Below are 55,847 nucleotides of genomic sequence, written 5' to 3'. Positions count from 1 at the left end.
AAACAATGACAGGAAGAACAGCACGGCTTTTGGGTTCAGCGCATTTGTTACGAATCCCATCAGGAAGCAGCGCAACGCAGAGAGTTCCTGTGTTGGCAGCGGTTCAGCCACTGCGCCGGAAGATACCGGCGCCGGCGCCCTCAGAGCCTTGACGCCGAGATAGAACAGGTACGCTGCACCGGCCCATTTGAGCATGCCGAATAGGTAGAGGGATTTCGAAACGATGAGGCCGAGCCCGAGCACCGTATAGCTGATATGGAACAGCAACGATGCTCCGATACCGAAGCTGGTGATGATGGCGCTTCGCCGGCCGTGCACAATGCTTTGCCGCACGACAAGCGCGAAATCCGCACCCGGTGAGACGATCATGATCGAAAATACCGCCATGAGGCCGAGCAGTTCGTAGAAGTATTGCGCCATGCTTATGCTCCAGCCGCCGATTCACCGATGGGTGCATTGATGGGAGACGTCACAACCGACCAAACAAATCCCGAGATTATGCAATTTCAGTTCGATGCACCACGGGGCCGCATCTGCTGCGGCCCGCCTGTTGACGCGTAAATCAGAGATCGAGAACGAGGCGTTCCGGATCTTCCAGACTTTCCTTGACGCGAACGAGGAAGGTCACGGCTTCCTTGCCGTCCACGATGCGGTGGTCGTAGGAGAGCGCGAGATACATCATCGGCCGAATGACGATCTGCCCGCCTACGACGACCGGACGCTCCTGGATCTTGTGCATGCCGAGAATGCCGGATTGCGGTGCATTCAGGATCGGCGATGACATCAGAGAGCCATAGACACCACCATTGGAGATGGTGAAGGTGCCACCCTGCATGTCGGCCATGGAAAGCGCGCCATCGCGTGCAGCCCGGCCAAGCCGCCCGATTTCCTTTTCGATCTCGGCGATCGACATCTGGTCCGCATTGCGGACGACCGGGACGACCAGTCCCTTGTCGGTGCCGACGGCAACGCCGACATGGGCGAAGTTCTTGTAGATGATGTCAGTGCCGTCGATTTCCGCGTTGACCGCGGGAACTTCCTTCAATGCGTGGGTCACCGCCTTGGTGAAGAAGCCCATGAAACCAAGCTTCACGCCATGCTTCTTCTCGAAGATGTCCTTGTAGCGGTTGCGCAGATCCATTACCGCCGACATGTCCACCTCATTATATGTGGTGAGCATGGCCGCTGTGTTCTGAGCATCCTTGAGGCGCTTTGCAATCGTCTGGCGCAAGCGGGTCATCTTCACCCGCTCTTCGCGCGATGCATCGTCGGCTGGCGATGCGGGGCGTGCAACTGCCTTGGGCGCTTCGGCGGGAGCAGGGATACCCTTGGCAACAGCATCGAGAACATCGCCCTTGAGGACCTGGCCGCGCTTGCCGGAGCCTTCGACCTGCGACGGGGAAACACCCTTTTCCGCCAGAAGCTTTGAGGCGGCTGGCGAAGCCGGCATTTCGCTGGCTTTGCGCTCGGCGATCGCCGGCTCACCGGCAACTTCGGCCGTCTTCGTCGCGGCTTCCGCCGTCGACGTAGCGGCGGCCGCGCCCGATGCCTGAGCGACAGCTTCCGGCTTGGCTTCCTGCTTGGCCGGAGCGGCGGCCGCGCCATCCGCAGATCCGATCATGCCTAGCAAGGCACCGACCTCGACCGTATCACCCTCCTTGGCGGTGATTTCAGCGAGCGAGCCGGCAGAGGCTGCGGGAACCTCAATCGTAACCTTGTCGGTCTCTAGCTCCACCAGGGGTTCGTCAATGGCAATGGCTTCGCCCACCTTCTTGAACCATTTGCCAATCGTCGCTTCGGAAACGGATTCGCCCAGCGTTGGGACGCGGATTTCGGTTGCCATGTTCTTAGCTCTCGTTGATCTTGATCTGTCTAATTATGAACCCAGAGCATCTTCAAGGAATGCTTCGAGCTGTGCAAGGTGTTTGGACATCAGCCCGGTGGCAGTCGACGCTGCTGCAGGACGTCCGGTGTAACGAACGCGCTGATGCTTGGCATCAATATGCGCCAGGACCCATTCCAGATAGGGATCGATAAAGGCCCAAGCGCCCATGTTCTTGGGTTCTTCCTGGCACCAGACCATTTCCGCATTGCGGAAGCGGGACAGTTCGGTGATCAGGGCCTTTGCCGGGAAAGGATAGAGCTGTTCGACGCGCAGCAGGTAGACGTCGTCGATACCGCGCTTCTCCCGCTCTTCGTAGAGGTCGTAATAGACCTTGCCCGAGCACAGGACCACGCGGCGAATCTTCGAATCCTTCTGCAGCTTGATCGGCTGATCCTTCAGCAGCTGCGCATCATCCCACAGCAGGCGGTGGAATGAAGAATCCCCCGTAAAATCACCGATCGAAGACACCGCACGCTTGTGGCGCAGCAACGACTTCGGCGTCATCAGGATCAGCGGCTTGCGGAAGTCTCGCTTCATCTGGCGGCGCAGGATGTGGAAGTAGTTGGCAGGCGTCGTGCAGTTGGCAACCTGCATGTTGTCTTCGGCACAAAGTTGCAGATAGCGCTCGAGACGGGCGGACGAATGCTCTGGACCCTGGCCCTCATAGCCATGCGGCAGGAGGCAGACTAGGCCTGACATGCGCAACCACTTGCGTTCTCCCGACGAGATGAACTGATCGAAGATGACCTGCGCACCATTGGCGAAATCGCCGAACTGTGCTTCCCACAAAGTCAGCGCGCGCGGGTCGGACAGCGAGTAGCCATATTCGAAGCCGAGCACAGCCTCTTCGGAAAGCATCGAATTGATGACTTCGTAGAGTGCCTGGCCCTTTTGCAGGTTGTTCAGCGGGATATAGCGCTGTTCGGTATCCTGATCGTAGAGCACCGAATGACGCTGGCTGAACGTGCCGCGTTCGACATCCTGGCCGGAGAGGCGGACCGGATGGCCCTCGGTAACCAGCGAACCGAAAGCCAGGGCTTCCGCCGTTGCCCAATCGAAACCTTCGCCGGTCTCGATCATCTTGGCGCGGTTGTCCTGGAAACGCTGGATGGTCCGATGAACATTGAGGCCGGCTGGAACTTCGGCAAGTTTCTTGCCGATTTCCTTGAGCGTCTTGACCGGCAGTCCGGTCTTGCCTCGGCGCTGTTCGTCGGCATTATCCGCTGTCCGCAAGCCACTCCATGCGCCATCCAGCCAATCGGCCTTGTTGGGCTTGTAGGCCTGGCCAGCCTCGAACTCCTGTTCAAGATTTTCACGCCACGCGGAGCGCATCTTTTCGAGTTCGGCCTCGGTAATCAGGCCCTCCTCGATCAGCTTGGACGAATAAAGCTGGACCGTGGTCTTCTGGCCGCGGATCGTCTTGTACATGATCGGCTGGGTAAATGCCGGCTCATCGCCTTCATTGTGCCCGAACCGGCGATAGCAGAACATGTCGATGACGACCGGCTTGTGGAACGTCATGCGATACTCTGTGGCGATCTTTGCCACATAAACCACGGCCTCCGGGTCATCGCCATTGACGTGGAAGATCGGCGCTTCAATCATCTTCGCCACGTCGGAAGGATAGGGCGAAGAGCGCGAGAAACGCGGATTGGTGGTAAAGCCAATCTGGTTGTTGATGATGAAGTGCACGGTGCCGGCAACGCGGTGGCCGCGCAGACCGGAAAGGCCGAGGCATTCCGCCACCACGCCCTGGCCGGCAAAGGCGGCATCGCCATGCAGCAGCAGAGGCATGACCTTGGAACGCTCCGACAAGGGCACGATCTCGTCGCGTTCGCGGCCAGCAAGCAAATCCTGCTTCGCCCGCGCCTTGCCCATGACGACCGGATTGACGATCTCAAGGTGCGACGGGTTGGCTGTCAGCGAAAGGTGAACCTTGTTGCCATCGAATTCGCGATCCGATGAAGCACCGAGATGGTACTTTACGTCGCCTGAACCTTCGACGTCGTCCGGCGCGTAGGAGCCACCCTTGAATTCGTGGAAGATGGCGCGATGCGGCTTGCGCATGAACTGGCTGAGCACGTTGAGCCGGCCGCGATGCGCCATGCCGAGAACGATTTCCTTGAGGCCCATCGAACCGCCGCGCTTGACGATCTGCTCCAGCGCCGGAATCAGAGACTCGCCCCCGTCCAGACCAAAGCGCTTGGTGCCCTTGTACTTGACGTCGATGAACTGCTCGAAACCCTCGGCCTCGATCAGCTTCGACAGGATGGCCTTCTTGCCTTCCGTGGTAAAGGCAACGCCCTTGTCCGGCCCCTCGATGCGCTCCTGGATCCAGGATTTTTCCACCGGATCGGAAATGTGCATGAACTCGACACCGATGGTCGAGCAATAGGTGCGCTTGAGAATATCGAGCATCTGCGGGATCGTCGCATATTCAAGACCCAGCACATTGTCGATGAAGATCTTGCGGTCGTAATCGGCCGGCGAGAAGCCGTAGCTCTCCGGGGACAGCTCGTTATAATCTTCCTTCACCTCCGCCAGTCCGAGCGGATCGAGCTTGGCGTGCAGATGGCCGCGCATGCGATAGGCACGGATCATCATGATGGCACGGACCGAATCGCGCGCTGCGTGAATGATGTCTGCGTCGGATGCATGCGATACGGGGGCGGCAACGCCGTTCGCCGCAGCAGCGCCATTGGCGCTCTTGGCCTTCAGCTTGTCGGTGATGTGCTTTTCGACTTCGCCCCAATTACCATCAAGTGCGGAGACAAGTTCACCATTGCCCGCGATTGGCCAGTTTGGCTTTTCCCACGACGCGCCCTGGGCGTTCTTGAGAACGTCGTCCTTGGAATCGTTGAGATTGGCGAAGAACTCCTGCCATTCGGGATCGACCGAGGCTGGATCCTTCTCATAGCTCGCCTGCAGTTCCTCGATATAGTGGGCATTGCCACCATAGAGAAAAGAGGTGAGTGCAAAAATGTCGTTGGCCTGTTCTTGACGTGCCATGATTGTGACCGGAGCCCACGCCCCGTCTCCCTTGATGAGAGTTCACCGGTTCAGGAAAACCGGAGACACTCTAGGCTTGAGGCCCGCATGGCCCCGTGGATTGATCGGGGCGGCAACCGTCCCGATCCTTCTTCGATATGCAGATCTCAGCCCTTGAGGACTTCGACCAAAGTCTTGCCAAGCTGCGCCGGCGATGGCGAAACGCGGATGCCCGCGGCTTCCATGGCTGCGATCTTGTCTTCTGCGCCACCCTTGCCGCCGGAAATGACCGCACCGGCATGGCCCATCGTGCGTCCGGGAGGAGCCGTACGTCCGGCGATAAACCCGGCCATCGGCTTCTTGCGGCCGCGCTTTGCCTCATCGGCAAGGAACTGCGCTGCATCTTCTTCGGCCGAGCCCCCGATTTCACCGATCATGATGATCGACTTCGTCGCCTCGTCGGCAAGGAACATTTCCAGGACATCGATGAATTCCGTACCCTTGACAGGGTCGCCGCCGATGCCGACGGCAGTGGTCTGCCCAAGGCCTTCATTGGTGGTCTGGAACACAGCTTCATAGGTAAGCGTTCCTGAGCGCGATACAACACCCACCGAGCCCTTCTTGAAGATGTTGCCGGGCATGATGCCGATCTTGCATTCCTCCGGCGTCAGCACGCCGGGGCAGTTCGGGCCGATGAGGCGCGACGTGGACCGGTCGAGACGGGCCTTGACCTTCACCATATCCATGACCGGGATGCCTTCGGTGATGCAGATAATGAGCGGAATCTCCGCATCGATCGCCTCGATAATGGCTTCGGCTGCGCCTGCAGGCGGGACATAGATGACGGAGGCATTGGCGCCCGTGCGATCCTTGCCTTCGGCGACCGAGGCGAAAATCGGCAGTTGCGCGCTCGCGCCAGTAGGCAACTTGCCTTCCCAGTTCTCGCCGCCCTTCTTGGGATGAACGCCTCCGACCATCTGCGTGCCATAATAGGCAAGGGCCTGCTCGGTGTGGAATGTACCGGTCTTGCCGGTCAGGCCCTGAACGAGAACCTTGGTGTCCCTGTTAACTAGAATAGACATGCCTTAGTTTCCCTTCACAGCCTTGACGATCTTCTGCGCGGCATCATCGAGATCATCCGCGGAGACGACATTCAGGCCGCTCTCATTGATGATCTTCTTGCCAAGCTCGGCATTGGTGCCTTCGAGGCGAACGACCAGCGGAACCTTGAGACCGACTTCCTTGACGGCGGCGATGACGCCTTCGGCAATAACGTCACACTTCATGATGCCGCCGAAAATATTGATCAGGATGCCTTCAACGGCGGGATCGGCAGTGATGATCTTGAACGCGGCCGTCACCTTCTCCTTGCTGGCGCCGCCGCCAACGTCGAGGAAGTTAGCCGGCTCAGCACCATATAGCTTGATGATATCCATCGTCGCCATGGCAAGGCCTGCACCATTGACCATGCAGCCGATATTGCCATCGAGGGCGACATAGGCGAGGTCATACTTCGATGCTTCGATTTCCTTGTCGTCTTCCTCCGTCACATCACGCAGTTCGACCACATCCGGATGCCGGAACAGGGCGTTGCCATCGAACGATACCTTGGCGTCGAGTACACGCAGACGGCCGTCCTTCATCACGATGAGAGGGTTTACCTCAAGCAGGCTCATGTCCTTCTCGGTGAATGCCTTGTAGAGGATCGGGAAAAGCGCTTCGCCGTCCTTGCGGGCATCGCCGGTTAGGCCGTAGGCGTCATTGATCCTGGCGGTATCTTCGGACGTTACCCCTTTTTCCGGATCAATCGCCACGGTGATGATCTTTTCAGGCGTATCATGGGCAACCGCCTCGATGTCCATGCCGCCTTCCGTGGAAACGACGAAGGCCGGACGGCCAACCGAACGATCCACAAGGATCGAGAGATAAAGCTCGCGCTCGATATCGGCGCCGTCTTCTATATAAAGACGATTGACCTGCTTGCCCCCCGGGCCGGTCTGCTTGGTAACGAGCGTGTTGCCCAGCATTTCCCTGGCATTGGCAACGACCTCTTCGACCGACCGCGAAAGACGAACGCCGCCCTTTGCATCGGAACCGAGTTCCTTGAACTTGCCCTTGCCGCGACCGCCAGCATGAATCTGGCTCTTGACCACATAGAGTGGTCCGGGAAGTGTCTTGGCCCATTCTTCCGCCTGCTCGACCGAGTAGACGGCGACGCCATTGGCAATCGGCGCTCCAAAACTGTGCAGCAGACGCTTGGCCTGGTATTCGTGAATATTCATAATCAAATTTCCTTTACGAAGAATCCCGGCCACCACGGCCAGGATCGTTTCAGGATGATTTCAGGCCGGATTACTTGAGGTTCGGCGCGATGGCGATGCATGCTTCGCAAAGACCGGCGACGGAGGCGACGGAGTTTTCGAAGGCTTTTTCTTCGGCTTTATTCAGATCGATTTCGATGATGCGCTCCACGCCGTTCGCGCCAATGACCACCGGCACGCCGACATACATGTCCTTGACGCCATACTGACCCGACAGGTGGGCAGCAACGGGCAGAACGCGCTTCTTGTCTTTCAGGAATGCCTCTGCCATCTGAATGGCCGACGATGCAGGTGCATAATAGGCAGAACCGGTCTTCAGCAGACCGACGATCTCGGCGCCACCGTCACGGGTGCGCTGAACGATCTGGTCGAGTTTTTCCTGGCTGGTCCAGCCCATCTTGACCAGATCCGGCAGAGGAATGCCTGCCACGGTCGAGTAACGGGTAAGCGGCACCATGGAATCCCCGTGCCCACCGAGAACAAAGGCGGTGACGTCTTCCACGGATACCTTGAATTCATCAGCGAGGAAGTAGCGGAAGCGGGCACTGTCAAGCACGCCTGCCATGCCCACAACCATGTTCTTCGGCAGCCCGGAGAACTTCTGCAGCGCCCAGACCATTGCATCAAGCGGGTTGGTGATGCAGATCACAAATGCGCCGGGAGCATACTTCTTGATGCCGGCGCCGACCTGCTCCATGACCTTGAGGTTGATACCGAGGAGATCGTCGCGGCTCATGCCGGGCTTGCGTGGAACGCCTGCCGTGACGATGACAACATCGGCGCCTTCAATGGCTGAATAATCATTGGCGCCAACAAGCTTGGCGTCGAAATCGTCAACTGGCGACGACTGGGCAATGTCCAGTCCCTTGCCCTGCGGTATGCCTTCTGCTATGTCGAAGAGCACGATATCGCCGAGCTCCTTGAGCCCGATCAAATGTGCAAGCGTTCCACCGATCATGCCTGAACCGATGAGGGCGATTTTGTTACGTGCCATGCTGGTTGCTTCCCTGATCTGAAGTCTTGACGGACGCCAAAGAACATATTTCGATAGTCGGACAGCCGGATGGCAACCCCGTACCCCATGCCTTCGCGTTGGGACGTTCGAATATTCCTCTTTGTCGCATAACTCAACCGAAAATTTTCACCTCAATAAATTCAATCGGTTAGAATTGATTGTATTTACGTAAACGTCAATTATTTTCATTATGGTCCAAGCAAAATGCTACTTTTTCTACCATAGACTAGATATCAGAATGATGAAAGTGCGGGGCTCAAGACCACGTCTTCAGAGGCTGCCGATCCGCGTTTCGGCAACGGGTTCCAACCTGCCGGCTGCAGCGAGGTATTCAGCGCTTTGCATTTCGAAAAGCCGGGACGCGGTCCGCTCGAACTCGAAAGCTTCGGTTCCCGATTTGGCCACATAAAGCCTGTCCGCAGACGCAGCGGCGGACATTACCAGATGGACGTTGTTGTCATAGAGAATGTCGATCAGAATGATGAAGCGCTTGGCCTCGTTGCGCCTCGGATAATCCAGGATCGGCACGGCATCGATGAAGATTGTCCGGTAACGCTCGATTATCGCGGTGTAATCCGCAGCGCCGAGCGGTTGGGAGCAAAGTTCGGCAAAGGTGAAGCGAGCGGCCGCGGTATGCGGTGCCGCCTGTGGGATAAGGACGGTCCGTCCTTTTACCTTCACGCTGTCCTGCACCACTGCAGCACCGCCTGTTGCGGCGCACCAGGCCTCGCCCATCAGCCGGACGGTTTCTTCATTCAAAGGCGAAAGAAAGACCGGCAAACGGTTCAGCTTCTCAAGGCGGTAGTCGGTGCGGGCATCGAGATTGACCACGTCCACGTGAGTCTTGAGGAGATCGACGAACGGTAGGAACAGCTTGCGGTTGAGTCCGTCACGATAAAGGTCATCTGGCTGAACATTTGACGTGGCGACGAGGATGACGCCACGCTCGAAAAGCGCTTTGAACAGCCGCGAAAGGATCATCGCATCCGCGATATCCGTGACTGTAAACTCATCGAAACACAGAACCCAAGCCTGCTCCGCCAGCGCATCGGCAACCGGTGGTATCGGATCGTCCTGCTTGGTGTCGCCGTTTTTCAGTGCCTGGCGATGCGCGTTGATGCGCTCGTGGACATCGGCCATGAAATCGAGAAAATGGGCCCGGCGCTTGCGCTTGGCGGGGACGAGCTGATGAAACATGTCCATCAGCATGGTCTTGCCACGCCCCACCTCACCGTGGACATAGAGTCCCTTGATGATCTCCCGCCGCGGCGCGCGGCGACTGAACAGCCATCCCAGCGCGCTTGACTTTGTGGCCAGGCGTGACGTTGCAAGGTCGCGGATAAGCCGATCGAAGCGATCCGCCAAACTCTGTTGTGCAGGATCGGCATCGATATCCCCTGCCTGCACGAGCGAATCGTAGCGTTCGCGCACGGAGGGGAAGACTTTCAGATTATCGTGCGACAATACCGTCTCCGGGCGCACTCTTCATCAAAGTGCGCTCCTATTCTAGCGTGACAGGCTGAGGTTCTGTCCACCAGATGTCTGGCCCTCGAATTTGGACGGGGCCGACGAGTAGAGGCGCGCGACGGTGCCGCCGGCTGCATCGTAGAGGACAAGCTGCTTGCCGCTGACCGACCACGACGACAGGTTGGCAAGTTCACCCGGGCAACGTAGCGGACCGGCGCGGTAACCCTGGCCGAACTTTGTCTGTGGCGTTGCGATCTTGCAGCTCTGCCCCCCCAATGATGCGTTCCAGACGCCGGCGACACTGCTGGCTGTGAGGTCCGGCGCGTTCTCTGGTGGCAGGGCCGCGACCTGTGTATTGCCCTGTGCACCCGGCGCCGCGGTGCCCGTTGTTGGAGCGGTCGGAAACTGGTTGGCACCGCCGGGAGGCGGCAACTGGCTCTGGCTGACGGCGCCGGATGGCGCGGCCTGAAGTGGCGCGGGCGCGGACGAGACGGGGTCCATTCGTGAACTCTGGCATCCCGCCAGCACCATGCCAACAGCGGCAACGGTCAGCAAATTGACTTTCAAAGTCCCCATAACCTCAGTTCTCCATCTGCGCATCCCTGAAGGGAATGCGATTCCATTTGGCGTTCTTAACCACGATACACAATGGCGATATTGGCGAAATTTCAACCCGCGCATCAGATAATCTGGTCATATTCGGCCGATTCTCGCGCTTGGGCCATCAAAAGATGACAGAAATGACAATATCGCCACACTCCCCAGCGTCTGACTTCGATAACGAGAATCGCCGACATTAACCAATTCAATCATTTCAAAGTGAATAAAGTCTTATTCAAATTTTCGCGCCGTAACGGAAATGTGTGTGGGCCCCGATTGCAAGCTAAGGCCCACCACGATATTTCTTGACAATGACACTCATGAATAAATCCCCCCACAGAATCCGCCACGAGACCCGCCTGCGATTGCTTGAAGTTCAAGCAGTCAAACGGATCACTCCGCTCATGCTACGAGTGACGCTCGCCGGTAACCAACTGCAAGGCTTTACCAGCCCTGGCTATGCAGACCATATCAAGCTGTTCTTCCCCAAGCATGGCGGGGAAGCGGTCCTTCCGATACTTGGACCCGAAGGTCTCGCATTCCCCAACGACAGGCCGCGTCCGGAAATGCGGGATTACACGCCGCGCAATCATGATGCAGCATTGAACACTCTGGACGTCGATTTCGTCCTGCATGGCGACGGCCCCGCTTCCAGCTGGGCGGCGCAAGCGGAAATCGGCCAAAAGATCGTGATTGGCGGCCCGCGCGGCTCCATGATCATTCCGGATTCCTTCGATTGGTATCTACTGGCTGGCGATGAGACCGCACTGCCCGCGATCGGCCGCCGCCTCGAAGAACTACCAGCCACGTCACGTGCAATTGCTGTCATAGAGGTTGCGGGCCGGGAAGAGGAGCAGGCGTTGAGAACCGACGCCAGCGCGGAAATTGTCTGGGTGCATCGCAACGGTGCCGAGCCCGGCAACAACGATCTGTTACTCCAGGCCATAGCGCAGCACAATCTGCCTCAAGGCGACTGCTATGCCTTCGTTGCCGGAGAAAGCGGCATTTCAAAAGCAATCCGCGACCACCTTGTCGAACAACGGGGCTTCAACGGTGAATGGATAAAAGCAGCTGGATACTGGCTGCGCGGAGTGGCCGACGCGCACGAGGCGCATTGATTTGCCAACGGAGCTGCGGCCAAGCGCCACCGGAACGCAGCTTTGACTCTTGCCGGTACTGGCATTTCTTCCCCTTTTCCGCCATATAAGCCCTCTACGACACGGAAGACTTTATCAAGGGCTGACTACGAGCATGGTGGCGCACGCGCAGTTTGCGAAAATGAACGGACTCGGCAACGAAATCATCGTTGCCGATATGCGTGGGCGTGCGGACCGGATCACGCCGCAGGCAGCCATAGCACTTGATCACGATCCGGCGACGAAGTTCGATCAGATCATGGCCATCCACGCGCCGAAAACTGGGGGCACGGAAGCCTATATCGAAATCATCAATTCCGACGGCACGCAGGCTCAGGCCTGCGGCAACGGTATGCGATGCGTGGTACAGGCATTGAGTTCCGAAACCGGCAGGCGCGAGTTCACGTTCGAAACCGTCGCCGGCATCCTGACTGCCCACGAACATGCGGACGGACAGATTTCGGTCGACATGGGCGTCCCACGCTTCGACTGGCAAAGCATTCCGCTGGCGGAACCGTTCCATGACACACGCAATATCGAGTTGCAGATCGGGCCAATCGATGAGCCGGTCCTGCATTCGCCTTCGGTTGTAAGCATGGGCAATCCGCATGCCATCTTCTGGGTCGATCAGGATGTCTGGAACTACGACATGGAGCGCTTTGGACCGCTGCTTGAAAACCATCCGATCTTTCCGGAGCGTGCCAATATCTCTATCGCCCACGTCACCAGTCGCCATGCCATTACGTTGCGGACCTGGGAACGGGGTGCCGGGCTGACAAGAGCCTGTGGTTCAGCCGCCTGCGCCGCTGCCGTTTCGGCCGTACGCACCGGACGCACCGAGCGGACGGTCACCGTTACCGTTCCGGGGGGACCCTTGCTGATCGAATGGCTGGAAAATGACCATGTGATCATGACTGGCCCGGCCGAATGGGAATTTTCGGGATCACTCGACCCGCAAACCGGTGCCTGGAAGCGTGACGAAACGCCATCACAGGGAGTCGCCTGATGGCTGTCGACGTCGTCACCTTTGGTTGCCGCCTGAACACCTACGAGTCCGAGGTGATGAAGCGTGAGGCCGATGCGGCGGGCCTTGGTACGCTGGAAAGTGGTGCCATCATTTTCAATACCTGTGCCGTCACCAGCGAAGCTGTACGCCAGGCGCGGCAGGCCATCCGCAAGGCACGCCGGGACAACCCTGAAGCGCGCATCATCGTCACCGGTTGCGCCGCGCAGACAGGGGCCGATGATTTCGCGGCGATGGATGAAGTCGACCTCGTCCTCGGCAATGAGGAGAAACTGAAATCCAATTCCTATCGCATGCTGCCCGATTTCGGCGTCAACCAGTTCGAAAAAGTGCGCGTCAACGACATCATGGAGGTGCGCGAAACCGCGTCACACATGGTGGACGCCATCGAGGGGCGTGCCCGCGCCTTCGTTCAGGTGCAGAACGGCTGCGATCATCGCTGCACCTTCTGCATCATTCCGTATGGTCGCGGAAACTCCCGCTCGGTTCCGATGGGCGGTGTCGTCGAACAGGTCAAGCGCCTGGTTGGCAATGGCTACAACGAAGTCGTGCTGACGGGTGTGGACATGACCAGTTATGGTCCGGATCTCCCGGGCGATCTTCGCCTTGGCAAACTGGTGAAAACCGTTTTGAGGGAAGTGCCGGATTTGCAGCGCTTGCGTTTGTCTTCGATCGACTCGATCGAAGCGGACGAGGATTTGATGGAGGCACTGGCGACCGAGAACCGGTTGATGCCGCATCTGCACCTTTCGCTGCAATCGGGCGACAACATGATCCTGAAGCGGATGAAACGCCGGCACCTGCGTGAGGACGCAATCGCATTCTGCGAGAATGTCCGTCAACTTCGCCCCGACATCGTATTCGGCGCAGATATCATTGCCGGCTTCCCGACCGAGACAGACGAAATGTTCGAAAATTCGGTCAGGATCGTTGAGGAGTGCAGCCTGACACACCTGCATGTTTTCCCATTCAGTCCGCGTGAGGGAACGCCGGCAGAACGCATGCCGCAGGTCGGCCGCCAGTTAGTAAAGGCGCGGGCGGCCAAGCTCCGGGCTGCGGGCGACGCGGCATACCAACGCCATCTGCAGGGCCTCGTCGGCTCGGTGCAGCAAATCCTGATCGAGCGTGAAGGCATCGGCCGGACAGAGGGTTTCACGCTCGTTGGCGTCGATGCCGGAACGCCGGGCCACATCATCGCGCGCACGATCAACGGACATGACGGCTCCAAGCTTATTGCCTGCGAGAGCGGCAATCAGCGCGCAGCATAACCTTAGCAAGCAAAGCAGCATTCATGGCTCTGGGTTTCATCAAGAAGATTTTTTCCTTCGGCAAAAAGGAAATCGAAGAGGTTCCGGTCGAGAATGTTCCGGCTACCGAGGAAGCATCCCTAACGGTCGAACAGACTTATGAAGACACGGCTGCAGCGGAAGCGCTGCCTGTCGCGGATGAGACTGAAACCCTTTCGGACGAACGTGTCGATGACGGCCTCGCTTCTGCCGAAGGCTTGGCGAGCGATGAACCAGCCGCGGAGCCCGAGGCGCGGGAAGCCGAACCCGCCAAAGTGGATCAAGCGGATATCGAAGTGGTTTCCATGGAGGAGACGAAAGCGGGAGAGACCGTACTCGTCGATACATTCGCCGCAGCTGCCGAGCCCGCTCAGGCAATGGATCTCCAGGACGAATCGGCTCGCGACGATGCACCACAGCTTTCTGTCGAAGCCGTCGAACTGCCGATGGATGAGATTTCCATTGAACCCGTTGCGATTCCGGCTCCGGAAGCCCCGACGGCAGAGATCCTGGACCCACTCCCTGCTCCGGTAAAACCATGGCCAACCAAAGTGACCGTCAGCAAGACGGTCGTGGAAAAGCAGGTCGAAGAAGCAGTTCCGGTTGAGCCTCAAAAACGGCTTTCGTGGTTCGAACGCCTGCGCAAGGGACTGTCGCGCTCGTCGCAGCAACTCGGCGATTCCATCGGCGGGATCTTTACCAAGCGCAAGCTTGACGAGGATACATTGCAGGATCTGGAGGATGTCCTGATCCAGGCCGACCTCGGCATGGAAACGGCAATCCGCATCACAGACAGCCTGAGCGCCACGCGCTACGGCAAGGACATCAGCACCGAAGAGGTCCGCGCTATCATGGCGTCGGAAATCGAGAAAGTGCTGGGGCCCGTGGCAAGGCCGCTGGAGCTTGACCTTTCGCACAAGCCGCATGTCATTCTCGTCGTTGGTGTCAACGGCACCGGCAAGACCACGACCATCGGCAAGCTTGCCGCCAAACTTACTGCAGGCGGTCTTAATGTCATGCTCGCCGCCGGTGATACGTTCCGCGCCGCGGCCATCGAGCAGTTGCACATCTGGGGCAAGCGCACGGGAGCGCCAGTTGTTTCAAGCAAGCTTGGCGCCGACGCAGCGGGACTTGCCTTCGATGCCTGGAAGCAGGCTAAGGATGCCGGCAGCGACGTTCTGATCATCGATACCGCCGGCCGGCTGCAGAACAGGGCCGAGTTGATGGAAGAACTGGCGAAGATCGTTCGCGTTCTTGGCAAGAACGATCCCGAGTCACCGCACACGGTCCTCCAGACCCTGGACGCGACGACGGGACAGAACGCGCTGAACCAGGTGGAAATCTTCAAGAACATCGCCGGCGTCAACGGCCTCGTCATGACCAAGCTTGACGGTACGGCGCGGGGTGGCATTCTTGTTGCCATTTCGGCGAAGCACAAACTGCCTGTCTATTTCATTGGCGTGGGTGAGCAGGTCGATGACCTGGAACCTTTCGCCGCTCAAGATTTTGCCAAAGCCATTGCGGGAGTTGCATGATGGAAGAATCCGTATTCGAACGCGATCCGTCCGATCCGGCACGCAAGGAAGTTCAGCCGCTGTTGAAACTTGCGCTGGAACTTGGGCCGCTCATGGTCTTCTTCTTTGCCAATGCGCGCGGCGAATGGCTGATCGAGCGCTTTCCAGGCCTGTCCAATATCGGCGAGCCGATTTTCATCGCCACGGCCCTTTTCATGGCAGCGACAGCCATCGCCCTTGTAGTTTCCTGGATCCTGACTCGCAGCCTGCCGATAATGCCACTGGTCTCCGGCATTGTTGTTCTTGTCTTTGGCGCGCTGACGCTTTGGCTGCACAACGAAACCTTCATCAAGATGAAGCCCACCATCGTCAACACGCTGTTCGGCGTGATCCTGCTTGGGGGTCTTTATTTCGGCAAATCGCTGCTCGGCTATGTGTTCGACAGCGCCTTCAAGCTGGACGCAGAGGGCTGGCGCAAACTGACCCTGCGCTGGGGCGTCTTCTTTCTGTTCCTCGCGGTATTGAACGAAGTCATCTGGCGCAGTTTTTCAACCGATTTCTGGGTAGCTTTCAAAGTATGGGGCACTATGCCAATCACGCTGCTTTTCACTTTTGCACAGATGCCATTGGTGATGAAGCATTCCGTTGAACAGACGACGCCCGAAAAAGTGGCGAGCAAAGAGCCGTAAACTTCGTCAAAACGCCATAATTTGTACCTGATCGCAACGAAGTCCCGCCGCGATCCGCGCTCAAGAATTCCTGCATAGGCAACAGATTCCTGGAAAGCGTGTCCCATGAAAACGGCTCTGATCGTAATGACCCTGGTGGGTTGCGACTGCGATGCGAAGATCTGCGACCATATCAAGACCGTGGACGCAGGCTGGACAGGTATCGAGCGCTGCCGTGCCGATCTCGAAAACGAGATTCGCCGGAATACAAAGTCCGATTATCCGCTGATCACTGCGAATTGCACGATAAAGAACGCGCCTGGAGCGGCGGTCGCCAGCCGGACTTTCACAATTCCAGCCCCTGCAGCCGATCGGCCGATCGAGATCTTGGCCCTCGGTACGCCGATCGATACGCCCGTTACCGTGGCAACGAAGACCAGCTTTGGCTACCGGATGCTGACTGTCCCGCTTGGCCATGCCTATGACCGCACAGCCACGGCGGCAACCCGTGCAGCTAGCTGGGTACGGCGTTACGCCATGCTGGAGAACTGAATTCTTAGTTCGCTTTGAGCGCTGCTTCCACCGCAGGCATCAGATCGTCGCGAATTGAATCCGCGGTGAACGGGCCAATGTGCTTGTAGGCGATCTTGCCATCGCGCCCGACCAGGAATGTCTCCGGAACCCCATAGACACCCCATTCGATTGCGCCGCGCCCGCTCTGATCCGCACCGATCACTGCATAGGGATTGCCGAGTTCGTCGAGAAAACGCAACGCATTCTCGGGTTTGTCCTTGTAGTTCAGGCCCGCCATACGGATACGCCTGTCCTGGGCAAGCTGCATCAGCAGCGGATGCTCAACCCGGCAGGGCAGGCACCATGAGCCGAATACGTTGACAAGGGTCACCTGCCCCTTGAAGCTTCCAGGGTCAAGGCCAGGCACGGGCTGGCCATCTCTCCGCAAGCCATCGACCGGCGGTAGCGGCAGATCTGGTGCCGGCTTGCCTATCAAAGCGGACGGGATAACCGATTCGTCGCGGCCCGAGATCAGCTGCAACGCGAATATGCCGGCAAGGACGGAAAAGACGACGAGAGGCAGAAAGACGAATAGCGAGCTGCGCTTCGGGGCGACCGGGTCGACCTGATCCTGTCCGGTCACGATGCACCGTCCGTCTTTGTCTCCGACCTGCGGCGGACGCCGCGCGATTCAAGTTCCTGCAAGGCCTTCCGCTGCATGCGCTGGTCCAAAAAGATCCAGCCGATCAAGAGAGCAAGAACAACGATGCTTGCGCCGTAGGACGCGAAGATGAAGCCTGCATGACCGGTCATTGCACTGTCCTCCGCTCTGCGCCACGCGCGGCAACACGGCGCATCGCGATGACCCGGCGGCGCCAGATCTCGTTGCGCATCGCCATGATGTGCAAGGTAAAGAACAGGAGGGTGAAACCTATAGCCATCACCAGCAATGGCCACAGCAATGACGGATCGATGGTTGATCCACCCATGCGCAAGACCGACGCCGGCTGGTGCAATGTATTCCACCAATCAACTGAAAACTTGATAATGGGAATATTGATAAATCCGACCAGCGTCAGGATCGCCGTGGCCTTGGCGGATTTCGCCGGATCGTCCATGGCGCGGGTGAACGCGATGATGCCGAGATACATCAGGAAAAGGACAAAGACTGACGTGAGGCGTGCGTCCCAAACCCACCAGGTCCCCCACATCGGCTTGCCCCAGAGCGAGCCGGTAATCAGGGCAAGCGCCGTGAACACTGCTCCGATCGGAGCAGCGGCCTTGGCGGAAACATCGGCAAGCGGATGCCGCCAGACCAATGTGCCAAGCGCTGCGATGGTCATGATCGTGTAACACATCATGGAGAGCCACGCGAAGGGCACATGGATGAACATTATCTTGACGGTAGCACCCTGCTGGTAGTCGTCTGGCGCCTGTATGGACATCCACAGTCCAATGCCAAGGACAAGGATGGTCAACCCACCGAGCCATGGCAGAATAACGCTGGCAAGGTTCAGGAACCTGGTTGGATTGGCCAGGTCGATCCATCGTCCGGTTTTGGAAACAGCATCACTCATGATGTTCTCTTAGCTTCCTGGTGCCCTTTTCGCAATTCACTCCTCTGTCAGTCCGTCGAGGATTTCAGCGCTGCGGCGGCCGCAAATGGTCCGAGGACCGCAAAAAACAGGGTAATCGCAGCGAGAATAAGGAACGGTGCCAGAAATGGTGCCGGGTCTTCAATTGCGCCATAGGACGCAGATACGCCAAAAATAAGCACCGGTATCGTCAGTGGCAGGATGATGACCGAGACAAGCAGGCCGCCACGCGGCAGTGACACCGCGACCGCGGCACCAACGGCGCCGATCAATGTGATCGCAGGTGTGCCGACGAGCATTGTAAGTGTCGTCGCCCCGATCGCTTGCGGCTCCATGTTCATGAACAGCCCAAGAAGCGGCGAGGCGACCACCAGGGGCAGTACGCTCGCTGTCCAATGGGCCAGACACTTGATGAGAACCGTAAGGGCCAGCATATGCCGCTCCTCGCCCATGATCAAAAGGTCCAGCGAGCCATCATCCCTGTCGACCTGGAACAGGCGGTCGAGGCCAAGCAGTGTCGCAAGCAACGCGCCGATCCACAGCATGGCCGGGCCAATACGGGCGAGCAGTTTCAGATCGGGACCTACGCCGAACGGAATGACCGCAATGATCGTCAGGAAAAACAGGATACCGATCAGCATGCCGCCGCCGGCGCGCAGCCCCAACCGGATATCGCGGATGAACAGGGCACCCATTACGCACTCGTCCCCAACGAAAGTTCCATCGCTGCGAGTCCAAGCGGCAGATGCGTCGCCGCGACAATGATGCCGCCACCCGCAAGGTGCTTCTGCATCAAACCGGTGAACTGCGTCTCCGATGTCTTGTCCAAACCGGCCGTCGGTTCATCCAGGAGCCATAGTGGACGATCGCTGATCAGGAGGCGGGCAATGGCGGCCCGACGCTTTTGCCCGGTGGATAGATAACCGAACGGCAGATGGCGGATGACCGCAAGGTTTACCAGCTCGAGCGCCTCATCGATGGAACAGCGTCCCGTCCCGTTGAAAGACCGCCAGAAGCGTAGATTCTCATCCAAACTGAGTACCGGCTTCATGGCATTGAGATGACCAAGATAGTGAGTTGCGGCGGCAAGGGTTTCGAATGTGGTCGGCGGCGTTTCGAGGCGAATCGTGCCTTCTGCCTGCACAAGCAGCCCGGCAATGATTCGCAAGAGCGTTGACTTTCCTGCACCATTTGGCCCCGTGACAAGCAGGGCATTGCCGGCGGAAACCGTAAAGCCAAGGCGCGAAAATATTCGCTCGCCACCCCGCTCCCCACCCACGTTTTCCCCGACCAGCCGCATGAATGACCCGCTTCTTCTCCAGCTCCGAATACCGCGTGATCATTTCGACGCAGCACGCATTTTTGACGAACATCGGTCTGGCACAGATCGACGAAAAACTCTATATAGCTGGCAACCACACCAGCGGTCGGTGTGGAAACCATTTTTGGCCGATCTCGAGACGGGTTCCTTTTGGTGGACCTGTTGCGGGACGGACAGCGGAAATGACTGCACCCGCACCTTAGCGCGTCCTTGAAACGCGGCAAAGGCGTTCGTCCCGGGTTAGGCCTCAGCATAAGGACGAACGAATAATGTCTCAGATTGACAGTTTCAAATGCCGTAAAACCTTGTCCGTGGGTGACAAGGACTATGTCTATTACAGTTTGACCGAAGCCGAAAAGAATGGCCTGGAAGGCATATCCAAGCTGCCGTTCTCCATGAAAGTCCTTCTCGAGAACCTGCTCCGTTTTGAAGACAACCGCTCGGTCTTCAAGAAGGACATCGAGAATGTTGCCAAATGGCTTGTCGACCGGGGCAGCGCCGGGGCAGAAATCGCCTATCGTCCGGCTCGCGTCCTGATGCAGGACTTTACGGGCGTACCAGCCGTCGTAGACCTTGCAGCCATGCGCGACGCGATGGTGAATCTTGGTGGCGATCCCGAAAAGATCAATCCGCTCGTCCCGGTTGACCTCGTTATCGACCATTCGGTGATTGTTGATGAGTTCGGCAATCCCCAGGCATTCAAGCGCAATGTTGATCTTGAATATGAGCGCAACGGTGAACGCTACCGCTTCCTGAAATGGGGACAGCAGGCGTTCAAGAACTTCCGCGTCGTTCCGCCCGGCACAGGCATTTGCCACCAGGTGAATCTTGAATACCTGGCACAGGCCGTATGGACCAAGGAAGAGGATGGGGTAACTGTCGCCTATCCCGATACCTGCGTCGGCACCGATTCGCATACCACCATGGTCAATGGCCTCGGTGTGCTCGGCTGGGGCGTCGGCGGCATTGAAGCTGAGGCTTCCATGCTTGGCCAGCCCGTATCGATGCTTCTGCCGGAGGTCATCGGCTTCCGCTTGACCGGCAAGGTCAAGGAAGGCGTGACTGCGACTGATCTCGTTCTCACTGTCGTGCAGATGCTGCGCAAGAAGGGTGTCGTTGGCAAGTTCGTGGAATTCTTCGGACCCGGCCTCGAAAGCATGACGCTCGCCGACCGGGCCACCATCGGCAACATGGGTCCGGAATATGGCGCGACATGCGGTTTCTTTCCGATCGACCGCGAGACCATCAATTACATGCACATGTCCGGCCGTGATGAAGACCGGCTTGCCCTGGTTGAGGCCTATTCGAAGGCACAGGGTATGTGGCGCGAACCAAACTCTGCCGATCCGGTGTTTACGGACACGCTTGAGCTGGATCTCGGCACGGTCGTTCCATCCATGGCAGGACCAAAGCGCCCCGAAGGCCGCATCGCGCTTGAAGGCATTGCGTCCGGCTTCCATGAATCGCTGCAGAAGGAATACAAGAAGACCACACAGCTCGACGCCCGCTATGCTGTCGAAGGCGAGGACTATGATCTCGGTCACGGCGACGTTGCGATCGCGGCCATCACCTCCTGCACCAATACCTCGAATCCGAGTGTTCTGATCGCTGCGGGTCTTCTTGCCCGCAATGCCGCTGCCAGGGGTCTGAAATCCAAGCCATGGGTCAAGACATCGCTGGCACCGGGCTCACAGGTGGTTGCGGCCTATCTTGAAAATGCCGGATTGCAGAAGGAGCTCGACAAACTCGGCTTCAACCTCGTCGGTTTCGGCTGCACCACGTGCATCGGCAATTCGGGTCCGCTCCCGGCGCCGATTTCGAAGGCTATCAACGACAAGGGGCTGATCGCAGCGGCGGTCCTTTCCGGCAACCGCAACTTCGAAGGTCGCGTGTCACCCGACGTGCAGGCAAACTATCTGGCCTCGCCGCCCCTCGTCGTTGCCTACGCCCTGGCTGGGACTGTGACCAAGGATCTGACGACCGAGCCACTCGGCGAGGACAGCGAAGGCAACCCGGTATTCCTCAAGGATATCTGGCCGTCTTCGCATGAGATCCAGGAGTTCATCACCAAGAACGTCACCCGCAAGCTGTTCGCGTCAAAATATGCCGATGTGTTCAAGGGTGACGACAATTGGCAGGCCGTGAAAGTGCCGGCTGGACAGACCTATGCATGGGATGACCAGTCGACCTATGTACAGAACCCGCCCTACTTCGTCGGCATGGGCAAGACGCCTGGCAAGGTTAATGACATCAAGGGCGCGCGTATTCTTGGTCTGTTCGGTGACAAGATCACCACCGATCACATTTCGCCCGCCGGTTCGATCAAGGCAGCGTCTCCGGCCGGCAAGTATCTCACCGACCACGGCGTTGCTCCCCTGGACTTCAACCAGTACGGTACGCGTCGCGGCAATCATGAGGTGATGATGCGCGGCACGTTCGCCAATATCCGCATCCGCAACCATATGCTCGGCGAGAATGGCCGTGAGGGTGGCTACACGATCCATTATCCTTCCAAGGAAGAAATGCCGATCTATGATGCCGCCATGCATTATCGTGGGGAGAATGTCCCTCTGGTCATCTTTGCAGGCGTGGAATATGGCAACGGTTCGTCCCGCGACTGGGCTGCCAAGGGCACCAGTCTTCTCGGCGTCCGCGCCGTCGTTGCCCAATCCTTCGAACGTATCCATCGTTCGAATCTGGTTGGCATGGGCATCGTACCGTTCGTGCTCGAAGAGGGCACGAGCTGGCAGTCGCTGGGCCTGAAGGGAGACGAAGTGGTCTCGATCGAGGGCCTGGCTACGATCCAGCCGCGTCAGAAGGCATTTGCCACGGTTACCTATGCCGATGGTGGCAGCAAACAGGTTCCGCTGATCTGCCGTATCGATACGATAGATGAACTGGAATACCTCAAGAACGGCGGGATTTTGCAGTACGTTCTGCGCGATCTCGCCGCTTAACCGGCAACAGTACGAGCTGAAATCAAGGACCGCCGGACAGCCCGGCGGTCTTTTGTTGTATGAGCCATAAACGTGATCGAATTCACCTCAAAGTGACTTCCTCTTGAGACGTGCGGCTCCTATCAATCATCTCGCAATCATTTTATCCGACAACAAGCCCATAGAATTGGGAAGTGAAAAGTACCTGTGCCCCTGCCCGCCCTGTCCAGACGTATCTTGATCGGCGCTCCGCTCCTTGCGGCCGCGGCCTATGTGCTGCCCGTCTGCGCCGAGAATGTGGGCAAGAGGCCGGACGGCGTCGTGGAACTGTACACATCGCAAGGCTGTGGATCCTGCCCCCCAGCCGATGCCATCCTTAAACAGCTTGCAGCCGAGGGAAGCGTTGTCGCCCTGGCCTTTCACGTGGACTACTGGGACTATCGCGGCTGGACCGACAATCTTGCACTGCCGGAAAATACCGATCGCCAGAATGCCTACCGGACTGCCCTCGGCCTCAATGGCATCTACACGCCCCAGGTGATCCTGAATGGACGCGAGCATGTCAACGGGCAGGACGGACAGAAAATTCGTCGGCGCATCGCAGAAATGCGCGACACGGAAAACGGCCTTACCATCCCTGTTTCCATTGAGAAGGCCGGGCTCGACCGTCTGTTGATCGACATTGGTTCCGGACCGGCCGCCAAGAATCCGGTGCGGGTACTGCTAGCCTATTTCAATCGCGAAACCGTCGTTGCCATACCCGATGGTGAGAATGTTGGCCGCAAGGTGAACTATTCCAATAGCGTGAGGGCGATGGAAACCGTCGGCATGTGGGATGGCAGTGCGCAGCAGATCGAGATCCCATTGAGTGAAATTACCAGCAAGAAGGCAACGGGATGTGCCGTCCTGCTGCAAGAGATGCTGGGTGAAGGCAAGCCGGGACCGATTATCGGCGCATCAATTATGACTGCGAAATCCTGAACCAAACAAAAACAGGCCGGATAAATCCGGCCTGAGGTATTGGGGCATGTTGCCAAATAGGGAGAATGGTTCAAACCCAAACAACCCGTTGGGCGGGGGGCTTGGGGTATCGGGCTGTTCGAGGCGAACCGTCTCAGACAACATGGTCCGATGTTGGGTGTCGAATCGGGCGGGAATGCGAACAGTTTATGGCGAGAATGTGTCGGGTCATCACCATTGGAATCAGGTCGTATTGCTTCGTGAAACCTGCGAAAAAATGGTTCCTAAGCCCATAATTGCTGCTGCCGCCACCATTCCGGTCTTGTAAATGCAAGCAGAACAGGTCACCTTTGTGTCATCCAGGTGTCACACGACAGTAAGGGCGGTTGATTGATGGACAGCAATGCGAGTGGCGATGAATCGCAACGGCAGGCGCAACTTATCCCTCTAGTATGCACTAATGATCCGCCTGTTACCTTCAACCGGCGTGAACTCGATCAAATTCTCCGTATTTATGGCTTCATGGTTTCCGCTGGTGAATGGCGTGATTATGCCATTGATCACCTGATGGATCGCGCGGTGTTCTCAATCTTTCGGCGGGCAAGCGAAGTGCCCATGTTCCGGGTCGAGAAAAATCCCAAGCTTGCCCGCAAGCAGGGAGCCTATAGCGTGATCGCTGCAAGCGGGCTGATCCTGAAGCGCGGCCATGAGCTTGACCGCGTTTTGCGGGTATTCGACAAGGGCCTCAGCGTCGTTCGAGGCTAGACCGTCGATGACCGGGCCTAGGAATTGTCGGGCTGCAAGGGCGGCTTCCCGGGGAGCGTGTCGGCTCCCCCATTCATTTCAAGCTGCATCAGCACCGTATCAAGCCAGCGGCCGTGCTTGAAGCCGGATGCGGTGATCGTCCCGGAAGGCCGGAAACCGGCGCTGATATGGAGACGAACGGACGCTGATCCATCATGGCCATCGCCGATAACGGCAATGAATTGCCGGAAACCGAGCGCCGTACAATCCTTGATCAGTTGGTTGAGCAGAAGCTTGCCCAACCCCTTACCCTTGGCTTCCGGCGCAATATAGATCGAATCTTCAACGGACCACCAATAGGCGGGACGCGTGCGGAAATAGCTCGCATAGGCATAGCCGATGACAGCGCCATCAAGTTCAGCGACGATGTAGGGAAAGCCGTCCGTGGTGGTCGCATGAAACCGCCGTGTCATTTCTGCCTGATCCGGCGGATCGATTTCGTAGGTTGCCGTGCCATGTAGAACGGCGTCGCGGTAGATTTCTGTTATCGATGCAAGGTCGGCTGGCTGCGCCGGGCGGATGTGGATCTCTGTCATTGGCCTTCACGGAAGCGAACAATCGTGCCCGTTACATGCACGTCTTTGCATCTGAATCAAAGAGAAAACACACAACAGCCACTGGGCCAGGGCCAAAGAAAAAGGGCAGCGTTTCCGCTGCCCCGATCTTAATCCATGTTCCGGCGATTACTCGCGATTGCCCAGGAACTGGAGCAGGAACATGAACATGTTGATGAAGTCGAGGTAGAGACGCAGGGCGCCCATGATAGCCTTGCGGCCATAGGTGTCTGCGGCATCGCCTTCGTAATACATTTCCTTGATGTTCTGCGTGTCATAGGCGGTCAGGCCAGCAAAGACCAGCACGCCGATGGCCGAGATTGCAAACTGCAATGCGCTCGACGCAAGGAAGATATTGACCAGCGAAGCCAGGATGATGCCGATCAGGCCCATGAACAGGAACGATCCCATCCCGGACAGATCACGCTTGGTGGTGTAGCCGTAGAGCGACAACGCGCCAAACGATGCAGCCGTGATGAAGAACGTCTGGACAATGCTACCTGTCGTGTAGACCAGGAAGATCGACGAGAGCGAAACACCAACCAGAGCGGCATATACCCAGAAGGTTGTCTGAGCAGCGGCTACGCTCATCTTCTCAATGCGGAAACTCAGGAAGAATACCGCAGCGAGAGGTGCGAGCATGACAACCCAGCGCAGAGGCGAGCCATAGAGCGCCACGCCAAGGTTTGTCAGCATTTTTCCGTTTGGCAGCTGTGCTGCGGCGAGAGATGCATCATTGGTGGTCGCAAGATAAACAATTGCAAGGGCGGCAAAACCGGTCACTGCAAGACCGATTCCCATCAAATTGTAGACCTGTAGCATGTAGCTGCGCAGACCCTGATCGATCCCCGCATCCACACGCACTCCGGCCGGTGTACGGGCCTGGATGTTGCGATAGTCAGCCATGGTTTTCCTCATTTGCTTCGTCCCGTCGGGTGTCGGGTTTATCCCCAGGCGCCGCTGGCGGGACCCCAGCATGCCTTGGGACAAATTATGGGGATTCGTACGATCCATAACAAGAGCTGATTTACTCAAGATTGCGTGTAATCGGCGAAAACGTGACGATTCGAACGAAAATTACACTCTTTTAACGATTTCAGAGGTTTCGCAGTACCGGCGCCGCCTTTTGCCCGAGGATTCGCCACGTGCCCGCAAGGCCAAATCCGACCGTCAAAACCAGCGCTGTGATCACGGTCATGACAGCAACATCCGGTTGGAAGGATGCGGGCAGCGTCATGACCCTGACGATCACGTACCAGGCTGCCAGACTGCCGGCAAAAAGTGCAAAAGCCGCTGTGGCGAGACCTAGAAGCATGTATTCTAGGGTGAAAGCGCGAATGAGCGTACGTCTCGTCGCGCCGAGCGTCTTTAGGACCACCGCATCGTGCACGCGCGCCCGGTTGCCAGCGGCCAGCGCACCGCCAAGCACGAGGATCGACGCGATCAATGCCACCGATGCCGCGGCGCGAATCGCGACTGCCAACTGCCCGACGAGCTCATTGGCGATGGTAATGGCATCCTTGACGCGAACGGAGGTGACGGCCGGAAACGCGCGGGTCACGTCGCGCATGACAGTCGCCTCCTGCTGCGGTGTCGAGGAGGTATCGGTCAGGGTTGCCAGCCAGGCATGTGGAGCACCGGCAAAGGTGTTCGGCGAGAACACCATGACGAAGTTGATGGCCAGGGATTCCCATTGCAACTGGCGGAAATTTGCAATGCGCGCGGTAACATTGCGGCCAAGCACGTTGACGGTCACCGTATCGCCGATCTTGAGGTCGAGATTGCCAGCCTCTTCCGCGGAGAACGACACAAGGGGCTCGCCCGCGTAATCGGCAGGCCACCAGCTGCCGCTCGTGAGTTCAGAGTTCTCCGGCACGTTCTTTGCGTAGGTTATGCCGCGATCTCCCCGCAGGACCCACGCCCCTTCCGGAGGAATTGTAAGCTTGTCGACGCCGGTTCCGTTGAACGCGACGATACGGCCGCGCAGCATGGGCGCGCTTACGATCTTGCCGTTGGGTGCCGCTTTTTGGACCAGATCTCTAAATTGATCCACCTGCTTGCTCTGAATATCGACGAAGAAGAAATTGGGAGCCCTTTCAGGCAGGTTGCCGGCCAATTGCCGGCGCAGGCTGCCATCGATGAGCGCGAGCGTCACAAGCAGGGTCAGGCCGAGTCCCAGGGACAGCACCACGGAGGGCGTAAGGGCGCCCGGCCGATGGATATTGCCGATGGCAAGACGCAGCGCCGTGGAACGAACCCGGGGTGCTCGTCGGGCCGCCCATTGCACCAGGCCGGATACCGCCCGCAGCACCACAAACGAGAATGCGACCGCCCCGATGAAGATCACCGCTATTCTCCGGTCATAGGCGAAGAAAACCGCAAGCAAACAAAGAACGGCGATGAGCGCTGCAGCAACAATTACATAGAACGCCTTGGGCCAACCCCGCTGCTCGAAGCCCTGCTCCCGGAAAAGGGCCGTCGCGGGCACGTCGCGCGCACGCCCGAGGGGCAGGATCGCAAAGGCGAGGGTTGTTAGAAGTCCGAACAACGCTGCCCATGCCAGCGCGCCCGGATAGAATCCGCCCTTGCCTGCGATTGGCAGAATATCCTGGAGAGCGTAGCCCGCCGCATAGGGAATGATGGCCGCGACGACCAAGCCTATCAGAATGCCGATAAGTGCAATGATGACAATCTGGATCAGATAGACTGCGATAACGAACCAGCCCGGTGCTCCAAGTGATTTGAACGTCGCGATGACCCCGCGCTTGCCGTCGAGATAGGCTCGCACTGCATTGGCGACCCCGACACCACCAACGATCAGAGCCGTAAGTCCGACCAAAGTCAGGAACTGCGAAAACCGCTCGATGTTGGCGCTGAGTGAAGGGGCGGCGTTGGTGCGGCTGCGCATCGACCAGCCAGCCTCGGGAAACTCCCGCTGAGCCTCGTCGCGTAAAGCTGCGATATCGGCATCACTGGCGCCGTCAGGCAGGGCAACCTTGTAATTGTGATCGACGAGGCTGCCGGGTTGGACCAGACCGGCCGCCGCGAGCCCTTCGAGCGACACCATGAAACGCGGTGCAAAACCGAAACCATCGGATAGCAGATCCGGTTCATTGTTAATGACTGAACGCAGCTGAAAAGTCGCCGTTCCAAGCAGCACACGGTCTCCGATCTTGAGATTGAGCCGGTCCAGAAAAATCTGGGCAACGGCGGCGCCGAAGGCTCCATCCTTTTCCAAAAACAGTGCGTCGTGATCCAGCACCGGTGCCGTCTGAAGGGTTCCGAAGAGCGGATAGACGTCGTCCACGGCCTTTACTTCCACCAGAGACTGGTCGGAGCCGTCAGGCAACCGGGCCATCGACCGCATGTTTGCACTGACGGCAACCCGGCCTTTGCCATCAAGGAAGGCTCGCTCGTCAGGCGTGACTTCGCGCTGGTTCAGTTGGAAGCGCATATCGCCGCCAAGGATCGCTTGCCCCTGCGTGGAGATTCCGGCCGTGACGGAATTGGCGACTGAATTGACACCCCCGATGGCCGCAACACCCAGGGCGATGCAGGCGAGGAATATGTAGAACCCGGACAGGCCGCTACGCATTTCACGCAAGGCGAAGCGCAGAGCCAGTCTCAACGACGGCGATGAGCGCATTGACGAAGCATCGGTCATGCGGTTTTCGCCAGTTCCGGCGCGCCTTCGTCAGCCTCGATCAGACCGGATCGAACGCGGATTTCCCGGTCACAACGCGCTGCAAGGGTGGCATCATGGGTTACAAGGACCAAGGTAAGACCCAGCTCCTTCTGTTTTTCAAACAGGAGATCAGCAATCTGCTTGCCGGTCGCCGTATCGAGATTCCCAGTCGGCTCGTCCGCGATGAGGATCTTTGGCGAGGGGGCAAGGGCCCGTGCAATCGCCACCCGTTGCTGTTCGCCCCCTGACAATTCGCCCGGATAATGCGTAACGCGATCCGCAAGCCCGACCGCCGCAAGGACGCGGGCGGCAATGGCAAAAGCTTCGGGATTGCCAGCCAGCTCCAGCGGAACGGCGACATTTTCAAGCGCGGTCATGTTCGGGATGAGGTGAAAGGACTGGAATACAATGCCAATATTCCTGCCACGGAAGGATGCTGCTTCATCCTCATTCATGATTTCCAGCCTTTCGCCGGCGATCCGGACCGAACCGGCGTCCACGCGCTCCAGGCCTGCGAGGACCATCAAAAGGGTGGATTTTCCTGAACCGGAGGGCCCGACAATGCCGACGGACTGGCCGTAATTGATGGTCAGAGAGATCCCTTTCAGGACATGGACCGAGGAAGCACCGGATCCAAGTGTCAACTCAATGTGATCAAGTTCTATGACGGATTCAGTCACGAAACGACTTCCTTTGCGATATGGTCGGCACCGACTCTGGTTGCAGCTGGTCAGATATGGGTACCTCAAAATGAGATTCAAACTATTGATACAATTCCTGGTTTCTCTTGGTCTTGTTGCCTTGCCATCCTTCGCATTGGCTAATCAAAAAAGCGTGTCCGACCACCCGCTGACCGTTGTCGGGTTTGGGGACAGTCTGATGTCTGGTTTCGAGCTGCCGATGCAGGACTCTTTCACCGCACAACTCGAGAAAGCCCTGCAAGAAAAGGGTGTGAATGTTACGATTGCCAATGCCGGCGTCGCCGGTGAGACGACGACGGACGGTCTGTCGCGTCTCGATTGGTCCGTGCCAGAGGGCACAGACCTCGTTATTCTCGAGTTTGGTGCCAACGACGCGTTGCGCGGCATCTCGCCGGAGCTCAGCGAGAAAAATCTCGCGGAGATTATCGAGAAATTGAAGCAGCGGAACGTACAGGTCATTCTTGCCGGCATGCTTGCGCCACCGAATATGGGCGATGATTATGAGGCAAAGTTCAATGCCATCTTCCCCAGGCTGGCCCAGAAATACGACGTGCCGCTCTACCCGTTTTTCATGGAAGGTGTGGCTGCAGAAAAATCACTGCAGCTTGAGGATGGCATGCACCCCAACGCAAAAGGTGTCGCCAGGATGGTCGACGGCTTCCTGCCAGTTATCGAGAAAACCATCGCCGAAACTACTTCGGCCATCTCGCAATAGTAACGGCCTGCCATGCTCACAGATTTGCGTGGCCAATTTGTCGCGCGGCGGAAGAATGTGATTTTACGCCTTGCCCCCGGACTCATTCAATGATTCTCTAGAGTTACAACTCGATTCGGGGAGGATGCCTTATGCCGCGTCTCTTTACTGCCCTCGAAATCCCGAGGGACGCCGCTCTCTCACTGTCGCTCTTGCGTGGTGGTTTGCCAGGCGCCCGATGGATCGACGTCGAAAACTATCACATCACCTTGCGTTTTATCGGCGACGTCGAAGGCCATGTCGCCGATGAAGTGGCCAATGCGCTTGATCGTGTCCGGCGGCCGGAATTCACCCTCAAGCTTTCCGGCGTCAACGCGTTCGGATCGAAGAAGCCACACAGTATCTTTGCCGCGGTGTCGCCTTCACCGGATATTCAGGCGCTGCAGGCGGAGATCGAGCGCATATGCCAACGCCTGATGCTGCCGGCCGACCCACGCAAGTTCACGCCGCATGTGACGCTCGCCAGATTGCGCAATGTGCGTGGTGAAGAGGTGGCACACTATCTCTCTTCACGCGGCAATTTCGCCACCGAGCCGTTCACCATCGGACGGTTCGTCTTGATGTCGTCGCGCGATTCGATCGGCGGTGGTCCCTATATTGTCGAGGAGGCGTGGCCGCTCGAGGCGCCGCGCTCTATTCGTCAGAACAGTTTCGAAAGACCTTCCGAAGCTGCTCGGATCATCCGGTAGGCACGCTCGAAGTCAGCATCGGTACCGTAATACGGATCTGGGATTTGCCGGTGTTCGCCGAGCGCAATCCCGCAGAAAAGACCGGTTTGCGCGCGAGCATTGGCGGGTTGTCGTGCAGCGATGGCAGCAACATTGGCATCGTCCATGCCCAAAATCAGATCAAAACGAACATAATCTTCGTCAGCCAGCTGCCTGCAGCGCTGACGCGAGATGTCGATCCCATGCCTGCTCGCAACGGCAATCGAGCGTCGATCCGGCGCTTCGCCCGTATGGTATCCATTGGTGCCAGCGGAATCGATGATAATTCCCTCACCCTTGCGCTCGGTTGTCATGACCGATCTGAAAATGCCTTCCGCCAGTGGTGATCGGCAAATATTGCCCAGGCAGACAAAAAGAGCGGAGCGGAAGGGAAGCATTTCCATGGATGGTGACACCGTGACCCGAGGAGTGGTGAAGCTGCCGGGCAGATATGGAGAAAATTCACCGCACGCAACCGCTATCTCGGCTAAATTCGGCGCAGCGCATGAATGATTTGCCGGACACGATAAATACACGGCATTTTGATGAAAACTCTTGTAGCCGTCCACTCGGCTACCCATGTTTTCAAGCACAACCTGAAGGAAGAGGGATGGACGACGTAAAGATTGGCGAAATTCTCGAGCCGGGCAGTGACGACAAACAGCGTTCACGTGAGGAGCGCGTCCGAGCGCGGTTCTGGAAGACGGCAGGCAGGGCCGCGAAGGCCATCCCGTTTCTGGACGAGGTAATCGCCGGCTACTTCTGCGCGCTCGACCCCGCCACCCCCACTCGCGTACGCGGGATACTCCTGGCGTCGCTCGCCTACTTCGTGCTGCCGCTCGACTTCATCCCGGACATTGTCCTCGGTCTCGGCTTCTCCGATGACGTGGCCGTATTGATGGCAGCCCTGACGGCGATCCGCACCAACATCACCCCGGCCCATCGCGCAGCGGCGAAAAAGGCACTTGAAGAGCTCGATCGAGGAGCTTCACCACAGGGTGGCTTGTAGCCAGCTGAGCATATAGCAAGTACGAAGGTTGGATCACAACGATGTGATCGGCGCCAATGTCAAAGTCTCGCCGCTTTTGTTTGGCTGGAGTTGGCGTGTGGGACTTCGATTAGGATGTAACCTTCATGGCTCTCGATCAGCTTTTTTGACCCTGTCTTCACCGTTTGGTAACCCAGATTAAGTCAAATTTAGAGGAGCGAACTGGACAATGCAGCATCCGGATTATTTTCCGGACCATTGCCGGTTCACGAGTTATGAAGCGTACGACAGGAACTGGTAGGTAAAATGTTTGGAAAATCAATCGTAGCGACCTCGGTGCTCTTGCTTGGGCTGGCAGGAACAGCTCTTGCCCAGACGCCAAGCCAGATCAGCCAGTTCAACGCCTGGGGCGCTTACAGCTACCAGCAGGGCAACGGCAAGGTTTGCTACGTCCTTTCCGTTCCGATTGATAAACAACCCGCGAGCGTCGACCACGGCGATAATTTCTTCATGGTAAGCCAGAAGCCCGGGCAGAACGTTAGCTTTGAGCCGCAATTCAAGGCCGGCTACGACCTTCAGCAGAACTCGAAGGTCACCGTGACGATCGACAATCGCAACTTTTCGATGTTCACGAACGGAAGTCACGGGTGGATGGAAAACGCTGCCGAGGAACCGCAACTCGTGGCAGCCCTGCGTTCCGGCCAGAAGATGTCTATCAGCGCCGTTTCGAAACGCGGGACCAAAACCAGCTACGCCTATTCGCTGAAGGGCGTATCGGCCGCCCTGAAGGCAATCGCGACCTGCAAGTAAACCAGGACCAGCACCAATCCAATGGAGGCCGGACAGCGATGTCCGGCCTTTTCGCTTGCAGAGGTGACGCCAGCGCTGGAACGTGATATGAGCCCCGCTTCCAATGAGAACGTAGAAAATCCCAATGTCCGTATCGCTTGACCTGACCCATCCTGTAGCCCGGGACAAATCCCGCGACGTCCTGCGCAGCCCGATGGCAGAAATGCCTTCATTGATTGGCCTGTCGCGTGCAGAAATGAGCGAAGCGCTCGTGGCGATCGGCGTCCCGGAACGGCAGGTCAAAATGCGTGTCGCGCAGCTCTGGCATTGGCTCTATGTGCGCGGCGTGTCCGATTTTGCCGATATGTTGAACATTTCGCGCGAGATGCGTGAGCTTCTTGCGCGGCATTTCAACATCGCCCGTCCCGAAATCGTCGAAGAACAGATTTCCAACGATGGAACGCGCAAGTGGCTGTTCCGCTTTCCGCCACGCGGGGCCGGGCGGCCGGTCGAAATCGAAACGGTTTACATCCCTGAAGAGGGCCGCGGAACGTTGTGCATATCGAGCCAGGTCGGCTGCACGCTTACCTGTTCCTTCTGCCATACCGGCACCCAGAAGCTGGTTCGTAATCTGACAGCGGAAGAAATCCTGTCGCAATTGCTGATCGCGCGGGATCGGCTGGGCGATTTTCCGGATCGCAACACGCCGGATGGCGCGATCGTGCCCGCTGAAGGCCGCAAGGTTTCAAACATCGTCATGATGGGCATGGGCGAGCCCCTCTACAATTTCGACAATGTGAAAAAAGCCCTGTTGATCGCCTCCGATGGCGACGGGCTCTCCTTGTCCAAGCGTCGCATCACGCTTTCGACCTCCGGCGTCGTGCCTGAGATCTACCGCACGGGCGAGGAAATCGGGGTGATGCTGGCTATCTCGCTGCACGCCGTCAACGACGACCTGCGCGATATGCTCGTGCCGATCAACAAGAAGTATCCGTTGAAGGAACTTCTCGACGCATGCCGGGCCTATCCGAGCCTTTCCAATTCCAAGCGCATTACTTTCGAGTATGTGATGCTCAAGGGCGTCAACGATTCACTTGAAGACGCGAAGGAGCTCGTCCGGCTGCTCAAGGGCATCCCGGCCAAGATCAACCTGATCCCATTCAATCCATGGCCCGGCGTCAACTACCAGTGTTCCGACTGGGAACAGATCGAGAAGTTCGCCGACTACGTGAACAATGCCGGCTATGCCTCGCCTATTCGCACGCCGCGCGGCCGCGACATCCTTGCAGCCTGCGGGCAGTTGAAGTCAGAGTCGGAACGCATGAAGAAGACCGATCGGCTCGCCTTCGAGGCGGCGATGATTGCCGGGCACGGTGAAGATTGAGACGGTTCCTGCTCTATCTTCTGCGCTTTGCGCTAATCGTGCTTGGCTTTCTGTTTGCCATCGTTGCAGCTTCGCTGTTTCTCAATCTGCTGTTGCTCGGAAGTTCGCAGCTTATCGGTGCCGAAGGGCCATTCATCTATAACACTGTGCCGATCTTTGCGGTGGTCATAGGCTATAGCGTGTTCTTTCCTGCATCCGTAATCATCCTCTATGCAGAATTGACCGGTTGGCGCGATTGGCTGTTCTACGCGCTGGGAGGCGGCGCCGTCGCTATTGTCATCATCGTCTGGAAATGGCAGCCGCAGACCGAAGATATTGGTACATTCGCGGCCATCCTGGCGACCGGCATCGTCGGCGGCTTTGCCTACTGGCTGGTCTCGGGACGCAGCGCTGGTCTAATCGCAGCGCCACCGAAACACTAGCGCAGACATCACTTCGCCTGAGCCATCAGAATTTTCGCGGCGAAAGCCGAAAACACCCCGGCAAACAGCCAGTCGGTGACCCGCGTCACGGTCGGGTTTTTCTTGAGCAATCTTGAAAACCTGTCAGCGGCGATAATCATCGGCGCCACGACCGGCAGGGCCAAGGGAATGAACAGGACACCCAGAAAGAACAGCTTCCCGGGGGCGTGCGGATCCGAGGCCGAGACGAATTGCGGCAGGAACGTCATGAAGAACAGTATGATTTTCGGGTTCAGCAGATTGATGCCGAGCCCCGTCAGCCAGTTCTGGAACAAAGTATGCGTCTGGCCCGTCTTTTTTTCCGGCGAGAACGCGGAACCATGGCGAATTGCCTGATAGGCGAGCCAGACGAGGTAACCCGCGCCTACGATTTTGAGGGCCAGGAACGCACTGGGTGATGCCACGATCAATGCCGAAAGGCCGATCGCAACCATCGTCGTATGCACCACAACACCGCTGCTGGCACCCGCCAGACACGCAAACCCGGCGGCCTTGCCCTCCGACAGCGCCCGCCCGACAAAAAGAGTCATATCAGGACCCGGCGTGATGGATAAAACGAAAGTTGCGATAGCGAACTGCAGAATAATCGGCCATTCGGGAATGAAGGTCATGATGGGCTCCGTCTGAACTGGCGGAAGCTAACGCGAAAGTCAGGGTTTCGCCACTCAATTCGGAGCAATGGCATCATCGCCCGGCTCGTGGATCGTTGACGCAGTTTGCCAGCCCCGACGGCCGGAAGCAGGCGAGGACAGAAAATGGCCAACATGGGAGGACAGCGGCCCGCGGAGGCGCCAACACCGACCTTGCCAACGGTGCGTCAACTGTTAAAAGACCGGCAACACAATATTAGTTGGTCCGGATCCAGGGAAACGCAATGAACAAGTGGAAAGACGTCAAGAAAGTCGTGCTGGCCTATTCGGGCGGCCTCGATACATCCATCATCCTGAAATGGCTACAGACTGAGCTTGGTGCTGAAGTCGTAACCTTCACGGCGGATCTTGGCCAGGGCGAAGAACTTGAGCCGGCGCGCAAGAAAGCCGAGATGCTCGGCATCAAGGAAATCTATATCGAGGACGTCCGCGAAGAATTCGTGCGCGATTTCGTGTTCCCGATGTTCCGTGCCAACGCCGTCTATGAAGGGGTCTACCTGCTCGGTACGTCCATCGCACGCCCATTGATTTCCAAACATCTGGTCGAGATCGCCGCGCGGACGGGCGCCGATGCGATTGCGCATGGCGCGACAGGCAAGGGCAACGACCAGGTACGCTTCGAGCTCTCGGCCTATGCGCTCAACCCCGATATCAAGGTGATCGCGCCCTGGCGCGACTGGACATTCAAATCCCGCACCGATCTGCTGGAATTTGCGCGCGAACATCAGATTCCGATCGCCAAGGATAAGCTCGGCGAAGCACCGTTCTCCGTAGACGCCAATCTTCTGCATTCCTCATCAGAGGGGAAGGTTCTCGAGGATCCGTGGCAGGAAGCGCCGGAGTACGTGCACCAGCGCACGATTTCGCCAATGGATGCTCCCGACAAGGTGACAGAGATTGAGATTGCATTCGAGAAGGGTGATGCGGTGGCTATTGACGGCAAGGCGCTGTCGCCGGCCACTCTCCTCAGAACACTTAACGACCTTGGCCGCGACAATGGCATCGGCCGGCTTGATCTCGTCGAGAACCGGTTTGTGGGCATGAAATCGCGTGGCGTCTACGAGACACCGGGCGGTACCATTCTGCTGGCCGCCCATCGCGCGATGGAATCCATTACGCTTGACCGTGGGGCCGCCCACCTGAAAGACGAGTTCATGCCACGCTATGCCGAGCTCATCTATAATGGCTTCTGGTTCTCGCCCGAACGCGAAATGCTGCAGGCGATGATCGACAAGAGCCAGGAAGATGTCGAGGGCAGCGTTCGCCTGAAGCTCTACAAGGGCAATGTCATGGTCTCTGGCCGCAAGTCGAAGAAATCACTCTATTCCGATGCGCTCGTGACATTTGAAGATGATCGCGGCGCCTATGACCAGAAGGATGCTGCCGGGTTCATACGCCTCAATGCCCTGCGTCTGCGGACGCTGGCGGCACGCAAGCGATCGAGCTGACAACATTCCAACAGCAAATCAAGCGGGGCCCTGCCCCGCTTTTTTGTTTCGAGTCTGCCCACTTGTGAGTGCGTCGTCTCCGTCCTAGATGTTAGAACCCTGTTGTTGCTACTTGACGGAGCGCCCCATGTCCTCAACCAAACCAGCTATCAATACCGCACTGACCGAATGGACGGGGCCGCTGGGGCTGCCGGATTTTACTGCTTTCACAGATGATGATTTTGCCGCTGCATTCGACGCCGCACTCGCCAGTGATCTCGCGGACATCGATGCTATCGTCAATGATTCGGAAGTCCCCACGATCGACAACACCCTGAAAGCATTGCAGTTATCCGGAAAGCAGCTTGACCATGTCTCGGCGATCTTCTGGCTGCTCGCAGGTGCGCATACAAACGATAAAATCCAGGCGCTCGAGCGTGTCATCGCCCCGAAAATGTCCCGCCACTCTTCCTCGATCATGATGAACCCATTGCTCTTCGCGCGCATTGACTCGCTCTACGAACAGCGCGATCTCCTTGGGCTCGATGCCGAAACGGATCGGGTGTTGGAAAAGACCTGGAAGGGTTTCGTACGCAGCGGCGCGCGACTGGATGACAACGGCAAAGCCCGTCTTGCTGATATCAACGAAAGGCTCGCCAGCCTCGGTGCCCAATTCGGTCAGAATGTCCTGAAGGACGAAGCAGACTGGGCACTTTTCATCGAGGATGAGCCGGAACTTGCCGGCTTGCCCGATTTTGTCCGTGATGCGATGCGCGGCGCGGCAGAAGAGCGCAATCGCCCGGATGCCTGGGCCGTGACCTTGTCCCGTTCGATCATAGAGCCGTTCCTGTCGTTCTCGGAAAACCGGGTTCTCCGCGAGAAGGCATTCCGCGCATGGGCAGCGCGTGGGCAGAACGGCGGCGAGACGGACAATACCGCCATTGTCGCAGAGATGGTGAAGTTGCGTGCAGAGAAGGCAGGGTTACTCGGTTATGAGAGTTTTGCAGCCTTCAAGCTCGACGATACCATGGCCAAGACGCCGAAGGCTGTCATGGAACTGCTTGAGCCCGTTTGGGACAAGGCGCGCGCACGCGCTTCCGAAGAGGAAAGCGACCTGCAGCGGTTGATTGCGACCGAGGGGCGCAATCACAAGGTCGAACCGTGGGATTGGCGTTACTATGCCGAAAAGCTGCGCAATGAGCGCTTTGCCTTCGATGAGACCGAGCTGAAGCCCTATTTGCAGTTGGAGAAGATCATCGAAGCCTGCTTCGATGTCGCCACCCGTCTTTTCGGTTTGCGCTTTCAGGAGAAAACCGGCATCCCGACATGGCACCCTGACGTGCGTGTGTGGGAAGTCCTCAACCCTGATGGCAGCAAGCGTGGTCTGTTCCTTGGCGATTACTTCAACCGCCAGTCGAAACGTTCCGGTGCATGGATGAGTGCGCTCAAGTCGCAGCACAAGCTTGATGGCGAGCACACACCGATCATCTACAATGTCATGAACTTCGCCAAGCCACCCAAAGGCGAGCCCGCCCTGCTTTCCCTCGACGGTGCCCGGACGCTTTTCCATGAGTTTGGCCACGCGCTGCATGGTCTGCTCTCCGATGTCACCTGGCCAGGCGTCTCGGGTACTTCAGTGTCACGCGATTTCGTCGAGCTACCCTCGCAACTCTATGAGCACTGGCTGACCGTTCCGGCCATCCTCGAAAAATACGCGGTACATTATCGTACCGGTGCAGCAATGCCCGCCGAGCTGCTGGAAAAAGTGCTCGCGGCAAATACCTTCAATGCCGGTTTCAATACGGTTGAGTTCACCTCTTCCGCATTGGTGGACATGGCGTTCCACGCTGACGGCAAACCGCCAGCGGATCCCCTTCAGTTCGAGGCTGACACTTTGAAGAAGCTTCAGATGCCCGACGCCATCATCATGCGTCACCGCACGCCGCACTTCAATCACGTGTTTTCCGGCGATGGCTACTCTGCAGGATATTACTCCTACATGTGGTCCGAAGTGCTCGACGCAGACGCCTTCAAGGCGTTCGAGGAAACCGGCGATGTCTTCAATGCCGATCTGGCAGCGAAGTTGAAGCAGTATATCTACTCGGCCGGCGGAAGCCGCGATCCTGAGGAATTGTACAAGGCATTCCGCGGCAAGATGCCCACGCCCGATGCGATGATCGAAAAGCGTGGGCTCGGCTGAGTCGCGTCGTATCCTGAACTCTCAAGCATTCTGGCGGTCGCCTCCGCAGAATGCTGGCAACGTCGCCAGCATTCGTTCAGGCAGAGGCTTCACCTGATCGTATCGGCTACTTGATCGAAATACGGACGCTGAGGTTGCTGCGTGTCGCTTCCGAATAGGGGCAAACAATGTGAGCGCCGTCGACGATCTCGCGGGCCTGCGTTGCATCGACCCCTGGCAGGCTCGCGGTCAAAGCAACATCCAGGCCGAAGCCCTTTCCATCGGCGCGCGGACCGATACCGACAGTTGCGGTGACAGCGGTGTCTTCGGACAGTTTGATCTTCTTCTGCGAGGCCACATACTTCATGGCACCGAGGAAACAGGCGGAATAGCCGGCTGCAAAAAGCTGCTCGGGGTTTGTGCCATCGGCACCATTTCCGCCAAGTTCCTTTGGTGTCGAAAGCGATACGGCCAAGCGTCCGTCTTCACTGTTGGCGCGGCCGTCGCGGCCACCGGTTGCTGTTGCGCTGGTCGTGTAGAGAATGCTCATCGGACGTGTCCTTCCTTGCAGGTGTTGACTGGCATATAGATTTCACACAATTGACTTGTACGCAATAGATAAATGCGATAGATCATAAAAAATTAAATGGTGCGCAATTGATCGCTACCGACTATTCTGCGCATACCCATCGGAAGGAGTTGACTGATGCGAAACAAATCGGCAGACGCCCATCAATCAAACCTCAGGCTGTCAAATTTCCTGTGTTTTGCGATCTATTCAACGGCCAATGCCGTTACGCGCGCCTACCAGCCGCGCCTGGCTGCTCTCGGGCTGACCTACCCCCAATACCTTGTGATGGTTGTCCTGTGGGAGGAGGAAAACCAGACAGTGAAAGCAATAGGTGACAAGCTCAGCCTCGATTCCGGAACGCTCACACCCTTGTTGAAGCGACTTGAAGCGGCAGGCTTGATAACCAGACGTCGCGACACCGTCGATGAGCGCCAGGTGCTCATTGGGCTTACTGAACAAGGCCGATCCATGCGCGAGCGCGCTGAAGCTGTCCCTGTCGCCATGGGACAGGCCTTCGGCTGTACGATGGACGAAGCGCAGGCGATGCGATCCGAGCTTATCGCCATGCGCGATAACTTGGTGGCAAGCATCGACGAGGCAAAATAAAAAGGCGCGGTTTGCCGCGCCTTCTTGTCAGGTTCTGCAACCTCGTGTCAGGCCGCAATCTTCTTCGGTTGGATAAGCCCCCGTGCCACAAGAAGTTCGGCGATCTGGATGGTGTTGAGAGCGGCGCCCTTGCGCAGATTATCGGAGACAACCCACAGGGAGAGACCATTCTCCACGGTGATATCTTCACGAATTCGGGAGATATAGGTCGCATCCTCACCGGCAGCCTCGTAGGGAGTGATATACCCGCCGTCCTCTGCGCGATCGACGACAAGGCAGCCCGGTGCATCGCTCAGAATCTCGCGAGCCTCCTCTGCGCTCATCGGGCTTTCGAACTCGATGTTGACCGCTTCCGAGTGACCAATGAAAACCGGTACGCGCACACAAGTCGCCGTCAGCTTGATCTTCGGATCAAGCATCTTCTTGGTTTCGGCGACCATCTTCCATTCTTCCTTCGTGTAGCCGTCTTCCATGAAGACGTCGATGTGCGGAATGACGTTGAAGGCGATGCGCTTGGTGAATTTCTTGGCCGTTACCGGATCGGCGACAAACACCGCACGGGACTGTTCGAACAGTTCGTCCATCCCTTCCTTGCCGGCACCGGAAACCGATTGATATGTCGAGACAACGACACGCTTGATCTTCGCCCGGTCGTGCAAGGGCTTGAGAGCCACGACGAGTTGCGCGGTGGAGCAGTTCGGATTGGCGATGATGTTCTTTTTGGTGAAACCCGAAATTGCGTCGGGATTCACCTCAGGAACGATCAGCGGCACATTCGAATCGTAACGCCAGGCCGAGGAATTATCGATAACGACACATCCCTGTGCGCCAATCTTCGGTGACCATTCCTTGGAAATATTGCCGCCTGCAGACATGAGGCAGATATCTGTATCGGAAAAATCGTAGGTATCGAGCGCCTTTACCTTGAGCGTCCTGTCGCCAAACGACACTTCGGTTCCCTGCGACCGGCGTGATGCCAGCGCAACAACTTCGCTGACCGGGAAGCCGCGTTCTTCCAGTATTGTAAGCATTTCGCGGCCCACATTGCCTGTGGCACCTACAACTGCAACCTTGAAACCCATCTGTAGTATCTCCTGTCCCTCTCTGCTGTTCACAAACCCGCTGGCCACTGCGGGTCTTTCTCCCCCGGGCCGGACCCGGGAGGGGGCGAGCAGGCCAAGGGAAATCAGACCGTTTTGGTGGTCGTTTTCGCAGTCTGTTTGGCCGAAACGTCGAGGATAAGGACGGGTGCACCAGCGCATCCGGCATGCATGCCGGAACCGTTTGTCAGAAACAGCGCTGTTGATTCGCTACCCACGTCAAGCGTCTCCTTGTCCGCTAGTGCTTGTACGCGGTTTCGAAAAAGAGTCAATTGTCTCTTCAAATGACAAGAATATGTCGCGTTACACACAATTTTAGACAATTGACGTAAGATGCGGGCTTTGCTTTCATCAATAATTGTTGAACACTCCGCGCGTGCGTACGGCGAATGACCTTGGGGGAGGATAATCCGGAGGAGCATTAACCGTCGGATGGTTTGCCGCTTCAAGAAATGCGGCAGAGGATCCATGCGTAGCATCATTGGTCGAGTACATGATCGAGGGGTCAAAACTAATCATGTCCTTGGCTTAACTGTTGTTTTCTGGGAGGAATGGAAATGGCAACCACGTCTGTGGCCGACACTTCTAGTCGGGGAATGACGAGGGAAGAAAAGAAGGTGATCTTCGCTTCTTCGCTCGGAACTGTTTTTGAATGGTACGATTTTTATCTTTATGGCTCTCTGGCCGCGTTTATCGGTGCAGCCTTTTTCAGTGAATATCCGGAAGCAACACGCAATATCTTTGCGCTGCTCGCCTTCGCGGCCGGATTCCTTGTCAGGCCCTTTGGGGCGCTGGTCTTTGGCCGTATTGGCGATCTCGTCGGCCGCAAGTACACATTCCTCGTCACAATCATGATCATGGGTCTTTCGACCTTCCTCGTGGGCGTGCTCCCGGGTTCCGCGAGCTGGGGCATCGCTGCTCCCATCATCCTGATTATCCTGCGCATGCTGCAGGGGCTCGCGCTGGGGGGTGAATATGGCGGTGCAGCGACCTACGTCGCCGAACACGCACCGGACAACAGGAGGGGTTATTACACCTCCTGGATCCAGACCACGGCAACGCTTGGTCTCTTCCTTTCCCTGATCGTCATTCTGGTCATCCAGAACTGGCTCGGCAGGGACGCCTTTGCCGCCTGGGGCTGGCGTATTCCGTTCATCCTCTCCTTCGTTCTGCTCGGGATTTCAGTGTGGATTCGACTGTCCTTGAGCGAATCACCCACCTTCCAGCGCATGAAGGAAGAGGGCAAGGGTTCAAAGGCTCCGCTTTCCGAAGCCTTTGGTCAGTGGAAAAATGCCAAGATCGCCCTGCTCGCACTGTTTGGTCTTACTGCCGGGCAGGCTGTGGTCTGGTATTCCGGACAATTCTACGCCCTGTTCTTCCTGCAGAACGTCCTCAAGGTTGATGGTCAGTCGGTCAACATCATGATCGCCATCGCACTCCTGCTCGGCACCGGCTTCTTCGTCTTCTTTGGCTGGCTGTCGGACAAGATCGGACGCAAGCCAATCATCATGGCCGGCCTGGCGCTCGCGATCATCACCTACTTCCCGCTGTTCAAGGCACTGACCTGGGCGGCAAATCCCGCCCTCGCCGCTGCACAGCAGAACGTTCGTGCCACCGTGACGGCTGCGCCTGGCGACTGCAAGTTCCAGTTCAACCCGACCGGCACGGCAAAGTTTACGACGTCCTGCGATATCGCGACATCATTCCTGACCCGGAACTCGGTGCCGTATGACGTCGTCGCAACCGCTGCACCTGGTACGGCAGCCACAGTGAAGATCGGCGAGGAGACAGTCGAGTCCTACGATGCTGTTGCTGCCGGGGCCGATGCCAAGGCCAAGGAAGCCGCTTTCGCAAAAGGGGTGAATACCGCGCTTCAGGATGGTGGCTATCCCCTCGTCCGCGATCCGGTGAAAGTTGTCGACGCAAAGCTCGATGCTCTCATAGCAGCCAACCCGAAGCTGACGCTTGATGCGGCTGCTATTCGTGCTGGCGATAAGACCATGGTTCCGGTCGACCAGGCCATCAAGGACAAGCTCATCACTGCAGAAGAAGCGGCTGGCGCCACTGAAGTGGCGGTCTATACGGTTCCGGGCGCTGGCGCGTTCAAGATGGTGGCCGACCCTGCAGCAGTGAATTGGGCGAAGGTCATTGGTATCCTCTTCATACTCGTGATCTATGTCACCATGGTATATGGCCCGATCGCAGCGATCCTTGTGGAGATGTTCCCGACCCGCATCCGTTATACGGGCATGTCCTTGCCCTACCATATCGGTAACGGCTGGTTCGGCGGCCTGCTTCCAGCAACCGTGTTCGCAATGAGCGCCTTCAAGGGTGATATCTACTATGGTCTCTGGTACCCGATCGTGGTTGCCGCGATGACTCTGGTTATCGGACTCCTGTTCGTTCGAGAGACCAAGGGCACTGACCTTCACGCGATCGATTAAGTCGCCCCGACAAGACGAAAAGCCCGGCGCGAGCGATCGCGCCGGGCTTTTTCCATCATGAGGTCTGCCTCAGGCAGCTAGTGCCTTGAACTTCGCCAGGATCGCGTCGCCCATTTCGACGGTACCGACCTTGGTCTTGCCTTCCGACATGATATCAGCAGTCCGGATCCCGTCATCGAGAACGCCCGCAATAGCGGCTTCCAGCCTGTCGGCTTCGACAACCATGTTGAACGAATAACGCAGGCACATGGCGAAGGATGCAATCATGGCAATCGGATTTGCCGCGCCCGTCCCGGCGATATCCGGCGCCGAGCCATGCACGGGCTCGTAAAGAGCCTTGCGGCTGCCCGTCTTGGCATCGGGGGCACCAAGAGAGGCCGAAGGAAGCATGCCGAGTGAACCCGTGAGCATCGCTGCGATATCGGACAACATGTCGCCAAACAGATTGTCCGTTAAGATGACGTCGAACTGCTTCGGCCAGCGGACAAGCTGCATGCCACCGGCATCAGCAAGCATGTGGTCGAGCTTGACGTCGGAATACTTCGCCTTGTGGGTGGCCGTAACAACTTCGTTCCACAATACGCCCGATTTCATGACGTTGCGCTTTTCCATCGACGTCACCTTGTTGCCGCGCGTACGCGCCAGTTCGAAGGCGACGCCGGCGATACGCTCGATTTCGTAAGTGTCATAAACTTGCGTGTCGATGCCGCGCTTCTGGCCATTGCCAAGATCACGGATTTCCTTCGGCTCGCCGAAATAGACCCCGCCTGTCAATTCGCGCACGATCAGGATATCCAGACCTTCGACGATCTCCTTCTTGAGCGACGATGAGTCCGCGAGAGCAGGATAGCAGATCGCTGGGCGCAGATTCGCAAACAGCTCCATGTCCTTGCGCAAGCGCAAAAGGCCGGCTTCCGGCCGAACATCATAAGGAACGCTGTCCCACTTCGGCCCGCCGACGGCACCGAAGAGAACAGCATCCGAGGCGAGGGCCTTAGCCATGTCGGCTTCGGAGATTGCCTCACCATGCGCATCATAGGCCGAGCCGCCGACCAGGCCCTCATCGATCTCGAAGCCACTCTTCTGCTCGGCATTCATGTAGGCGATGATCTTGCGGACTTCGGCCATTGCCTCGGGTCCAATGCCGTCGCCGGGAAGAAGAAGGAGCTTTTTCGATGCCATGCTGGAAAACCTCGTTTGATGAAGATCGTGGGAGTCAGGATGGCGCGTACTTAGCGCAAGTTCAGCAAAGATGGAAAGCTACTTGCGCAATTTTCTACACGCCAGGAGCGCCATAACTCCACGAATCATCGGGGTCACCCCCTCGCCTTCGCAAGCGCGCTACGACCGGCGCTTGGATCTCGCGCAATCCGTCGTTCGGTTACGCCCAGGGGTGTCTTTCCGCGTTGGCGGTTTCGAAATTGCTGATCTTGTCGGCCTTCTCCATCGTGAGGCCAATATCATCGAGGCCATTCAGCATGCAGTAGCGACGGAATTCGTCGAGTTCAAAGCCGATTGTACCGCCATCAGGTCCCTTGATCGTCAATTCCTCGAGATCGATGGAAAGGGTCGCATTGGCGCCGCGCTGGGCGTCGTCCATCAACTTTTCGAGATCGTCCTGGCTGACGCGGATCGGCAGGATACCGTTCTTGAAACAGTTGTTGTAGAAAATATCGGCGAAACTCGTGGAGATTACGCAGCGAATCCCAAAATCCAGGAGAGCCCAGGGCGCGTGCTCGCGGCTCGAGCCGCAGCCGAAATTGTCGCCTGTAACCAGAATCTGCGCTTTCCGGTAGGCCGCCTTGTTGAGGACGAAATCAGGGTTCTCAGAGCCATCATCATTGTAACGCATTTCCGCAAACAGCCCTGTACCGAGACCTGTCCGCTTGATCGTCTTCAGATAATCCTTCGGGATGATCATATCGGTGTCGACATTGATGATGGGCAGCGGAGCAGCAACGCCCGTGAGCTTGGTGAATTTGTCCATGATGTCTGCCTGTAGAACCTGCGGATTAACTTTGTGCTTCGCTTTACACCAGCTTTGGCTCGAATCAAAGAGTTTCCCCTGTGTCACTTTGGGCCGACGGTTGGATTGCTCTTGTCTTGCCCTGGCGATCAGGGCAAAAAGTTGGCATGATCAAACCTTTCCGCCCACGCCGGTCTGTCCTTTATGTTCCGGCCTCGAATGCCAAGGCCATGGCCAAAATCGCCATGCTGAAGGCTGATGCGATCATTTTCGACCTGGAGGATGCGGTTGCGCCAGCCGTGAAAGACGACGCACGCGAAGCATTGCGCAGCCATTTTCTGGCGCATAGCGCCGGTACGGCCGAGCGTATAATCCGCATCAACGGACTTTCGAGCCCATGGGGACCCGAAGACTTGCTGGCAGCCCGGGCCTGCAAACCCGATGCCATTCTCCTCCCTAAGGTAGAGAAACCACAGGATGTCACGGGTGTCACCGAGATCCTTGAGGAAACCGATGCCTCTGAACATATTCGCCTTTGGGCGATGATCGAAACCCCGCGTGGGATTATCAATGCGGATGAAATTGCCGAACTTGGACTGCGGTCGACGGCGCGGCTTGATTGTTTTGTGATCGGAACCAACGACATTGCCAAGGAGACAGGTACTCACTTGACCAATGGCCGTGCGCTTGTCGGCCCCTGGCTCATGCAGATCCTGCTTTGCGCAAAGGCCGGCAAACTCGACGTGATCGACGGTGTTTACAATGATTTCGCCGATCTCGATGGTTTCGCGGCTGAATGCGCTGATGCCGTCAGAATGGGGTTCGACGGAAAGTCTTTGATCCATCCGTCCCAGATTGAGATTGCAAATGCGGCCTTTCTTCCCGATGCACGAACCATTGCCGAGGCCCGGTCGATCGTTGACGCCTTCGCCGCGCCAGAAAATAGTGGCAAGGGTGTTATAGCCCTCGCGGGCAGAATGATCGAACGCCTGCACCTCGAGGCTGCTGAGAGACTGCTGGCCAAGATCGCCGCAATCGGCGGAAACTGAGACCAGAATATCTGCAACCCAGGATCAACACGACGATCCGAGATTGGAACGATACTATGAAACTATACCGGTTTCTGACAGGCCCGGATGATTCGAGCTTCTGCCACAAGGTGACGGCAGCGATCAACAAGGGCTGGCACATCTATGGTTCGCCGACTTATGCGTTCAATTCAGTGACGGGTACCATGCAGTGCGGTCAGGCTGTCGTTAAAGACGTCGACGGTGTGGATTATGACCCGGGGATCAAACTGAGCGACTTTTGATTCGCCGGCCAACCGGTCGTGGAGCCGATACCCGTTCGCTGTTGCATTTCATGGCATCGGCAACCTGTCGTAGGCGAGCTCTCTATTCGACAGTCGCTTCGATGCGCTCCATATCCTCGTCCGAGAGTCCGAAATGATGTCCGATCTCGTGGATCAGTACATGCGTCACGATATCCCCGAGGGCTTCCTCGTACTCCGCCCAATAATCCAGTATGGCACGGCGGTATATCGTTATGCGATTGGCCTGCTCGCCAGTCTGGAGCGAAAAACGCTCACCGATACCGGTCCCCTCGAACAGCCCGAGGAGGTCGAAGGGCGACTCGAGCCCCATGTCGTCGACAATCTGATCTTCGGGAAACTCCGATACCTGAATGGTGATATCGCCGCACAGCGCACGGAACGTTTCAGGCAGGTGCGCATACGCCTCTATTGCCAGCGATTCTATCTCGCCTAGCGAAGGCGACAGACGGTTGGCCCAGTCGGCAGTCTGATTACTTCTAGCCATCGGAGCTCCTGATCGGCGTTCTGGCTCATATAATAGGTATCGCAGCCAGATGCGAGGGGTCTCCTGATGCGTTATTGGCGCGAGGGCGCCACCAATAATAGCCGCTCCATTCGCCGGAAACTTTCCGCCAGGACCGTCGGATCACGCAAACCGTGCGCAAGCATGATCCCCCCCTGCCACTCGGTGAGGGCGTTGCGGGCAAGTCCCAATGCCGTGGACGGACGTATTCCGGATCGTCCGAGCTCCCGGCCAATGAAACCCACGAGGAGGCTGAATGCTTCGGCGGCACGGGCGGCAGCCTCGGGTGAGTCCTGGCGAAAGTCCCGAATGGCTAGCGCAATCGGACAGCCGTATTCTACGCGGCTCCTGAGTGACTGTGCCAGTTTTTCGACAAGAAGTTGCAACCGGGCACGCGGATTCTGATTTGCCTCGGTGATCTCCGCCAGCATACCCTCCGTCTCCGCGACAAAGATGTCGGCTACACCCCGAGCAAGGTCCGCCTTTGTCTTGAAATAATAGTAGATGTTGCCGAGAGGAATGCCTGAACTTGCAGCGATATCAGCAAGACTTGTCACAGCATAGCCCTGATGCCAGAACAATCCGGCTGCGGAAGCGATCAGTGCATCGCGTTTATCGTTCGGTTTCGCCATCCTCACAACCTTCAGTCATACAACTGACTCTCATGATGGCGCAGCCGTTTCGCATATGAAAGGCCTAATCTTCGATCGTGCGGGCCTCGGACGGCAACATGATCGGAATACCGTCTCGCACGGGATAAGCGAGATGCGCGGACTTGGAAATCAGCTCCGACCGTTGCTGGTCATAGGTCAATGGACCTTTTGTCAGCGGACATACCAGGAGTTCCAGCAACTTCCGGTCGATCGGCGTATCGCGTTTTTCGTCGGTCATGGTGCGATCCCGATCATTGCAGGCTTCCCTCGAAATCATCCTGGTCCTTCGCCAACGCGATCTCGGTGATTGCGATCAAAGTCTCCGCTCGCGTCTTGAGGTCTGCGGCCTCCAGCAGCGCCTGCTTTTCGGCTGCACCGAAGGGCGACATCATGGCGAGCGCATTGACGAGTGTCTCATTGCCCGCACGCGAGATACTGTCCCAGTCCGCCTCGAGATTATTGGCGTCAAGATAGGCACGAAAGACTCGCAACAACGCCAACCGGTCTACTTCGGAATCATCCGCTTCATCCAGATCAGCGCGCAGCGGCGCAATTCGGCACTGACGGTAGGGTGATCGTGTCGAAAGCTCCTTGACCACTCGAAAACGGCAGATGCCCTGAAGTGTGATCAGCAGGCGGCCATCACCGGTTTCCGCAAAGGAGGTGATGCGACCGAGACATCCCACTTCACACAGATCGGCATCAGCCTCATTCTCCTGATCGAAACGCGGCTGGATCATGCCGATAATCCGCTTGCCGGCGAGGGCAGCGTCGACCATGGCGAGATAGCGAAGCTCGAAGATATTGAGCGGCAGCTGACCGCCCGGCAATAGCAAGGCTCCGGGCAGGGGAAAAATCGGCACACTTTCCGGAATATCGTCCAGCGTCCTGTAGCGAACATTTCCTGCTTGCATCATTTAGCTCCAGCCGGAATTCAGCATCGGCCATAATGCCTGATTTTCTTTACGAAAACAGCAGCGAAGACAATTTGCGGCGCGCGGTAGCGGATGCTTCGTCGCCAGCACCCCACGCATCGAAGAACTGCAGCAGCTGCTTACGGGCACCATCATCATTCCATGCACGATCGGCCTTCATGATGGCGAGAAGATGATCAGCGGCCTCGTTGCGCTGGCCCTTGGCATTCATGATCATGGCCAAGTCAAACCGCGCCTGATGGTCCTTGGGGTTTTCATTCAATCGAGCTTCAAGCGCCACCGGGTCGCCCAGCGTTGCTACCTGTTCTGCAAGCGCGATCTTCGCCTCAGCGGCACGAACCGCCGCATCGTCCTTTTTGTCCGCAGGTACGCGCTCGAGTACAATTCTCGCTTGTTCGATATCGCCAAGTTCAATCAGACAATTGGCAAGCCCAGCCAATGCCGGGACATGGTCCGGGATCTCTGCCAGGACCGCTGCGTAAATCTGGCTCGCCTGGTCGAGATCGCCAGCTTCCGCGGCATGTGCCGCAGCCTCAAGCGCCGAACGCACTGCCTCATCCCTACCGCCGTCCGGGGAAGCTATGCGGTCAATGAATTCCTTAACCTTCGATTCGGGCAAAGCGCCCATGAAACCGTCCACTGGCTTCCCGTTCGAGAAGGCGATGACAGCGGGAATGGACTGGATACCGAGTTGTCCTGCGATGGCCGGATGATCATCGATATTCATCTTCACCAGCTTGACGCGTCCGCCAGCGGCTTGAACCACCTTTTCCAGAACTGGGGTCAATTGCTTGCAAGGCCCGCACCAGGGCGCCCAAAAATCCACCAGGACGGGTTGAGTCTTCGATTCAGCGATCACGTCCTTGGAAAAGCCAGCGGTGGTCGTATCCCTGATGAGCTCGCCCGCATTTGCCGCCGAGCCATTCGGAGTAGTTCCAAATGATACGGTCTGAGCGCCTGACGCTGCTCCATAGCCGCCACCAAACGGGTTATCTGTATTGCTCATTCCGTTCTCCCGTTTACCTGTTAGTGCGCTGGATCGACGTGGAAATTACCAATTATCAGTTTGGGGTCGATCCGTCTAATTTCAAGATCAGAGGTTCGTGCCCAGTGGCCCTTAGAAAGGTCAGGAGATCCACTGGGCGTATTGATGTCGTCGCCTCATTCGTCAATGGATGTCCGTTCACGACGTCATGCGTCATCAGGCTTTCATCAAGCACCACTTTGACCCGCAGCAGCGGATCGTTGATTGCTCCAAATACGCTGACGGCTCCCGGCGTCAATCCAAGCAGCTCAAGCAGCTTTTCCGGCTTGCCAAACGAAACCCGGCTCGAGGCGCCAATTTTTCCGTGAATGGTTTTAAGATCAACTTCCGCATCTTCATCGACCGTCACAAGAAAGAAGTTGTCCTTCTTGTCCTTCAAGAACAGATTCTTGGTATGGGCGCCGGCAACCTGCCCTCGCAAATCCTGGGCTTCCGCGACAGTGAATACTGCCGGATGGCGCACCGTTGATACCGCGATGCCAAGCCTGGCAAGATATTCCATCAGATCGTCAAACGTCGTGCCCATGACTGCCTTCGAAACGTGGTCTCTCAGATTTGATGAGGTCTCTCGTAATGCTTGGGTGGCGCATGCTCAAGCAAAAAGCTCCGGCTCGCCACTTCCAGACGAGATTTTTGACATATCTCACGAAAGAAGAAAATTCCCTGTTGCAATTGCCCGGCGCTTGGGTCATATAGGCCCCGCTTCGCAAGACAGACTGTGTATGCGGGAGTAGCTCAGGGGTAGAGCACAACCTTGCCAAGGTTGGGGTCGTGGGTTCGAATCCCATTTCCCGCTCCAGTTGTCCGAAGTTCAAAAGGCCCGGTTTCGACCGGGCCTTTTTGCTTTTTGATTGATAGTCGTTTGAACTGTTGAAGCTTCGTGCAGGTTGCAATTGCAATCTTTACCTAACCCGCTTAACCCGTAAGACATGGCACAGAAAAAAGCACATGAGGTTGATTCCTTTCTGAAAAGGCTGGATCGCGCCTACCCGATTGTGTTGCTCTATGGACCTGACAAAGGGCTCGTGAGCGAAAGGGCCGGGGTCTTTGCCCAACTGACCGGGCTCGCGCAGGACGACCCCTTTGCTGTAATTGGGCTGGATGCCGATGACATCAACACAGAGCCCGGACGACTTTCGGACGAAGCCAACACCATCTCCATGTTTGGCGGTGAACGCCTGATCTGGGTGCGCAATGCGGCTGGACAGAAAGGACTGGCGGATGCCGTTGCCTACCTCTGCAAGAATCCGCCAGCCGATACATTCATACTTGTCGAGGCGGGCGATTTGAAAAAGGGGGCCGGACTGCGTGGTACCGTGGAGCAGAGTGCCAGCGCCATGGCCTTGCCGTGCTACAGCGACGATGCACGTGGCATCGACAGTACCATTGATGACGTCCTGGCCCGGACAGGATTGCAGATTACGCTCGACGCACGAAGCCTGCTGAAGGAAAGCCTCGGCGGTGACCGCCTCGCTACCCGGGCCGAACTCGAGAAGGTTTGCCTCTATGCCCATGGCAAGCAGCGCATTACCATCGAAGATGTCCGCGATATCGTCGGGGATGTCAGCGCGACCTCCTATGAAACCATGGTGGACGCGGTGATGACCGGTAACGTAACGGATTTCACCTTGGCCTTCGATCGGGCGATAGGCACTGGCTCTGCCAACTATCTGATCTTGAACGCTGCTATCCGCCAGTTCCAGTCGTTACAAACGTTACGTTACGGCATGGAAAACGAAGACAAGAACGCGGGCTCGGCCGTCGCTGCCGCGCGGCCACCGATTTTCTTCGCACGCAAGAAGATCGTTGAGATGGCGCTGCAGCGATGGACCACGCAATCTTGCGCCCGCGCCATCGAGCGGCTGCAACGCACCGTGTTGGAAAGCAGGCGAAACGCCTCGCTCGGCGTCGCGATTATTCGCCAGTCAATGATTGCCTTGGCGGCTGAAGCCGCCCGTGCAGGCCGCAACGGTCGCTGAAGACGAACTAGCTTTGAAGGCGTCGGCAGATTTCGTCGAGCTGTTCCAGTGTGGCGTAGTGGATACGAACATCGCCACCCTTGTTCTGGTGGTTGACCGTCACCCGCATGCCGGTCACATCCGATAGCAGCTTCTCCAGCGCGCGCGTATCGGCATCCTTGCCGTCGTCACCATCGGATTTGGACTTAGGCGCTACCGCCTTTGGCCCGCCATTTTGCGCCAAGGCCTCCGCCTGGCGAACAGAAAGGCCATCACGAATGATCTTGTCGGCGAGCACCGCGGGATTTTCTGCTGTGATCAGTGTCCGGGCATGACCGGCCGAGAGCGCGCCATTCGTGATCATATCCCGTACCGGTTCCGGCAATTTCAACAGGCGCAGCGTATTGGCGACGTGGCTGCGGCTCTTGCCGATGACTTGCGCGAGATCCGCCTGTGTATAGTCGTGATCGTCGATAAGCTGTTGATATCCCATGCCTTCTTCGATCGGATTGAGATCCGCACGCTGAACGTTTTCGATGATCGCCAGTTCCAGCGCAACGCGATCATTAACCTCCCGAATGATAACGGGGATGGTTGAAAGGCCAGCACGCTGGGCGGCACGCCAGCGGCGCTCGCCCGCGATCAACTCGAAATGATCCGGAGATCCTTGGGAGGGGCGCACGACGACTGGCTGAACGATACCATGCTCGCGAATTGATTGCGTGAGATCGTCGAGATCGCCCTCTGTAAACATGCGGCGTGGATTGCGTGGATTGCGCGTGACAAACTCAATGGGAATCTGACGATCCAAAGTGGCGATGCGCGGCGCATTCTCATCAGGCACCCGGTCCATCTCGCCTATCAGGGCTGCGAGGCCGCGGCCCAAGCGCTTTTTTGACAGATCTTCATTCATCGTCATGAGACTCTCATATATGTTTCGCTTTCGAATCGATCAGGCAGCGCGCAGGTGACGCTCCCTTTGTATCACTTCGGAAGCAAGTTGGAGATAGGCCTGGCTGCCCGCACATTTCAGGTCGTAAAGGATGGCTGGAATCCCGTAGGATGGGGCTTCAGACACGCGGACGTTCCTTGGAATGACCGTACGGTAAACTTTGTCCCCCATAAAGGAACGCACATCATCAACCACCTGGGTTGCAAGGTTATTTCGCCCATCATACATGGTCAGCACAATGCCCTGGATGGCGAGATTGGGATTGAGTGCCGTTCGAACCTGGTTGACCGTTTCCAGCAACTGGCTCAATCCCTCAAGCGCGAAGAACTCGCATTGTAGCGGAACGAGGACTGAATCGGCGGCGGCCATGGCATTCATCGTCAACAAGTTGAGTGACGGCGGGCAATCGATCAATATATAGGAGAAGCTTGAGGATCCTTGATTGCCTCGAAACGCCTTTCGCAGGCGAGTTGCGCGATCGGCAGCATGCGAAATTTCCATTTCGACGCCCAGCAGGTCAAGCGTCGAGGGGATCAGCGAGAGGTTAGGTACCGCCGTCGCCACGGCAGCCTCTTCCACAGACGCCAAATGCATCAGTACGTCATAGGACGAAATTTCGCGATTCTTGCGATCAATCCCGAGGCCTGTGCTCGCATTGCCCTGAGGGTCAAGGTCAACGATGAGAACATTCTCGCCGATCGCAGCCAAGGCAGTTGCCAGGTTGATCGCTGTCGTGGTTTTGCCCACACCGCCCTTTTGGTTGGCAATGGTAATGATACGGGTCTGGCTGTTCATCACGTTTTCCTGAGCAAAACTGTTCGTCAGCGACGGTACGAATATGAAAGTCTACTGATCAGGGTTCGGCACGTCGCAAATTGCTGATTTGCAGAACGACCGAATCCCTATCGACCATACTTGCTCGTTCTACCAGATCAAACGACCATCCGTAACGGCTTTCCTCAATTTCCCGGCGGTAATCCCGTCCTTTTTGGAACAGGGCTACAGCGCCCGTTGTGAGCCAAGGCTCTGCCAGCACGAACAGATCGCTCAAGGATGCCAAAGCGCGCGCCGTAACGACCTGGGGATCGCGTATTTTTGGCCAGACTGCATCGATGCGAGCAGCATGGACCGCACCCGGCGCAGAAAACTGGCCAAGCGCGGTGCGAAGAAACGCTGCCTTCTTGCCATTGCTTTCGACCAGATCAATTGTCCCGCCGGGTCGTTGCTTCAGCAGAATCGCCAGAATGACACCGGGAAATCCACCACCCGAGCCAAGATCAAGCCATTTTGTTGCGGCGGGAGCCATGTCGAAGAGCTGTGCACTGTCGACGATGTGCCGCTCCCAAAGATTATCCAGCGTCGACGGAGATGCGAGATTGATGGCCGCGGACCATTTTCGAAACAGTGTCTCGAAGTCAAGCAAGTTATCCACTGTTTCACGTGAAACAGTGGATAATACCTCTTGCAACCGCCTTGCCTTTTCGGTGCTCACGCCACGTCTCGCGCAGCGCCACGGCGTATTTGGGTGATAATCAGCGCCAATGCTGCCGGCGTCATACCGTCAATGCGTTGTGCTTCGGCGATCGAACGCGGTTTGCGTTGCTGCAACTTCTGTTTCAACTCGTTTGACAGGCCAGCTGTTGTTGAGAAGTCGAGCGCGACGGGGATCAGCAAAGATTCCTCCCGCTCCATCGTTGCCACGTCGGCTTTCTGGCGGTCAAGATAAACGGCATACTGGGCCTCGATCTCAAGCGCATCGCCAGTTAACCGATTGATTTCGACTAGCTCGGGCCAGATATTACTGATTCGAGCAAGATCGATGTCTGGAAATGCCAACAGATCATAGGCCGAACGCCGAATTCCGTCCTGGTTCAGATGAAGATCGTGCGCATGCGCAGCATTGGGCGTGATGGTCAGACTCTTGGTGAGGGCGCGAGCGGCGTCCAGATCACGAGTTCTTGCAGCAAAACGTTCGCGGCGTGCATTGCCGAGAATGCCCAGTCGTTCTGCCATCGGGGTCAAGCGCTCATCTGCATTGTCTGCCCGCAACGACAGCCGAAATTCGGCGCGCGAGGTAAACATGCGGTATGGTTCGCTAACCCCACGGGATGTCAGATCATCGACCATAACGCCTATATAGGCTTCCGTTCGCTGCATGATGACCGGCGCACTACCACCAGCGAGGCGCGCCGCATTCAGCCCGGCCAAAAGGCCCTGCGCCGCCGCCTCCTCGTAACCGGTTGTGCCATTGATCTGGCCTGCCAGGAACAAACCGCCAATGCGGCGCGTCTGCAGGCTCCGTTCCAACTCACGTGGGTCGATATAGTCATACTCGATGGCATAGCCCGGCTGCAGCATGGTTGCGCGCTCGAGACCGGGGATGGTCTTGAGCAGATCCAGTTGGACATCCTCCGGCAGAGATGTGGAAATGCCATTCGGATAGACCGTGTGATCATCGAGGCCCTCGGGCTCCAGAAATATCTGGTGGCCGTCTCGGTCGCCAAACTTGACAATCTTGTCCTCGACCGATGGACAATAGCGCGGCCCGATTCCTTCTATCGAACCGGAATACATTGCCGACCGATGCAGATTGGCGCGAATGATCGCGTGCGTCTCCGGCGTTGTTCGGGTAATGCCACAATCTATCTGCGGATTCTGAATGGAATCGGTCATCAGCGAGAATGGCAACGGGTCTGCGTCCGCAGACTGCATATCCAGGCTTGCCCAATCGATCGTGCGACCATCCAGCCGAGGTGGTGTTCCTGTCTTCAGCCGGCCGAGGGCAAACTCAAAACGTGCCAGCGTATCGGATAGGCCAAGGGCAGGGGCTTCACCCATCCGTCCTGCCGGGATCTTTCGCTCGCCGATATGGATCAGGCCGCGCAGGAACGTGCCCGTAGTCAATACGACCGACGCGCAACGCAAGTGACGGCCATCCATCAATTGCACGCCGACGATCTTTCCATGTTCTATGATGAGGTCGTTGGCGCCACCCTCCACAACAGAGAGGTTTGTCTGCCCGGCAATGGCGTCCTGCATCGCAACGCGATACAGCTTGCGATCCGCCTGCGTACGCGGTCCCCGGACGGCTGGGCCCTTGCGACGATTCAATAACCGAAACTGGATCCCGGCCGCATCGGCGACACGCCCCATCAGTCCGTCGAGCGCATCAATCTCGCGAACAAGGTGGCCCTTGCCAAGGCCGCCGATGGCTGGGTTACAGGACATGACGCCGATCGTGTCGGCGCGATGGGTTACGAGAGCGGTCCGCGCTCCGTATCGAGCCGATGCAGCAGCCGCTTCGCAGCCTGCATGACCCCCACCGATAATGATGACATCAAAAACGTCTTCCACGCGCTGCACTTTCCGAGATTCGAATCTGCGTCTTGATGGGCAAAACCGCTCCAGGAGTCAAGTATAAGCCTAAGGACAGTGTTTCACGTGAAACATATTTCAAGCCCTGCTTTTTC

Annotated in this window: 56 protein-coding genes and 1 tRNA gene (1 of these 57 running past the window's edge); 23 read left to right on the top strand and 34 right to left on the bottom strand. The window is 57.4% G+C overall.

The features are described from left to right. The 8 genes from K9U38_RS17290 to K9U38_RS17255 all read right to left on the bottom strand — a co-directional run. Positions 1-420 carry the 5' portion of a LysE family translocator gene (locus K9U38_RS17290; RefSeq protein WP_224495597.1) on the bottom strand. The gene continues 219 nt to the left of window position 1, outside the view, so 420 of the gene's 639 nt are visible here — the first part of the coding sequence; its start codon is at positions 418-420; its stop codon lies beyond the left edge, outside the window. A gap of 142 nt (positions 421-562) precedes the next feature. Next, positions 563-1,843: a 2-oxoglutarate dehydrogenase complex dihydrolipoyllysine-residue succinyltransferase gene (gene odhB / locus K9U38_RS17285; protein ID WP_224495596.1), complete on the bottom strand. Its 1,281-nt coding sequence runs from the start codon at positions 1,841-1,843 to the stop codon at positions 563-565. A 33-nt stretch (positions 1,844-1,876) separates the two neighbouring features. After that, on the bottom strand, positions 1,877-4,894 hold the full coding sequence (locus tag K9U38_RS17280) for a 2-oxoglutarate dehydrogenase E1 component (protein ID WP_224495595.1): 3,018 nt from the start codon (positions 4,892-4,894) through the stop codon (positions 1,877-1,879). 146 nt (positions 4,895-5,040) lie between these two features. Then, positions 5,041-5,955 carry a succinate--CoA ligase subunit alpha gene (gene sucD, locus K9U38_RS17275; RefSeq protein ID WP_224495594.1) on the bottom strand — a complete coding sequence of 305 codons (915 nt, stop codon included), beginning with the start codon at positions 5,953-5,955 and terminating at the stop codon, positions 5,041-5,043. Between the two features lie 3 nt (positions 5,956-5,958). Beyond that, positions 5,959-7,155: an ADP-forming succinate--CoA ligase subunit beta gene (sucC, locus tag K9U38_RS17270; protein WP_224495593.1), complete on the bottom strand. Its 1,197-nt coding sequence runs from the start codon at positions 7,153-7,155 to the stop codon at positions 5,959-5,961. A gap of 70 nt (positions 7,156-7,225) precedes the next feature. Further along, on the bottom strand, positions 7,226-8,188 hold the full coding sequence (gene mdh / locus K9U38_RS17265) for a malate dehydrogenase (RefSeq protein ID WP_224495592.1): 963 nt from the start codon (positions 8,186-8,188) through the stop codon (positions 7,226-7,228). Between the two features lie 291 nt (positions 8,189-8,479). Then, positions 8,480-9,673 carry a cell division protein ZapE gene (zapE, locus tag K9U38_RS17260; protein WP_224495591.1) on the bottom strand — a complete coding sequence of 398 codons (1,194 nt, stop codon included), beginning with the start codon at positions 9,671-9,673 and terminating at the stop codon, positions 8,480-8,482. A gap of 42 nt (positions 9,674-9,715) precedes the next feature. Beyond that, positions 9,716-10,252, bottom strand: a complete 537-nt coding sequence (locus K9U38_RS17255) for a protease inhibitor Inh/omp19 family protein (protein WP_224495590.1) — start codon at positions 10,250-10,252, stop codon at positions 9,716-9,718. A gap of 335 nt (positions 10,253-10,587) precedes the next feature. Between K9U38_RS17255 and K9U38_RS17250 the strand changes: the two genes are divergently transcribed. From K9U38_RS17250 to K9U38_RS17225, 6 genes are all read left to right on the top strand, one after another. Next, positions 10,588-11,394, top strand: coding sequence for a siderophore-interacting protein (locus tag K9U38_RS17250; RefSeq protein ID WP_224495589.1), 807 nt, complete (start codon positions 10,588-10,590; stop codon positions 11,392-11,394). Between the two features lie 133 nt (positions 11,395-11,527). Further along, positions 11,528-12,418: a diaminopimelate epimerase gene (gene dapF, locus K9U38_RS17245; RefSeq protein ID WP_224495588.1), complete on the top strand. Its 891-nt coding sequence runs from the start codon at positions 11,528-11,530 to the stop codon at positions 12,416-12,418. Next, complete coding sequence (gene mtaB / locus K9U38_RS17240; protein ID WP_224495587.1) at positions 12,418-13,704, top strand: tRNA (N(6)-L-threonylcarbamoyladenosine(37)-C(2))-methylthiotransferase MtaB; 1,287 nt, start codon at positions 12,418-12,420, stop codon at positions 13,702-13,704. The genes dapF and mtaB overlap by 1 nt, the downstream gene beginning before the upstream one ends. A gap of 23 nt (positions 13,705-13,727) precedes the next feature. After that, positions 13,728-15,257, top strand: coding sequence for a signal recognition particle-docking protein FtsY (gene ftsY, locus K9U38_RS17235; RefSeq protein ID WP_224495586.1), 1,530 nt, complete (start codon positions 13,728-13,730; stop codon positions 15,255-15,257). Beyond that, entirely contained in the window at positions 15,257-15,925 is a 669-nt protein-coding gene (locus tag K9U38_RS17230; RefSeq protein ID WP_224495585.1) for a septation protein A, read from the top strand. Before ftsY ends, K9U38_RS17230 begins: the two co-directional genes overlap by 1 nt. 105 nt (positions 15,926-16,030) lie before the next feature. After that, positions 16,031-16,456, top strand: coding sequence for a hypothetical protein (locus K9U38_RS17225; RefSeq protein WP_224495584.1), 426 nt, complete (start codon positions 16,031-16,033; stop codon positions 16,454-16,456). 4 nt (positions 16,457-16,460) lie between these two features. Here the strand turns inward: K9U38_RS17225 and K9U38_RS17220 are convergent, their stop codons facing one another. From K9U38_RS17220 to ccmA, 5 genes are read right to left on the bottom strand one after another with little or no spacing between them, the layout of a single operon-like run. Continuing rightward, on the bottom strand, positions 16,461-17,060 hold the full coding sequence (locus K9U38_RS17220) for a DsbE family thiol:disulfide interchange protein (RefSeq protein ID WP_224495583.1): 600 nt from the start codon (positions 17,058-17,060) through the stop codon (positions 16,461-16,463). Then, positions 17,057-17,230, bottom strand: a complete 174-nt coding sequence (gene ccmD, locus K9U38_RS17215; RefSeq protein ID WP_224495582.1) for a heme exporter protein CcmD — start codon at positions 17,228-17,230, stop codon at positions 17,057-17,059. Before ccmD ends, K9U38_RS17220 begins: the two co-directional genes overlap by 4 nt. After that, entirely contained in the window at positions 17,227-17,994 is a 768-nt protein-coding gene (locus K9U38_RS17210; RefSeq protein ID WP_224495581.1) for a heme ABC transporter permease, read from the bottom strand. Before K9U38_RS17210 ends, ccmD begins: the two co-directional genes overlap by 4 nt. Before the next feature lie 47 nt (positions 17,995-18,041). Then, positions 18,042-18,707 carry a heme exporter protein CcmB gene (gene ccmB, locus K9U38_RS17205; protein WP_224495580.1) on the bottom strand — a complete coding sequence of 222 codons (666 nt, stop codon included), beginning with the start codon at positions 18,705-18,707 and terminating at the stop codon, positions 18,042-18,044. Then, positions 18,707-19,312 (bottom strand): heme ABC exporter ATP-binding protein CcmA, encoded by a 606-nt coding sequence (ccmA, locus tag K9U38_RS17200; RefSeq protein ID WP_224495579.1) that lies wholly within the window; start codon positions 19,310-19,312, stop codon positions 18,707-18,709. Before ccmA ends, ccmB begins: the two co-directional genes overlap by 1 nt. A 290-nt stretch (positions 19,313-19,602) precedes the next feature. On the opposite strand from ccmA, the gene acnA reads away from it, so the two are divergent. The 3 genes from acnA to K9U38_RS17185 all read left to right on the top strand — a co-directional run bounded on the left by acnA (position 19,603) and on the right by K9U38_RS17185 (position 23,994). Beyond that, a complete protein-coding gene (gene acnA / locus K9U38_RS17195; RefSeq protein WP_224495578.1) occupies positions 19,603-22,290 on the top strand; it encodes an aconitate hydratase AcnA in 2,688 nt (895 codons plus the stop codon). A 186-nt stretch (positions 22,291-22,476) separates the two neighbouring features. After that, complete coding sequence (locus tag K9U38_RS17190; protein ID WP_224495577.1) at positions 22,477-23,250, top strand: DUF1223 domain-containing protein; 774 nt, start codon at positions 22,477-22,479, stop codon at positions 23,248-23,250. A gap of 372 nt (positions 23,251-23,622) precedes the next feature. Continuing rightward, on the top strand, positions 23,623-23,994 hold the full coding sequence (locus K9U38_RS17185; protein ID WP_224495576.1) for a DUF2794 domain-containing protein: 372 nt from the start codon (positions 23,623-23,625) through the stop codon (positions 23,992-23,994). Positions 23,995-24,011: 17 nt separating this feature from the next. On the opposite strand, the gene K9U38_RS17180 is transcribed toward K9U38_RS17185, so the two are convergent. The 4 genes from K9U38_RS17180 to K9U38_RS17165 all read right to left on the bottom strand — a co-directional run bounded on the left by K9U38_RS17180 (position 24,012) and on the right by K9U38_RS17165 (position 28,952). Then, entirely contained in the window at positions 24,012-24,569 is a 558-nt protein-coding gene (locus K9U38_RS17180) for a GNAT family N-acetyltransferase (RefSeq protein WP_224495575.1), read from the bottom strand. A 147-nt stretch (positions 24,570-24,716) separates the two neighbouring features. Then, positions 24,717-25,493 (bottom strand): Bax inhibitor-1/YccA family protein, encoded by a 777-nt coding sequence (locus K9U38_RS17175; protein ID WP_224495574.1) that lies wholly within the window; start codon positions 25,491-25,493, stop codon positions 24,717-24,719. 190 nt (positions 25,494-25,683) lie between these two features. After that, positions 25,684-28,233, bottom strand: a complete 2,550-nt coding sequence (locus K9U38_RS17170; protein ID WP_224495670.1) for an ABC transporter permease — start codon at positions 28,231-28,233, stop codon at positions 25,684-25,686. A 14-nt stretch (positions 28,234-28,247) separates the two neighbouring features. Further along, positions 28,248-28,952, bottom strand: coding sequence for an ABC transporter ATP-binding protein (locus K9U38_RS17165; RefSeq protein WP_224495573.1), 705 nt, complete (start codon positions 28,950-28,952; stop codon positions 28,248-28,250). Positions 28,953-29,022: 70 nt separating this feature from the next. Here K9U38_RS17165 and K9U38_RS17160 point away from each other — a divergent pair, with 70 nt between their 5' ends. Together K9U38_RS17160 and thpR are read left to right on the top strand one after the other, a co-directional pair. Then, positions 29,023-29,688 carry an arylesterase gene (locus K9U38_RS17160; RefSeq protein ID WP_224495572.1) on the top strand — a complete coding sequence of 222 codons (666 nt, stop codon included), beginning with the start codon at positions 29,023-29,025 and terminating at the stop codon, positions 29,686-29,688. A 131-nt stretch (positions 29,689-29,819) separates the two neighbouring features. Continuing rightward, a complete protein-coding gene (thpR, locus tag K9U38_RS17155; protein WP_224495571.1) occupies positions 29,820-30,416 on the top strand; it encodes an RNA 2',3'-cyclic phosphodiesterase in 597 nt (198 codons plus the stop codon). Here thpR and K9U38_RS17150 read toward each other — a convergent pair. Continuing rightward, entirely contained in the window at positions 30,368-30,838 is a 471-nt protein-coding gene (locus K9U38_RS17150; protein ID WP_224495669.1) for a low molecular weight protein-tyrosine-phosphatase, read from the bottom strand. The two genes, thpR and K9U38_RS17150, sit on opposite strands and share 49 nt — an antisense overlap. Positions 30,839-31,044: 206 nt before the next feature. Between K9U38_RS17150 and K9U38_RS17145 the strand changes: the two genes are divergently transcribed. The 4 genes from K9U38_RS17145 (at position 31,045) to K9U38_RS17130 (ending at position 34,017) form a co-directional block, all read left to right on the top strand. Next, positions 31,045-31,443 carry a YkvA family protein gene (locus K9U38_RS17145; RefSeq protein WP_224495570.1) on the top strand — a complete coding sequence of 133 codons (399 nt, stop codon included), beginning with the start codon at positions 31,045-31,047 and terminating at the stop codon, positions 31,441-31,443. 285 nt (positions 31,444-31,728) lie between these two features. Next, positions 31,729-32,232, top strand: coding sequence for an invasion associated locus B family protein (locus K9U38_RS17140; RefSeq protein ID WP_224495569.1), 504 nt, complete (start codon positions 31,729-31,731; stop codon positions 32,230-32,232). Between the two features lie 124 nt (positions 32,233-32,356). Further along, positions 32,357-33,595 (top strand): dual-specificity RNA methyltransferase RlmN, encoded by a 1,239-nt coding sequence (gene rlmN, locus K9U38_RS17135; RefSeq protein ID WP_224495568.1) that lies wholly within the window; start codon positions 32,357-32,359, stop codon positions 33,593-33,595. Then, complete coding sequence (locus K9U38_RS17130) at positions 33,592-34,017, top strand: hypothetical protein (protein ID WP_224495567.1); 426 nt, start codon at positions 33,592-33,594, stop codon at positions 34,015-34,017. Before rlmN ends, K9U38_RS17130 begins: the two co-directional genes overlap by 4 nt. Before the next feature lie 8 nt (positions 34,018-34,025). On the opposite strand, the gene K9U38_RS17125 is transcribed toward K9U38_RS17130, so the two are convergent. Beyond that, positions 34,026-34,667, bottom strand: a complete 642-nt coding sequence (locus K9U38_RS17125) for a LysE family translocator (protein WP_224495566.1) — start codon at positions 34,665-34,667, stop codon at positions 34,026-34,028. 263 nt (positions 34,668-34,930) lie between these two features. On the opposite strand from K9U38_RS17125, the gene K9U38_RS17120 reads away from it, so the two are divergent. Beyond that, on the top strand, positions 34,931-36,154 hold the full coding sequence (locus K9U38_RS17120; protein WP_224495565.1) for an argininosuccinate synthase: 1,224 nt from the start codon (positions 34,931-34,933) through the stop codon (positions 36,152-36,154). Positions 36,155-36,281: 127 nt separating this feature from the next. Then, the gene (locus K9U38_RS17115; RefSeq protein WP_224495564.1) at positions 36,282-38,333 is read left to right on the top strand and encodes a M3 family metallopeptidase; all 2,052 of its coding nucleotides are present in this window, start codon (positions 36,282-36,284) and stop codon (positions 38,331-38,333) included. Between the two features lie 106 nt (positions 38,334-38,439). Here the strand turns inward: K9U38_RS17115 and K9U38_RS17110 are convergent, their stop codons facing one another. Further along, positions 38,440-38,862: an organic hydroperoxide resistance protein gene (locus K9U38_RS17110; RefSeq protein ID WP_224495563.1), complete on the bottom strand. Its 423-nt coding sequence runs from the start codon at positions 38,860-38,862 to the stop codon at positions 38,440-38,442. Between the two features lie 156 nt (positions 38,863-39,018). Between K9U38_RS17110 and K9U38_RS17105 the strand changes: the two genes are divergently transcribed. Further along, on the top strand, positions 39,019-39,489 hold the full coding sequence (locus K9U38_RS17105; protein ID WP_224495562.1) for a MarR family winged helix-turn-helix transcriptional regulator: 471 nt from the start codon (positions 39,019-39,021) through the stop codon (positions 39,487-39,489). Between the two features lie 47 nt (positions 39,490-39,536). Here the strand turns inward: K9U38_RS17105 and K9U38_RS17100 are convergent, their stop codons facing one another. Continuing rightward, positions 39,537-40,571, bottom strand: coding sequence for an aspartate-semialdehyde dehydrogenase (locus K9U38_RS17100; protein WP_224495561.1), 1,035 nt, complete (start codon positions 40,569-40,571; stop codon positions 39,537-39,539). 104 nt (positions 40,572-40,675) lie between these two features. Continuing rightward, positions 40,676-40,807, bottom strand: a complete 132-nt coding sequence (locus K9U38_RS22045) for a hypothetical protein (RefSeq protein WP_255607337.1) — start codon at positions 40,805-40,807, stop codon at positions 40,676-40,678. A 339-nt stretch (positions 40,808-41,146) separates the two neighbouring features. Between K9U38_RS22045 and K9U38_RS17095 the strand changes: the two genes are divergently transcribed. Next, positions 41,147-43,033: an MFS transporter gene (locus K9U38_RS17095; protein WP_224495560.1), complete on the top strand. Its 1,887-nt coding sequence runs from the start codon at positions 41,147-41,149 to the stop codon at positions 43,031-43,033. A 69-nt stretch (positions 43,034-43,102) separates the two neighbouring features. On the opposite strand, the gene leuB is transcribed toward K9U38_RS17095, so the two are convergent. Both leuB and leuD read right to left on the bottom strand, forming a co-directional pair. After that, the gene (leuB, locus tag K9U38_RS17090; RefSeq protein WP_224495559.1) at positions 43,103-44,215 is read right to left on the bottom strand and encodes a 3-isopropylmalate dehydrogenase; all 1,113 of its coding nucleotides are present in this window, start codon (positions 44,213-44,215) and stop codon (positions 43,103-43,105) included. A gap of 199 nt (positions 44,216-44,414) precedes the next feature. Next, the gene (leuD, locus tag K9U38_RS17085) at positions 44,415-45,020 is read right to left on the bottom strand and encodes a 3-isopropylmalate dehydratase small subunit (RefSeq protein WP_224495558.1); all 606 of its coding nucleotides are present in this window, start codon (positions 45,018-45,020) and stop codon (positions 44,415-44,417) included. A gap of 146 nt (positions 45,021-45,166) precedes the next feature. On the opposite strand from leuD, the gene K9U38_RS17080 reads away from it, so the two are divergent. Both K9U38_RS17080 and K9U38_RS17075 read left to right on the top strand, forming a co-directional pair. Next, positions 45,167-46,048 (top strand): HpcH/HpaI aldolase/citrate lyase family protein, encoded by an 882-nt coding sequence (locus K9U38_RS17080; RefSeq protein WP_224495557.1) that lies wholly within the window; start codon positions 45,167-45,169, stop codon positions 46,046-46,048. Between the two features lie 56 nt (positions 46,049-46,104). Beyond that, positions 46,105-46,311 carry a DUF1737 domain-containing protein gene (locus tag K9U38_RS17075; RefSeq protein WP_224495556.1) on the top strand — a complete coding sequence of 69 codons (207 nt, stop codon included), beginning with the start codon at positions 46,105-46,107 and terminating at the stop codon, positions 46,309-46,311. A gap of 82 nt (positions 46,312-46,393) precedes the next feature. On the opposite strand, the gene K9U38_RS17070 is transcribed toward K9U38_RS17075, so the two are convergent. From K9U38_RS17070 to K9U38_RS17045, 6 genes are all read right to left on the bottom strand, one after another. Further along, positions 46,394-46,816, bottom strand: coding sequence for a metallopeptidase family protein (locus tag K9U38_RS17070; RefSeq protein ID WP_224495555.1), 423 nt, complete (start codon positions 46,814-46,816; stop codon positions 46,394-46,396). Positions 46,817-46,887: 71 nt separating this feature from the next. Then, the gene (locus tag K9U38_RS17065) at positions 46,888-47,466 is read right to left on the bottom strand and encodes a TetR/AcrR family transcriptional regulator (RefSeq protein WP_224495554.1); all 579 of its coding nucleotides are present in this window, start codon (positions 47,464-47,466) and stop codon (positions 46,888-46,890) included. 64 nt (positions 47,467-47,530) lie between these two features. Then, positions 47,531-47,725, bottom strand: a complete 195-nt coding sequence (locus K9U38_RS17060; RefSeq protein ID WP_224495553.1) for a Trm112 family protein — start codon at positions 47,723-47,725, stop codon at positions 47,531-47,533. Positions 47,726-47,738: 13 nt separating this feature from the next. Beyond that, the gene (locus K9U38_RS17055) at positions 47,739-48,401 is read right to left on the bottom strand and encodes an LON peptidase substrate-binding domain-containing protein (protein WP_224495552.1); all 663 of its coding nucleotides are present in this window, start codon (positions 48,399-48,401) and stop codon (positions 47,739-47,741) included. A 49-nt stretch (positions 48,402-48,450) separates the two neighbouring features. Next, positions 48,451-49,428, bottom strand: a complete 978-nt coding sequence (gene trxA / locus K9U38_RS17050; RefSeq protein ID WP_224495551.1) for a thioredoxin — start codon at positions 49,426-49,428, stop codon at positions 48,451-48,453. A gap of 55 nt (positions 49,429-49,483) precedes the next feature. Beyond that, positions 49,484-49,993, bottom strand: coding sequence for a prolyl-tRNA synthetase associated domain-containing protein (locus tag K9U38_RS17045; RefSeq protein ID WP_224495550.1), 510 nt, complete (start codon positions 49,991-49,993; stop codon positions 49,484-49,486). A 198-nt stretch (positions 49,994-50,191) separates the two neighbouring features. Between K9U38_RS17045 and K9U38_RS17040 the strand changes: the two genes are divergently transcribed. Further along, a tRNA-Gly gene (locus K9U38_RS17040) sits at positions 50,192-50,266 on the top strand. Between the two features lie 130 nt (positions 50,267-50,396). Continuing rightward, positions 50,397-51,446 (top strand): DNA polymerase III subunit delta, encoded by a 1,050-nt coding sequence (holA, locus tag K9U38_RS17035; RefSeq protein ID WP_224495549.1) that lies wholly within the window; start codon positions 50,397-50,399, stop codon positions 51,444-51,446. A 7-nt stretch (positions 51,447-51,453) separates the two neighbouring features. On the opposite strand, the gene K9U38_RS17030 is transcribed toward holA, so the two are convergent. From K9U38_RS17030 to mnmG, 4 genes are read right to left on the bottom strand one after another with little or no spacing between them, the layout of a single operon-like run. Next, positions 51,454-52,338 (bottom strand): ParB/RepB/Spo0J family partition protein, encoded by an 885-nt coding sequence (locus K9U38_RS17030; RefSeq protein ID WP_224495668.1) that lies wholly within the window; start codon positions 52,336-52,338, stop codon positions 51,454-51,456. Positions 52,339-52,377: 39 nt separating this feature from the next. Then, complete coding sequence (locus K9U38_RS17025) at positions 52,378-53,172, bottom strand: ParA family protein (RefSeq protein WP_224495548.1); 795 nt, start codon at positions 53,170-53,172, stop codon at positions 52,378-52,380. Between the two features lie 58 nt (positions 53,173-53,230). Next, positions 53,231-53,869 carry a 16S rRNA (guanine(527)-N(7))-methyltransferase RsmG gene (rsmG, locus tag K9U38_RS17020; RefSeq protein WP_224495547.1) on the bottom strand — a complete coding sequence of 213 codons (639 nt, stop codon included), beginning with the start codon at positions 53,867-53,869 and terminating at the stop codon, positions 53,231-53,233. Continuing rightward, on the bottom strand, positions 53,866-55,740 hold the full coding sequence (mnmG, locus tag K9U38_RS17015) for a tRNA uridine-5-carboxymethylaminomethyl(34) synthesis enzyme MnmG (RefSeq protein ID WP_224495546.1): 1,875 nt from the start codon (positions 55,738-55,740) through the stop codon (positions 53,866-53,868). The genes rsmG and mnmG overlap by 4 nt, the downstream gene beginning before the upstream one ends. Positions 55,741-55,847 lie beyond the last annotated feature (107 nt).

Source organism: Phyllobacterium lublinensis, assembly GCF_020164435.1.
GTDB classification, from domain to species: domain Bacteria; phylum Pseudomonadota; class Alphaproteobacteria; order Rhizobiales; family Rhizobiaceae; genus Phyllobacterium; species Phyllobacterium lublinensis.
Note: the sequence above shows the minus strand (reverse complement) of the source record. Positions and strands in the feature narration are given on the sequence as shown.

Excerpts from the sequence above, each read along its gene's own strand:
- K9U38_RS17095 (WP_224495560.1), top strand. The coding sequence starts at position 41,147 with ATGGCAACCACGTCTGTGGCCGACACTTCTAGTCGGGGAATGACGAGG.
- K9U38_RS17105 (WP_224495562.1), top strand. The coding sequence starts at position 39,019 with ATGCGAAACAAATCGGCAGACGCCCATCAATCAAACCTCAGGCTGTCA.
- thpR (WP_224495571.1), top strand. The coding sequence starts at position 29,820 with ATGCCGCGTCTCTTTACTGCCCTCGAAATCCCGAGGGACGCCGCTCTC.
- K9U38_RS17185 (WP_224495576.1), top strand. The coding sequence starts at position 23,623 with ATGGACAGCAATGCGAGTGGCGATGAATCGCAACGGCAGGCGCAACTT.
- K9U38_RS17145 (WP_224495570.1), top strand. The coding sequence starts at position 31,045 with ATGGACGACGTAAAGATTGGCGAAATTCTCGAGCCGGGCAGTGACGAC.
- K9U38_RS17125 (WP_224495566.1), bottom strand. The coding sequence starts at position 34,667 with ATGACCTTCATTCCCGAATGGCCGATTATTCTGCAGTTCGCTATCGCA.
- ccmA (WP_224495579.1), bottom strand. The coding sequence starts at position 19,312 with ATGCGGCTGGTCGGGGAAAACGTGGGTGGGGAGCGGGGTGGCGAGCGA.
- K9U38_RS17160 (WP_224495572.1), top strand. The coding sequence starts at position 29,023 with ATGAGATTCAAACTATTGATACAATTCCTGGTTTCTCTTGGTCTTGTT.
- K9U38_RS17230 (WP_224495585.1), top strand. The coding sequence starts at position 15,257 with ATGGAAGAATCCGTATTCGAACGCGATCCGTCCGATCCGGCACGCAAG.
- K9U38_RS17120 (WP_224495565.1), top strand. The coding sequence starts at position 34,931 with ATGAACAAGTGGAAAGACGTCAAGAAAGTCGTGCTGGCCTATTCGGGC.
- rlmN (WP_224495568.1), top strand. The coding sequence starts at position 32,357 with ATGTCCGTATCGCTTGACCTGACCCATCCTGTAGCCCGGGACAAATCC.
- holA (WP_224495549.1), top strand. The coding sequence starts at position 50,397 with ATGGCACAGAAAAAAGCACATGAGGTTGATTCCTTTCTGAAAAGGCTG.
- sucC (WP_224495593.1), bottom strand. The coding sequence starts at position 7,155 with ATGAATATTCACGAATACCAGGCCAAGCGTCTGCTGCACAGTTTTGGA.
- K9U38_RS17110 (WP_224495563.1), bottom strand. The coding sequence starts at position 38,862 with ATGAGCATTCTCTACACGACCAGCGCAACAGCAACCGGTGGCCGCGAC.
- K9U38_RS17175 (WP_224495574.1), bottom strand. The coding sequence starts at position 25,493 with ATGGCTGACTATCGCAACATCCAGGCCCGTACACCGGCCGGAGTGCGT.
- K9U38_RS17225 (WP_224495584.1), top strand. The coding sequence starts at position 16,031 with ATGAAAACGGCTCTGATCGTAATGACCCTGGTGGGTTGCGACTGCGAT.
- dapF (WP_224495588.1), top strand. The coding sequence starts at position 11,528 with ATGGTGGCGCACGCGCAGTTTGCGAAAATGAACGGACTCGGCAACGAA.
- ccmD (WP_224495582.1), bottom strand. The coding sequence starts at position 17,230 with ATGACCGGTCATGCAGGCTTCATCTTCGCGTCCTACGGCGCAAGCATC.
- K9U38_RS17140 (WP_224495569.1), top strand. The coding sequence starts at position 31,729 with ATGTTTGGAAAATCAATCGTAGCGACCTCGGTGCTCTTGCTTGGGCTG.
- K9U38_RS17210 (WP_224495581.1), bottom strand. The coding sequence starts at position 17,994 with ATGAGTGATGCTGTTTCCAAAACCGGACGATGGATCGACCTGGCCAAT.
- K9U38_RS17070 (WP_224495555.1), bottom strand. The coding sequence starts at position 46,816 with ATGGCTAGAAGTAATCAGACTGCCGACTGGGCCAACCGTCTGTCGCCT.
- K9U38_RS17065 (WP_224495554.1), bottom strand. The coding sequence starts at position 47,466 with ATGGCGAAACCGAACGATAAACGCGATGCACTGATCGCTTCCGCAGCC.
- K9U38_RS17100 (WP_224495561.1), bottom strand. The coding sequence starts at position 40,571 with ATGGGTTTCAAGGTTGCAGTTGTAGGTGCCACAGGCAATGTGGGCCGC.
- ftsY (WP_224495586.1), top strand. The coding sequence starts at position 13,728 with ATGGCTCTGGGTTTCATCAAGAAGATTTTTTCCTTCGGCAAAAAGGAA.
- K9U38_RS17115 (WP_224495564.1), top strand. The coding sequence starts at position 36,282 with ATGTCCTCAACCAAACCAGCTATCAATACCGCACTGACCGAATGGACG.
- leuB (WP_224495559.1), bottom strand. The coding sequence starts at position 44,215 with ATGGCATCGAAAAAGCTCCTTCTTCTTCCCGGCGACGGCATTGGACCC.
- mdh (WP_224495592.1), bottom strand. The coding sequence starts at position 8,188 with ATGGCACGTAACAAAATCGCCCTCATCGGTTCAGGCATGATCGGTGGA.
- ccmB (WP_224495580.1), bottom strand. The coding sequence starts at position 18,707 with ATGGGTGCCCTGTTCATCCGCGATATCCGGTTGGGGCTGCGCGCCGGC.
- K9U38_RS17180 (WP_224495575.1), bottom strand. The coding sequence starts at position 24,569 with ATGACAGAGATCCACATCCGCCCGGCGCAGCCAGCCGACCTTGCATCG.
- K9U38_RS17060 (WP_224495553.1), bottom strand. The coding sequence starts at position 47,725 with ATGACCGACGAAAAACGCGATACGCCGATCGACCGGAAGTTGCTGGAA.
- K9U38_RS17030 (WP_224495668.1), bottom strand. The coding sequence starts at position 52,338 with ATGAATGAAGATCTGTCAAAAAAGCGCTTGGGCCGCGGCCTCGCAGCC.
- mtaB (WP_224495587.1), top strand. The coding sequence starts at position 12,418 with ATGGCTGTCGACGTCGTCACCTTTGGTTGCCGCCTGAACACCTACGAG.
- K9U38_RS17080 (WP_224495557.1), top strand. The coding sequence starts at position 45,167 with ATGATCAAACCTTTCCGCCCACGCCGGTCTGTCCTTTATGTTCCGGCC.
- trxA (WP_224495551.1), bottom strand. The coding sequence starts at position 49,428 with ATGAGCAATACAGATAACCCGTTTGGTGGCGGCTATGGAGCAGCGTCA.
- K9U38_RS17250 (WP_224495589.1), top strand. The coding sequence starts at position 10,588 with ATGACACTCATGAATAAATCCCCCCACAGAATCCGCCACGAGACCCGC.
- K9U38_RS17170 (WP_224495670.1), bottom strand. The coding sequence starts at position 28,233 with ATGCGCTCATCGCCGTCGTTGAGACTGGCTCTGCGCTTCGCCTTGCGT.
- K9U38_RS17025 (WP_224495548.1), bottom strand. The coding sequence starts at position 53,172 with ATGAACAGCCAGACCCGTATCATTACCATTGCCAACCAAAAGGGCGGT.
- K9U38_RS17150 (WP_224495669.1), bottom strand. The coding sequence starts at position 30,838 with ATGGAAATGCTTCCCTTCCGCTCCGCTCTTTTTGTCTGCCTGGGCAAT.
- K9U38_RS17280 (WP_224495595.1), bottom strand. The coding sequence starts at position 4,894 with ATGGCACGTCAAGAACAGGCCAACGACATTTTTGCACTCACCTCTTTT.
- leuD (WP_224495558.1), bottom strand. The coding sequence starts at position 45,020 with ATGGACAAATTCACCAAGCTCACGGGCGTTGCTGCTCCGCTGCCCATC.
- K9U38_RS17255 (WP_224495590.1), bottom strand. The coding sequence starts at position 10,252 with ATGGGGACTTTGAAAGTCAATTTGCTGACCGTTGCCGCTGTTGGCATG.
- odhB (WP_224495596.1), bottom strand. The coding sequence starts at position 1,843 with ATGGCAACCGAAATCCGCGTCCCAACGCTGGGCGAATCCGTTTCCGAA.
- K9U38_RS17075 (WP_224495556.1), top strand. The coding sequence starts at position 46,105 with ATGAAACTATACCGGTTTCTGACAGGCCCGGATGATTCGAGCTTCTGC.
- K9U38_RS17055 (WP_224495552.1), bottom strand. The coding sequence starts at position 48,401 with ATGCAAGCAGGAAATGTTCGCTACAGGACGCTGGACGATATTCCGGAA.
- K9U38_RS17045 (WP_224495550.1), bottom strand. The coding sequence starts at position 49,993 with ATGGGCACGACGTTTGACGATCTGATGGAATATCTTGCCAGGCTTGGC.
- acnA (WP_224495578.1), top strand. The coding sequence starts at position 19,603 with ATGTCTCAGATTGACAGTTTCAAATGCCGTAAAACCTTGTCCGTGGGT.
- sucD (WP_224495594.1), bottom strand. The coding sequence starts at position 5,955 with ATGTCTATTCTAGTTAACAGGGACACCAAGGTTCTCGTTCAGGGCCTG.